The sequence below is a fragment of the Micromonospora sp. NPDC049049 genome, from assembly GCF_040649115.1.
Classification (GTDB): domain Bacteria; phylum Actinomycetota; class Actinomycetes; order Mycobacteriales; family Micromonosporaceae; genus Micromonospora.
The window spans coordinates 229,201-285,528 of the sequence record NZ_JBEZEX010000001.1 but is presented as its reverse complement, the minus strand read 5'-3'; the positions used below and the strand labels follow the sequence as shown (position 1 = coordinate 285,528).

Genomic DNA, 56,328 nt, shown 5'->3' with positions numbered 1-56,328 from the left:
CGATACAGCCCAACGCGTCGTAGCGTGGCCGTAACCGGACGGGGTCGACCACGACACCTCGCCCCGGTCGGCATCGCGCCACGCGGCGGATGGGCGCGGTCGGTGTCGGCGGCGCCGGGTACCGTCGCACGGTGACTCCGCCCCGCACCGCCACCGGTTCCGCCACCCCGTCGGCCCGTGCCAAGGGCCGGCGGCGGGGTGCCCGACCCAGTGGCACCGAGCTGCTGGCGGCGGCGGTCGGCGCGGTGCCAGGCGGCGCGGAGCGCCCCGGCCAACTGCAGATGACCACGGCGATCGAGGAGTGCGTGGCCGGCGGCGAGCATCTGCTCGTGCAGGCGGGCACCGGCACCGGCAAGTCGCTGGCGTACCTCGCGCCGGCGCTCACTGTGGACGGTCCGGTGGTGGTCTCCACTGCCACCCTGGCGTTGCAGTCCCAGCTGGTCGACCACGACCTGCCCCGGCTCGCCGACGCGGTCGAGCCGGTGCTCGGCCGTCGGCCCACCTTCGCCGTGCTCAAGGGCCGCCATCACTACCTCTGCCTCGCCCGACTGGACAACTCCACCGAGGAGGAGCCGGAGGACACCCTCTTCGACGCCCCCGCGGCGCGCCCCGGCGGCGCGGTGAAGTGGCTCGGTGAGGCGGGCCGGCTGGGCAAGCAGATCGAGCGGCTGCGCGACTGGGCCGAGAAGACCGCCACCGGCGACCGGGACGAGCTGGACCCGGGCGTCGAAGACCAGGCCTGGCGGCTGGTGTCGATGCCGGCCCGCGAGTGCGTCGGCGCGGCCCGTTGCCCGTTCGGGCAGGAGTGCTTCGCCGAGGCGTCGCGGGCCCGCGCCCGGGAGGCCGACATCGTGGTGACCAACCACAGCCTGCTCGCTGTCGACATGCTCGCCGACCGGCACATCGTGCCGCCGCACAAGCTGCTCATCGTCGACGAGGCGCACGAGCTGGCTGACCGCGTCTCCTCCGCCGCCCAGGCGGAGCTGGTGCCCGAGCTGATCGACCGGACCACCCGGCGGGCCCGTACGCTGCTGCGCCCGGAGACCGCCGAGGCGCTCACCGCCGCCGGGGACGCCCTGGCGGTCGGGCTGGCCGAGGCGCCGGCCGGGCGGATCACCGCGGGGCTGCCGACGCCACTGCGGGAGGCGTGCACGCTGCTCGACGCGGCGACCCGCTCCGCCCTGGACGCGATCGGCGACATCAAGGCCGACGACCCCGACCCGGTCCGTAAGCAGCAGGCCAAGGCCGCCCTGGACGAGCTCTCCACCACCGCGCAGCGGCTGCTGGAGGAGGGCGACCACGACGTGGCCTGGGTGGAGAAGAACGACAGCGGCAACCGCCGGGCGCTGGTGGTCGCGCCGCTGTCGGTGGCCGGCACCCTCGCCACCCACCTGTACGACGAACGCACCGTCGTGGCCACCTCGGCGACCCTGGCGCTGGGCGGCCGGTTCGACACGGTAGCCCGTGCCCTCGGACTGGACGCGCCACCGCCCGCCCCGCCGACCCCCGCCGCGGCCGCACAGGCCGCCCGCACCGGCCCCGGCCGGCCGGCTGCCGAAGCGCCCGGCCGTCGCCTCGCCGGCGAGGTCACCCCGAACGCCGTCGTCCCGGCCACCGAGGGCCCCGGGTGGCGGTCACTCGACGTCGGTTCGCCGTTCGACTACGCCCGGCAGGGCATCCTGTACGTCGCCGCGCACCTCCCCCGCCCCAGCGTCTCCGGGTTGCCCGATGCTGCCGGGGAGGAACTGCTCGGGCTGGTCGAGGCGCTCGGTGGTCGTACTCTCGGGCTCTTCTCCTCCCGGCGGGCCGCGCAGCAGGCGGCGGAGCTGTTGCGTGCGCGGACCGACCTGCCGGTCCTGCTTCAGGGCGAGGAGGCGCTGCCGCTGCTGGTGCGTCGCTTCCGCGAGGAGCGCGCCAGCTGCCTGTTCGGGGTGATGTCGCTCTGGCAGGGGGTGGACGTGCCGGGCGACGCCTGTCAGCTCGTCGTCATCGACCGGCTGCCCTTCCCCCGCCCGGACGAACCGCTGGCGGCGGCCCGCGCGGCGGCGGTGGACGCGGGCGGCGGCTCCGGCTTCGCAGCGGTCAGCGTGCCGATCGCGGCGGTGAGGCTGGCCCAGGGCGTGGGCCGGCTGATCCGGGCGACCGGCGACAAGGGCGTGGTCGCGGTGCTCGACTCCCGACTGGAGACGGCGCGGGGCTACGGGCCGTTCCTGCGCCGCTCGCTGCCCCCGTTCTGGTACACGACCCGCCCCGAGGTGGCCCGAGGCGCACTGGAACGCCTCGCCAAGTCCTGACCCTCGCCGCGCCGCACCTGGGCCGCTCTGACCGGCCCACGATCGCGCTACAACAAGGAAAGAGTGGTCTCCCGCTGGCGGGAGGCCACTCTTTCCGTGATCCTGCGTGATCGCGGCCCTAGGGGGCCTGGGAGGCGACGACCACGGCGTCGGGCGGGGTGTCCGGCACCCTGCGGGCGGCAAGCCGGCGGACCGCGGTGTTCAGCACCGCGATGAGCGGCACGGAGACCAGCGCGCCGGTGATGCCCGCGAGGACGACGCCGGCGGCGATACCGATGATCACCGCGAGCGGGTGCAGGGCGACCGCCCGGCCCATGATCAGCGGCTGGAGCACGTGCCCCTCGATCTGTTGCACGCCGATCACCGCGCCCAGGATGATCAACGCGGTGACCGGGCCGCTGTCGACGAGGGCCACCAGCACCGCCACGCCGCCGGAGAGCGCCGCACCGACGATCGGGATGAACGCGCCGAGGAAGACCAGCGCGGCCAGCGGGAAGGCGAACGGGATGTCGAAGGCGACCAGGAAGATGCCGATGCCGACCGCGTCGATGAAGGCGACAAGCACTGTCGCGCGGACGTAGGCGACGAGCGTCTGCCAGGAGGCGCGGCCGGCGTCGTCGACCTTCCACCGGGCGGCCACCGGCAGCAGCCGGACCAGGAACCGCCAGATCCGGTTGCCGTCGCGCAGGAAGAAGAACGTCGCGAAGAGCACCAGCAGCGTGCCGGTCAGCACCTCGGCCAGCGTCGCGGCGGTGCTCAGCGCGCCGCTGGTGAACCTTGAGGTGTTGTTGTTGATCCAGGCCTGCGCCTCGTCGATGTAGCGGTCGAGCTGGGTGTCGGAGAGGTGCAGCGGGCCCGTCTTCAGCCAGTTCTGGATCTGCCGGACGCCCTCCGAGGACTTCTCGCTCAGCTCCGGTACGCCACGGATGAACTCGTTGACCACCAGCGTCAGCGTGCCGATCACCGCGGCCAGGCCGCCGACCAGCACCACCGCCGTCGCCAGCGACCGGGGGAACCGGACCCGCAGCAACCAGCCCACCGCAGGGGCGAGCAGTGCGGAGAGCAGCAGCGCGATGGCCAGCGGAATGATCACGATCTTGACCGTGCCGACGATCCGCAGCAGCGCCCAGGCCACCACGCCGATCACGATCAGTCGCCAACACCACGCGGCGGCGATCCGCAACCCGTGCGGAACGTCGGCGTCGTCCCGACTGGAGGTGGAGCTGTGCAGGTCCACCGGAGGTTCCGCGCCGTAGACAGCGGCGCTCGGCGGCGCGGTCGGCCCCGGCACGGCCGGCGACGCCACCCGGGCCGCCTCCGACGCGTCGTTCAACGCGTCACTCGCGGCGCCCTCGTCGGCAGGCGCCGACTCCTGTCGTGACTGGTAGGCGCGGCGAAGCCGCCCGCGTACCCGCTCGAAGCGGCTCAAGCGCACCTCCTGGCAGAAAACCCGGCCCGCCGACGGCGACAGGTCGGACAGCATACGTCCGTTCCCGACACCGTAGGGCGGTTCCACCACACAATGCCCCGACCACCTCCGGCGTAACCACCGGCCGGCCACCGTCGGCCACACGGTAGCGTCTGCGACGTGACCGCCGACAACGATCTCGACGCCGGCCTGCCGATCCGCCTGCTGCACGACCGCGTGCTGGTGCGGATGGAGGGCAGCGAGGGCGAACGCCGCTCCACCGCTGGCATCGTCATTCCGGCGACCGCAGCGGTCGGCAAGCGCCTCGCCTGGGCCACCGCGGTCGGGGTGGGGCCGAACGTGCGCGCCATCGTCTCCGGCGACCGGGTGCTCTTCGACCCGGACGAGCGCTCCGAGGTCGAGCTGCACGGCCGCGGTTACGTGCTGCTGCGGGAGCGGGACGTGCACGCCGTAGCCGCCGAGCGGATCGAGAACGACTCGACCGGCCTCTACCTCTGACGCACCTCCCCCGGCCACCAGGCCCCGTCGCGCACCGTTTGCCCAGCCGCACGACGGGAAGCCATCCGGCGACCGTGGCCCTGGGGAGGGACGATGCCGGTATTCGTGAAGAAGCTCTTGACCTGGGGCAGTGTCGCGTTCCTGATCTACTTCATGGCCTTTCGGCCGGACGGCGCCGCGCAGATGTTCCGGGCGATCGGCGCCGCGCTGATCGCAATGTTCCAGGGCCTCGGCGACTTCCTAACCTCGCTGATGACCTGACGCCCAGCGAGGCCACGCGCCACGCCACGCCACGCCACGCCACGCCGATCCGCGATCTTGCACTTACTGTCCCGGCGTAGAGGGCATTCCACGCTTTTCGACGACCGAAACTGCAAGATCGGCGCGGGCGGGGGCGGCGCGGGCGCGGGGCGTGGGCCTGCCGCGCCTTGCTGCGCTGCTTTGGTTGGGCGGTAGCCGGCGGTGTCAGGGGTGCGTTGGGGGCCAGGGGGAGGCCGGGCGCAGGCCGGGCCCACCGGGCGGGGCGTAACCCATCGGAGCCGGGGCGGGGGCCAGCACCACCGGGATCGGCACCACCGGCTCGTCCGGCGCGTCCACCGCGCGCTCGGTGCCGTCCGGGAAGCGCAGGTGGTAGCGGCTGCCGTCCCAGACCCCCGCCGGGGCCTGCGGGTCCCGACCCACGAAGAACGACCGGTATCCGGTGATCGCGTCCAGCAGTTCCCGCTCCTCGCGGGCGGTCCGCTCCTGGTCGGCGGGTTTGCGGTCCAGGCCGCGCAGCGCCCCGTCGCGCAGCAGGGCCAGCCGGGTGGCGGCGGACTGGTAGCCCCGCATCGCCCGCACCCCGGCGTCGCCGGCCACCCGTCGCGCCCAACTGCGGGCTGCGTGCCGCCGGCCGAGACTGCTCAGGGCGGCCACCTCGGGCGGGCTGAGCCAGCCGGCGCGTACGTAGTCGGGCAGGACCCGCTCGGTGAGTCGCCCCTCCCAGGCGCGCAGCCACAGCGCCAGCCCCACGGTGCCGAAGAAGACCGGCACCATGAGGCCCAGGAAGCCGTACAGCATGATCATGGCCTCGCCGGTGGCCTGGGTCAGCGTGGGCAGCAGGTTCCACGTGCCGTGCAGCATCATCGCCAGCAGCAGGCCGGCGATCGGGGCGAGCACCCGGATGCGCCGGTCCGCCGTCCGGGAGGCGATGCCCAACCCGACACCGGTCATCGAGGTGAAAAGGGGATGGGCGAACCCGAACAGCAGGATCCGCAGGATGAAGATCGCGATGACCTGCTGGATGCCGGTGGCCGGGCCGTACCGGTCGGCGCCGGACGCGTAGCCCAACCCGCCCAGGTAGAGGATGTTCTCCACCATCGCGAAGCCGACCGCGGAGAGCCCGCAGTAGACCAGGCCGTCGGTGATCCCCGACCACTCACGGCGGCGGAACACCAGCAGCAGGATCGGGCCCAGCGCCTTGGTCAGCTCTTCGATGAACGGCGCCACCAGTACCCCGGTGAGCGCCGACGGCAGGCCCCAGTCGGCGAAGCGGTTGGCCGCGAAATCGTTCACGGTGAGCGATGCGGCGGTGGAGACGAACGCTCCCCAGGCGAAGCAGAAGATCAGATACTTCAGCGGCTCCGGTTCGTACCGGTCCAGCCAGAGGAAGCAGCCGACCAGCACCGGCACCGGCAGAATGGCGGCGACCACCCCGATCAGCAGGGCCTGCGCACCGAGCGACTGGCCGAGCGTGAAGACCATGAAGACCGCGCACGCCGCGATCAACAGCACCACCCCGGCCAGCACCAGGAACCGCCGCCAGCCCAGTCGGCGCAGCGGCATTCGCGGCGTCTCACCCATGGGCGGGCCGGCGGGCGCGGGCGGGGCTGCGGGCGCAGGCGGCAGCGGTGAACCGGGCGGGGTGTCGGCCATGCGGTCAGCGTAGCCATCCGCCGCCGGCTGGTTCGGTCGCATCGGTAGCCGCTATGCTGCCGGCAGGTCACGAGCGCCAGCGTCAAGCCCCGGCTTGCTGGCCGGCAACCCTCGTCGAGTTCGCGGTGGGGTGCCCCGGGTGATGACCGGGCCCAGCCCGATCGGTGTGCTGGGCAAGCGCGGACCCCGTCCCGATGTCGCACCCGGGGTCCCTGACCCCGGAGGTTCCGGCGTGTCCGTCACTCTCGTACCCTCGCTGCCCAGCCTGCCCACCGTGCCGTCCGCGTCGCTCGACGTCCTCGGCGTGCCCGGCGAGATCAACCTGGACTACGCGGCCAGTGCGCCGTGCGCGCGGGCCGCCGCCGACGCGGTGGCCGAGCTGCTGCCCTGGTACGCCAGCGTGCATCGCGGAGCGGGAGCGCTGTCGCGGCGCTGCACCCTCGCGTACGAGCAGGCCCGGCAGACGATCGGGGACTTCTTCGGCGCTCGCGCCGACGATCATGTGATCTTCACCCGCAATACCACCGACGCGCTCAACCTGCTGGCACGGGCCGTGCCGGCCGGCACCACAGTGGTCACGAACGCCTCCGAACACCACGCCAACCTGCTGCCCTGGCCGCGCGGGTCGGTGCGGCTGCCGGTGCCCAGCGACCCCGACGGGGCGGTACGCGATCTCGCCGCCGCCCTCACCGAGCTGCGCCGGGGCAGCAGCCCGGCGTTGCCGGTGCTGGTAGCGGTGACCGGTGCGAGCAACGTGACGGGTGAGCGGTGGCCGGTCGCCGAACTGGCGCGGGTGGCGCACCGGCACGGTGCCCGGATCGTGCTCGACGCCGCGCAGCTCGCCCCGCACGCTCCGGTCGACCTGCTCGCGCTGGACGTCGACTACCTGGCCGTGTCCGGTCACAAGCTGTACGCGCCGTTCGGCGCGGGCGTGCTGATCGGTCGCGCCGACTGGCTGGACGCCGCCCCGCCCTACCTGGCCGGCGGTGGCGCCACCAGCCACGTCGGGCCGGCCACCCACGACGTGACCTGGGCGACCGGCCCGGCCCGACACGAGGGCGGCACCCCGAATCTGCTCGGAGCGGTCGCGCTGGCGGCGGTGTGCAGGGCGCTCGACGAGGCGGACCAGGGCGCGCTGGCCGCCCACGAGCAGGCCCTGCTGGCCCGGCTACGGAGCGGCCTCGCCGCCCTGCCGCACGTCGTCGAGCTGCGCACCTTCGGCCCGGACGCGCCCCGGGTCGGCATCGTCTCGTTCGTGGTCGCCGGCTGGGACTCCACCGAGGTGGCCACCCGGCTGGCCGCCGAGCACCACATCGGCGTACGGGACGGGTTGTTCTGTGCCCACCCCCTGGCCCGGCGTCTGCTCGGCGAGGCGGCGGGGCGTACCGGCCGGCGGGACCTGCCGCCCACCGCGCTGCGTGCCAGCATCGGGCTGGGCAGCACGGCCGCCGAGGTGGACCGGCTGCTCGCGGCCCTGGCCGAGCTGGCCTGAGGCCCGCCCGGCGGTCGTTTCCGCTCAGCCGACCGGCGGGGCGGTGGGTGGCTTCGGCGTCTCGCCGGGCTCGGCTGGCTCACCGACCGGGCGCTCCTGCTCCCCGAAGGCGGTGCGGATCCACCGGTTCGCCTCCTCCTGCTCGATGCCGGAGGCGACCAGCAGGTCGCTCGCTGTCGTCCGGATCTGGGCGATCACCACGCTGCCGGAGAACCCCACCCCGGCGCCGTACGCCCGGCCGGACTCGCTGACCGCCCGCAGCGACCGCTCCCGGGCCTCCTCCGGCTCCTCACCGGCGGCGAACTCGTGCTTGAGCAGCCGGACCGACTCGGCGAGGTGACCGATCGCGTCCGGCATCGGATCGGGTACCGGTTCGTCGTCCTCGACCAGCGTGACGGATCGGCGGATCAGGGTGCCGCTGTTGCGCATCGCCCGGTCGATCGGGTCGGCCGCCTCGGCGTAGTGGGTCAGTTCGTCGCGGCGGTGCCAGCGGGCCGGGGAGAGGGTGGCGGTCTCCTTCGCCCCCTCGATCGCCTCGCCCAGCGTGGCCAGCTCCTCCTTGTTGTTGCGCAGCCTCTCCAGTGCTGCCTGGATGGTGGCGCGGTCCCGGTTGCGCAGCCCGTCGGCGGTGGCGTCGAGCTGGGCGGCGAGCAGGTCCAGGGCGGGACGGGCCGCCCGGTTGATCACCCGGAGTGGGTTCAGTGGCAGCAGCAACGCCGTGACCAGCAGCGCGATCCCACCGCCGAGGAACGCGTCGACGAAGCGGGGGATCTCCAGGTTCTGGGTCGACGGGCTCAGCGTCACGATCAGCACCGCCGTGGCCGCCGCCTGGATGACGATGGCCACGCTCGCTCCGGCGAAGATGGTGAGCAGGATCGCCACGGTGACCACCAGGCCGAGCTGCCACGCCCCGGTGCCGAGCAGGTAGATCAGGAGGTCGCCGACGAAAACCCCAACCCCCACCCCGACGATCAGCTCCACCGTCCGGCGGAACCGCTGACCGACCGACGCGGCCAGGGTGCCGACCGCGGAGATCGGGGCGAAGACCGGTTGCGGGTTGCCGAGCACCTTGTGCGAGATCAGGTACGCGAGCCCGGCGGCGAGCCCGGCCTGCACCGCGAGTCCGCCGGCCATCCGTACCCGGTGCAGCCGATCGTGCAGGGTAGCCCGGCTGCGGTGGCGCAGTTGCTCGGTGGCCTCGGCGATCCGTGCGCCGTCGATGTCCACCAAACCGTCGCGCAGCGCGGTACGTCGCACCATCGGCTGTCGCTTGTCCCGGGCCACGGCCATGGGCGCGACTACCCGTGGTGGCCCCGCTGAACCCTCCCTACCCGCGCGTCGCGGGCGGATGCGGCAGACTCGGGCGGTGGTTGATCTGTTGGACCGGTGGCGCGCGGCGGCCCGGGGTGCCGGCGCGAGGCACGAGCCGGAGACCACCAGGGCCGGCGAGCAGTTGATCGCCCGCTGGCGGGAGCCGCACCGGCACTACCACACGGTGGCCCACCTGACGGCGGTGCTCGATGTGGTGGACCAGCACGCCGACCTGGCCGCCCAGGCCGATGCGGTCCGGCTGGCGGCCTGGTTCCACGACGCGGTGTACGACCCCCGGGCCGACGGCGACGCCAACGAACGGGACAGCGCCGCGCTGGCCGAGAGCGTGCTCACCGGGCTCGGGGTGCCGGCGCCCACGGTGGCCGAGGTGCGCCGGCTGGTGCTGCTCACCGCCGGGCACACGGTAGCGCCGGGCGACCGGGACGGGGCATTGCTGTGCGATGCGGACCTGGCCGTGCTGGCCGCGCCGCCGGCCAGCTACGAGCGTTACGCGGCGGCGATCCGCCGGGAGTACGCCCACGTGCCGGAGCCGGCCTTCCGGGCTGGGCGGGCCGCCGTGCTGACCGGCCTGCTGTCGCTGCCCGCGCTGTTCCGGTCGCCACCGCTGGCGAGCCGGTGGGAAGAGCCGGCCCGGGACAATGTGCGCCGCGAGCTGGCCACCCTCACCGGGGCACCGGAGAACGCGGGTTGACCAGGTGCTTCGGCCGACGCAGGTCGGCGGCGCGGAGCAACCGGACCAGCTCCCGGCTCGGCACCACCTGGGCACCGAGCCACACCGCCGCCGCGAACCGGTCCGCGGGGATGTCGTAGTGGTCCCGGTCGAAGCCGCGTCGGGGCGCGCCGAGCGCCTCGGCGAAGGCGTGCAGCTCGGCGTACGAGACGTCGCTGATCAGGTGCGACCAGAGCCGACCGCGCCACGGCCAGGCCGGCCGGTCCAGGTAGAGCATGGTGCCACGTTAACCCGACCAGTCGATCATGTTGATGATCGCCTGGGACCGCCCTAACCTCGGCTGCATGGCCCCCACCGCGCTCCTCGACGACCTGCGCGCCGCGCTCGGTGACGACGCCGTGCTCACGGACCCGGACCTGCTGCGCCTGCATCAGCGGGATGAGGCCGACCTGTGCGCCGCCGGCGTCCCGCTGGTGGTGACCCGCCCGCGCGACACCGAGCAGGTGGTCGCCGTGATCCAGGCGGCGGCGCGGCACGGCGTACCTGTGGTGCCGCAGGGCGCACGGACCGGGCTGGCCGGCGCGGCGAACGCGGTGGACGGCGCGGTGGTGCTCAGCACCGTCGCGATGACCGAGATCCGGGAGATCGACCCGGTGAGCCGGATCGCTGTGGTCCAACCGGGGGTGGTCAACGCGGCCCTGGCCGGGGCGGTGGCGAAACAGGGCCTCTGGTACCCGCCGGACCCCGGCTCCTGGGAGTCGTCCACGATCGGTGGCAACGTGGCCACCAACGCCGGCGGCATGTGCTGTGTGAAGTACGGAGTGACCACCGAGTACGTGCTCGGCCTGGAGGTGGTGCTCGCCTCCGGTGAGGTGCTGCGCACCGGCCGGCGTACGGCCAAGGGGGTGGCCGGCTACGACCTGACCCGACTGTTCGTCGGTTCGGAGGGCACCCTCGGCGTGATCACCGAGGTGACAGTGGCGCTGCGCCCCGCCCCGGCCGACTCACTGACCCTGGTGGCGGTCTTCGGATCCACCGCCACGGCCGGCGCGGCGGTGGCCGAGATCGCGGCTCGCGGGCTCACCCCCAGCCTGCTGGAGTTGCTGGACCAGACCCATTTGCGGGCGATCGAGGCGTACCAACCGATGGGGTTGCGGACCGACGCGCAGGCCCTGTTGCTGGCCGCCGCCGACACCGGCTCCCGGGCGGCGGACGACCTGGCCGTGCTGGCGGAGGTGTGCGAGGCCGTTGGCGCCGACGAGGTCTACGCGGCCACCGACGCGGTGGAGGCGGCGGCGCTGCTCCAGGCTCGCCGGCTGGCCCACCCGGCCATGGAGAAGTTCGCGGCGGACGCCTACCCGGGCGGCATCGGTGGTCTGGTGATCGACGACGTGGCGGTGCCGCGCGGCGCGCTCGCCGCGCTCCTGGACGGGGTCGCCCGGATCGCGGCCGAGTGTGAGGTGCCGATCGGCGTGGTGGGGCACGCCGGGGACGGCAACATGCACCCGAACATCGTTGTCGACCGGGCCGACCCGGCGAGCGTGGAGCGGGGTCGGCGGGCCTTCGACGAGATCATGCGGCTCGGCCTGGACCTGGGCGGCACGTGTACCGGTGAGCACGGGGTGGGGCTGCTCAAGCGGGACTGGCTGGCCCGGGAGATCGGGCCGGTCGGTGTCCGGGTGCATCAGGCGATCAAGTCGGCGCTCGACCCGGCCGGTTTGCTCAACCCGGGCAAGGTGCTCTGAGCGGCTGCGGTCAGCCCTTGACCTCGGCCGGGGTCGCCTGGGTGAGCAGCAGCAGGATCTCCCCGGCGACCGGCGTGAGCTCCTCGCCCGGGCAGTCCTGCGAGGTGATCAGCCCGGCCGAGGTGATGAGGCTGGACGTCAGCGCGTCGATGCAGGTTGTCCGGTACCGCCGGGCCTGATCGGTCTCGTCGGCCAGCTTCGGGTTGGCGAGCAGCACCTGAAGCCGTTCGGTCAGCTCCGGCGCGAGGGTGCCCCGGGAGGTCACGCCGTCGCCGGCGCAGTCGACGCACTGCCACCCGCCGTTCCGTTCGACGCTCAGGGTGCGCATCGGCCCGTCCTCGCCGAGCCGCTGGAGCAGGCTGACCTGACCGGCGGCGACGGTGGTGGGGATCTCCAGCTGCGAGCCGCCACCCGCCGTGCCGGGGGTCGGCTGCGCCACCGGGGTGCTCGGCTTGTCTCCGTCGAACAGGGAGCACCCGGTCAGGGCACCGGCGAGCGCGACGGCGAGCAACGGTAGGAGCAGACGAGGGCGCGCGCGGGCTAGCACGCGCGGAAACCTACCCCACCGTAGGTAGCGTCCGAAACCACCATCCGGGCCGGTATCGATGGTTACCCATCGGTAACGTCGCAATTCGTCATCGAGCGGACGAGCGCAGCTCCGCCTGGTTGTCGTCGCCCCGGTCGGCCGCGTAACCCCTGACGTCCGGAGCGCCGAGGCGGGCCGCGTCCGCCGCCGCGTCGTCCGGCATCAACTGGGACTGCCGCTCCGCCTCCACCCGAACCCGGTAGTGCTCGACCTCCCGCGCCCGGGTGGCCGCGTCCCAACCGAGCACCGCCCCCATCAACTCAGCGGTGTGCTCCGCCGACTCCAACCCCCGGTGGCTGGTCTCGAACGAGATGCGGGTCCGCCGGGTCAGCACGTCCTCCAGGTGCAGCGCGCCCTCGGCCCGCGCCGCGTACGCGACCTCGGCCGCCAGATACTCCGGAGCACCAGCCAGCGGGGACGCCAGCAGAGGATCGGCGTCGACCAGCGCCAGCAGGTCCAGGGTGAGGGTGCCGTACCGCTCCAGCAGGTGCTCCACCACGCCCACCGGCACGCCGTGCCGGCGGGCCAGGTCGGCCCGGTCCCGCCACATGGCCGGGTAGCCGTCGGCGCCGAGCAGCGGCAGGTCGGCGGTGCGCGACGAGCGAGCGCCACCGAGTCGACGAGCGGCCCGGTCGACCACGTCGGACGCCATCACCCGGTACGTCGTGTACTTGCCGCCGGCGACCAGCAGCAGCCCGAGCATCGGCTCGAAGACCGCGTGCTCCCGGGAGAGCTTCGAGGTCGAGTCGGCCTCGCCGGCCAGCAGCGGGCGCAGCCCGGCGTACACCCCCTCGATGTCGGCGGTGGTCAGTGGCCGTTCCAGCACGGTGTTGACCTGCTGGAGGAGATAGTCGATGTCGCGGGCCGAGGCGGCCGGGTGGGAACGGTCCAGCCGCCAGTCGGTGTCAGTGGTGCCGATGATCCAGTGCCCGCCCCACGGGATGACGAAGAGCACCGAACTCGCCGTACGCAGGATGAGCCCCGTCTCGCCGGTGATCGCCGAGCGGGGCACCACCAGGTGCACCCCCTTGGAGGCGCGCACCCGGATGCCGGGTCGCAGGCCGACGTCGTTCAGCATCCGGGACATGTCGTCGCTCCACACACCGGTGGCGGCGATGACGGTGCGGGCCTGCACCTCGAACTCCGCGTCCGGCGAGCCCGGTGGCGCCTCCAGGTCCCGGACGCGGACGCCGGTCACCTCGCGGGCCTGCCGGATCAGCCCGACGGCGCGGGCACTGCTCACCACTGTGGCGCCGAGGCTGGCCGCGGTGCGGGCCAGTGTGACAACCAGCCGGGCGTCGTCGACCTGCCCGTCGTAGTAGCGGATCGCCCCGGCCAGCGCGTCGGCCCGCAGACTCGGGAAGATGCGCCGGGCGCCTTCCCGAGTCAGGTGACGGTGCAGGGGCATCCCCCGACCACCGCCGAAAATCCCGGCGAAGGCGTCGTACGCGGCCACCCCGGCGCCGTAGTACGAGCGCCGGAAGACCCGGGCCGGCAGGTCCCGCAGGCCCCGGCCGGCCGGCAGCGGCACCATGATCGGCACCGGGCGTACCAGGTGCGGCGCGAGCCGCGTGGCCAGCAGGCCGCGCTCGGTGAGCGCCTCGTGGACCAGGTGGAACTCCAACTGCTCCAGATACCGCAGGCCACCGTGGATGAGTTTGCTGGACCGGCTGGAGGTCCCGGCGGCAAGGTCACGTGCCTCGACCAGCGCCACCTTCAGGCCACGGGACGCAGCGTCCAGGGCGGCACCGGCTCCGGTCACCCCGCCCCCGATGACCAGCACGTCGAAGCGCTCGGCACGCAGTCGACGCAGGTCGGACGCACGGCGGACCGGTGAGAGCTGACCGGCGACGGATCGGGAGACATTGGGGTCGCGCACCTGTCCACCGTAACCGTCGAGCCACCGTGTCGACATTCGCCGCCCGCCCCGCACCGCGCCTACCTGCTCCGGAGCGCACGACACGTCCCGCCACCCGATCCCGGCCGACCCATCGCAGATCTTGGACAGTTTCCGTCATCACGTGACGGAAACTGTCCAAGATCTGCACGCTTCCTCGACGCCTCGGAACCCGACGGTCGGGTCGAAACCCTTCCTCGTAGTCGTAAGGTTCTCGGATGCAAGGTCAACCTGCGTACCAGGGTCCCAGCAACCGCAGTTCCCCGTGGCCGGTGGTCGCGGCCGTGCTGGTCGGCTGCTGGACGGTTGCGGTCACCGTTGGCACCCAGACCGGGGGCTGGCTCACCGATCAGGTGCTGCTGGGCTTCGGACGGGACCGGCTCGGCTGGCTCTGGCCGGTGCTCGGCCTGGCCACCGTCGTGCTGGTCGGCACGCCCGCCCTCCTGCTGGCAGTCCTGCCCCGGTCGGGCGCGGTCCGGGCCACCGGGCGGGCCTGGTTGATCGGGGCGATCGCGCTCGGCGTGTTCACACTGCTGCGGGCCGTGCCACCGGTGCACCACGAGGCGTACCTCGCCGCGCTGGCCGCCGCCGCAATGCTCAGCGCGCTCGCCGTGCGCTGGTCGGCGCGCCGATGGGCGTACCCCGGGCTGGTTGGCTCGGTCGGCGGCCCGGCACCCACCGGAGGCGGCGACACCACGCGGCCCGAGGCCACCGCAGGCGGCGACACCACGCGGCCCGAGGCCACCGGAGGCGGCGACACCACGCGGCCCGAGGCCACCAGAGACGGCGACGCCACGCGGCCCGAGGCCACCGGAGGCGCGGAGTCGGTCGGACGGCGCGTGCGCCGTATCGGCCCGGTGCCGCTGCTCGCGGTGGCCGCCGGGTTGGCGCTGCTGCTGCCGTGGGCGTGGCTTGGTGCGCTCGGTGGCCTCCTGGAGACCGCTCTCGCGCTGGTGGCGGCCGCCGCGCTCGGGGTGCTCGCCGCGACACTGCTGGACGCCCCCTTCTGGGCCCGGTTCGCTGTTGGGCGACCACCCCGGCCGGCTCGGCTGGTGCTGGTCGGCGGTCTGGTCGCCGGGGTGGCGTTGCTGCTGCTCGCGGCCGGGACCGGGCAGTCCGGCGCGCAGTTACCCGCGCTGCTGACAGTGCCGCCGGTGGGTTTCGCGCTGGCCGCGCTCTGGGCCGCGACCTGGCGGCCCACCGCCGAGCCGGCCGAGGCCGAGCCTCGGGCCGCGACCCGGCAGCCCACCGCCGACCCGGCCGAGGCCGCGCTCTGGGCCGCGACGCGGCGGCCCACCGCCGAGCCGGCCGAGGCCGTGCGCGCCGGCCGAGCGGCGACCGGCTGGCTCGTGGGCCTGGCCGCGCTCGGCCCGCTGGCCTTCACCGACCCGGAAGAGATCAGCCTGCTGCTGGTCGGCACCCGGGACATCCCGTTCTGGGTGGCGGCCGCCGCCGGCGTCGGGCTCGCCGTCGCGGTCCTGGTCGCCATCGGGTACGCGGTGCTGCTCGCCCGGCCGACGGCACGCACCCCGAGCAGGCGGATGGCAGCGGTGGCGGCCGTGGTGCTGCTGGTGGCGTTCGGGACTGTCGACCTCGGCCCCGGCCAGCCGGGCCTGTACGGCGAGCGGCTGTTCGTGGTGCTGCGTACGCAGGCCGACCTGAGCGGTCTCCCGGCCGCCGCGCCGGGCCGGGCCGGACGGGACGCCCGCGCGGCGGAGGTCTACCGGCGGCTGGTGACGACCGCCGAGCAGAGCCAGGGCGACCTGCTCCGGGGGTTGAACCGGCTGCGGCTCGACCCGGTGTCGTACTACCTGGTCAACGCGGTCGAGGTGGACGGCGGCCCGGCGGTGCGGGCCTGGCTCGCCCGCCGACCGGAGGTGGCACGGGTGCTGGTCAGCCAGCGCCTGCGACCGTTGCCGGCCCCGGCCGGGCAGAGCCGGGGCACCCTGCCCAAGCCGACCGGCCCGGAGTGGAACATCCGTCAGATCGGCGCCGACCGGGTGTGGTCCCAACTCCGGGTCACCGGCGCGGGCATCGTGGTCGGCAGCTCCGACTCGGGGGTGGACGGCGGCCATCCGGCGCTACGTGCCGGGTTCCGTGGTGGGGACGACTCCTGGTTCGACCCGTGGGACGACACCCGGAGCCCGACCGACAAGGGCGGGCACGGCACCCACACGGTGGGCAGCGCGGTCGGGCGGGACGGCATCGGGGTGGCCCCGGACGCGCAGTGGGTGGGCTGCGTCAACCTGGACCGCAACCTCGGCAGCCCCGCGCACTACCTGGACTGTCTCCAGTTCATGTTGGCGCCCTTCCCGGCCGGCGGCGACCCGTTCACCGACGGCCGTCCGGAGCGCGCCCCGCAGGTGCTGACCAACTCGTGGGGCTGCCCGCCCATCGAGGGTTGCGACCAGCGCGTTCTGCGGCCGGCCACCGCCGCCCTCGACGCCGCCGGGATCTTCGTGGTCGCCGCAGCCGGGAACACCGGCCCGTGGTGCGCGTCGATCGACGATCCGCCCGCCCCCTACCCGGACGTGCTGACAGTGGGCGCGGTGGACGACCAGCGGCGCGTCGCCGAGTTCTCCTCGCGCGGACCGGTGCCGGGCGGCTCGGGTAAACCGGACGTGCTGGCACCGGGGGTGGGTGTGGTGTCGGCCATGCCGGGCGGCACCTACGCCAAGCTGGACGGCACGTCGATGGCGACCCCGCAGGTGGCCGGGGTGGTCGCCCTGATGTGGTCGGCGAACCCGGCGCTGGTCGGCGACGTGACCCGGACCCGGCAGATCCTGCGGGACACCGCCACTGAGGTGACGCCCACCTATCGCTCCGACAGTCCCTCCGACGCCTGCGGCGCTCCGGCGAACGTCACCGGCGCCGGCCAGGTCGACGCCTACGCCGCCGTTCGCGCCGCCCAGGGGTGATCGTCGCCCCACGGGTGGGGTGCGGCTCGACATCCGGTGATCTAGGGTCGGCGACCATGGACGCCGAGATCACCGTCACCGAGCTGACCGCCGACCTGGTCACCAGCGTCGTGCAGCTCTGCCAGCAGGCGCTCGACCTGCCCGAGGACTCCGCCGAGGCGGCTTCCATAGTGGACGTGCTCTGGACCCGGGCCGCCGCCGCCGACCGGCCCGTGGTCGGGCTGGGCGCGTACCGAGGTGCGGACCTGGTGGGGGTGCTGATCTGCTCGGTGTCGTCGGTCGAGCCGGGGATCGGGCACGTCGACCTGGTCGCGGTCCTTGCGGATCAGCGGCGTCGGGGCGTCGGCCGGGCGCTGCTCCAGCGGGCCGAGCGGGTGCTCGCCGACCGTGGGGCGACCGAGGTGCTGCTGGCCGGGAACCCGCCGTACTACGCGTGGCCGGGGATCGACGTCCGCTACACGCCGGCGGTCTGCGCCGCCCTCGCGCTCGGCTACCAGCAGGACCGGACCGCCTGGAACATGACCGCGGACCTGTCGTACGACGGGTCGCCGGCACTGCGGTCCACCGAGGCCACGGAGCGGCGGCTGGCCGACCAGGGCGTCACGGTACGCCGGGCGGAGCCGGCGGATCTTCCGGCGCTGACCGCGTTCGCCCGGTCCACCTTCGGCGGCACGTGGGACGGCGAGCTGGCCGGGTCGGTGGGGCGCGCCGACGCCGGTTGCCACCTGGCGGAGCGCGACGGCGAGGTGCTCGGCTTCGCCGCGTACGGGTCGTCCCGGCCGAGTTGGTTCGGGCCGATGGGCACCGCACCGGCAGCGGAGGGGTCGGGCATCGGTGGGGTGCTGTTGCGGCGCTGCCTGCGCGACCAGCGGTCGGCGGGGCTGGACCGGGCACAGATCGGCTGGGTAGGACCGGTGCCGTTCTACTCGGGCAGCGCGGGTGCGCGGATCGAGCGGGTCTTCTTCCTGTACCGGCGGACCCTGTCCGGGGGATAACCGGGGCAAACAGGACATGGATTCATTCGCCCGCATCGGCCAACGACGCCCCCTACCGTTTCGGTAGAGGAGGCAGCCATGACCACGGATGACAACCAGACCGAGGACGGCCCGCCGATCACCTGGAAGCCGGTGGGTGAACTCCCGGGCCAACTGCCGTTCGACAGGCTCGACTACGGCGACGCCGAGCAACTGGCCGAGATGACCACCGACGGCGAGCCGCCGGCGGCCGAGGAGTCGCAGGAGATGGTGGACGCGCCGATCCAGCTGCTCCCGCCGTACAACCGGGCACAGAAGCGGCGCAACCAGCGCCCACTGCCGACCTGACGACGAACGGGGCGGACCGCGTCAGCGGCCCGCCCCGTTCGGTGTCGGAACTGGACTCAGAAGTCCATGTCCCCGCCACCCGGGCCAGCCGGGGCAGCCGGGGTCTTCTCCGGCTTGTCCGCGACAACAGCCTCGGTGGTGAGGAAGAGCGCCGCGATGGAAGCGGCGTTCTGCAGCGCCGAACGCGTCACCTTGGCCGGGTCGATGATGCCCGCGGCCAGCAGGTCGACGTACTCGCCGTTGGCGGCGTTCAGACCGTGACCCGCTTCGAGGTTACGGACCTTCTCCACCACGACGCCGCCCTCAAGGCCGGCGTTGACGGCGATCTGCCGCAGCGGGGCGTCCAGCGCGACCTTGACGATGTTCGCACCGGTCGCCTCGTCGCCGACCAGGTCGAGCTTGTCGAAGGCGGTCTTGCCGGCCTGCACCAGCGCGACGCCACCACCCGGGACGATGCCCTCTTCGACGGCCGCCTTCGCGTTGCGAACGGCGTCCTCGATGCGGTGCTTGCGCTCCTTGAGCTCGACCTCGGTGGCCGCGCCGACCTTGATGACCGCGACGCCGCCGGCCAGCTTGGCCAGCCGCTCCTGCAGCTTCTCGCGGTCGTAGTCGGAGTCGCTCTTGTCGATCTCGGCCCGGATCTGGTTCACCCGGCCCTGGATCTGCTCGGCGTCACCGGCACCGTCGACGATGGTGGTCTCGTCCTTGGTCACCACGACCTTGCGGGCGCGGCCCAGCATGTCGACGCTGGCGGCGTCGAGCTTGAGGCCGACCTCCTCGCTGATGACCTGGCCACCGGCGAGGATGGCGATGTCGGTCAGCATGGCCTTGCGGCGGTCACCGAAGCCCGGCGCCTTGACGGCGACCGACTTGAAGGTGCCACGGACCTTGTTGACCACCAGGGTGGCGAGGGCCTCGCCCTCCAGGTCCTCGGCGATGATCAGCAGCGGCTTGCCCGACTGCATGACCTTCTCCAGGATCGGAAGCAGGTCCTTCACCGACGAGATCTTGCTGTTGGCGATCAGGATGTACGGGTCGTCGAAGACGGCCTCCATACGCTCCGGGTCGGTCATGAAGTAGGCCGAGATGTAGCCCTTGTCGAAGCGCATACCCTCGGTGAGCTCCAGCTCCAGCCCGAAGGTGTTGCTCTCCTCGACGGTGATGACGCCTTCCTTGCCGACCTTGTCCATCGCCTCGGCGATGATCTCGCCGACGGTGCTGTCGCCAGCGGAGATGGAGGCGGTGGAGGCGATCTGCTCCTTGGTCTCGACGTCCTTGGCGAGCTTGGACAGCTCCTCCGAGACGCTCGCGACAGCAGCCTCGATGCCCCGCTTCAGGGCCATCGGGTTGGCGCCGGCGGCCACGTTGCGCAGGCCCTCGCGAACCAGGGCCTGGGCCAGGACGGTCGCCGTCGTCGTGCCGTCGCCGGCAACGTCGTCGGTCTTCTTGGCGACCTCCTTGACCAGCTCAGCGCCGATCTTCTCGTACGGGTCCTCGAGCTCGATCTCCTTGGCGATGCTCACACCATCGTTGGTGATGGTGGGGGCACCCCACTTCTTCTCGAGCACGACGTTGCGGCCCTTGGGGCCGAGGGTCACCTTTACGGCGTCGGCGAGCTGGTTCATGCCCCGCTCGAGGCCGCGGCGAGCCTCTTCGTCGAAAGCGATCATCTTGGCCATACGGCGTTGTCCTCCTGGACACTCACGGGCCACCCGAGATGTGTGCCCCGGATGGGCCGCCTGGTGTGCGCACCTAGGGACGTCGCCACCTGGCGACGACGACGTCCTTCGGCCGGGCCGGATAGCCCGCGACGACCGGCCATGTGCTGCCCCGGTGTCTCCACACCGGCACAACCTGGCCCCACCGTCCCGACCGTTGGCACTCACGGTATGCGAGTGCCAATGACTTGTTTAGCACTCTCCCCTGCCGAGTGCAAGCACGATGCCGCCGCTCAGCCGAGTTCCGCAGCCAGTCCGGCGCTGTTCACCGGCGCCTCATGGGCACGCTGCTCGACGTACGTGACCAGCAGACCGACCATCTGCGCGAGATGGGCCGGCAGGGCCAGCACGGCGGTGATCCCGATCACCACCACCGCCCCGGCCGCGGTACCCGCCGAGGAGAACGGGTCCGTTCCGAGCGCGCCGGTGCCGATCCCTTCCAGGGCACCGGGGATCAGCGTGCCGACGATCACGGCAACGGCCACCAGGGCCACCCGTCCGAGCAGCAGGCCGAGTCGGTCGTGGAACATCCGGAACGATCGACCGATCGGGTTGTGCCGTTCGAAGAGATAGACCGGGCCGGCCATGCTCAGCGCGAAGGCCAGGTAGATGCCCGGCAGCACGCAGAAGCAGACACCGACGCCGATGAGCAGACTGACCAGCAGGGTCCACGCCCACAGCCCGAGTGCCCGGCGCAGGCCGTAGCGCAACGCGGACTCCAGGCTGGCCGGCTGACCGGCCGCCTGCTGGGTGATCACCCAGGTGCCGGCAGCCCACCCGACGGCCTGCACCAACCCGACGACCAGGCTGCCGCCGAGCAACAGGACCAGGAGGCTCAGCAGTTCGGCGACGAAATTGTCCGGCAGCGCGGGGGTCGACGTCGATCCGGCCTGGGCGGACCACTTCGCCGACGGGTCCAGCCCGAGGGAGACCACCGAGAGCACCGCCGCGGGCAGCACCTGGGTGAGCAGCATGATCGGCACCAACTGCCGCCAGCCCCGGCGCAGCGCTCCCCCGCACCGGTTGAACCAGCCGCCGATACCCGCGCCGGGTGGCGTGACCAGGGCGTCGTTCGGGTCAACCCCGTAACCGGGCGGATACCAGCCGACCGGCGGCCCCGGGTACCACGGCTGCCCGCCGTAGGGACCCGACCCGGGCGGGTAGCCCCCGGTGGGCGGGAACGCCCAGCCCTGCGATGGCGGGGCCGCACCCCAGGCACCCTGCGCGGGATCCCACCCGGGCGGCGGACCGGCGGGGCCGGAGGACGGGCGAACCGGGGGCGTGCCCGGCCCCCAGCCGGGCGGCGGACCGGCGTGACCGGGGCTGCCGGCGGGCGAGGACGGGTCCGGCTCCCCCGACCCGGAGGACGGAGTGTGCGGGGGTGGCTGGTCGGTCATGAACGCTCCTCAGCATCGGCTGGAACGGTTCACGATCTTCCCGGGTGCACGCCAGTGCCGCAGCCCCGACTCACGGGGCCGATCGGCCAGGAAGCTCAGTCGATGACGCGTACGTGCTCTGCCTGTGGGCCCTTCTGGCCCTGGGTGATCTCGAACTCGACCCGCTGACCGTCGTCCAGCGCCTTGTAACCGTCCATCTCGATCGCGGAGAAGTGGACAAAAACGTCCTGCCCGCCGTCGACGGCGATGAAGCCGTAGCCCTTTTCGGCGTTGAACCACTTCACGGAGCCCTGTGCCACTGTGCACTTCCCTCACTCTGCCCGGCGTTGCCTGACTCGGCGCACGGCACGGCCGGGCGCCCCGGACCACCGACTCAGCGATCGATGACCGCCATTGAAGAAGGTGACCGAAATCGCACGCTACACGAGGACTGACGGCCGCGCACTGCCACAAAACAGACACACTCCGAGGCGCACCGGCCGCGCTGATCGGCCGGGTTCCCGAGCCACCAAATTCGCCCGCGTCATTGCGAAATGGAGGGACGGTCGCCGGGCGACCCCGAGATGACGGCGATCGGGCCCAGCTCGCGAAACGCCACCCCTGCCCTGTGGTAGGCATGCGGACATGACCACCGACATGGGCCCGCCGGCAGTGCGGCTCGCGGAGATCCGCCGGGTCCGGCCGGAGGACGCCGCCCGGATGCGGGCGCTGCGCCTGGAGATGCTGGCCGACGCGCCGTTGGCCTTCCTGGAGACCCTGGCGGACGCGGCGGCCCGACCGCACAACGAGTTCGCCGCCCGGGTCGCGTACACCTCGGCCGGTGCCGGTAACGCGCAGTTCGTCGCCGACCCGGGCGGCCGGCTGGTCGGGCACGCCGGTGGTACGACCCACCCGAACGAACCGGGACTGACCGTGATCTACGCCGTGTACGTCACGCCGACCTGGCGCGGCAGTGGCCTGCTCGGCGAGCTGATCGACGGGGTGGCCGCCTGGTCGCGGGCCTGTGGCCGGCCGGAACTGCTGCTGGAGGTGGTGGTCGGCAACGACCGCGCCTACCGCGCCTACCAGCGCCTGGGCTTCAAGGACACCGGGGTACGGGTCCCCCACCCGAACATCCCAGCCCTAACCGAGCTACAGATGCGCCGAACAGCCTAAAACCAAAAACTCATCCCAAGGCAGAACCACCCTGATGCCCCCCAAAAAACCGGAAGCGTAAGCGACAACCGTGTCCACGTCAGGGTTTCCGGGGCAGCCCGACCCGCGCAGGGATCAAGCCTGACCGCCCGAAGCGGGTCGGGCTGCCCCGGAAACCCCCACCGCAACTAAAGATCAAACATGACGCCGCGACTGCACGATCCGGAACCGGTTCGCCACATAAGCCCCGTCGGTCAGCGCCGAGTTGGCCGCCGCGTTGGCTCCACTGCCGTGGAAGTCGGAGAACGCCGCCGACTGGTTCACGAAGACACCGCCGGTGAGGTTGCAGGACAGGTGCACCCCGACCTCGACCGCCACCGCCTCGGTTGCGTCCAGCACTGCCTCGTCGGTCGAGTAGACACCGGCGGTGAGCGCGCCCTTCTCGCCGACCGTCCGGCGCAGCAGCTCCAGGCTGTGCGTGGTCGAGTCGGTAGCGATGGCGAACGAGATCGGCCCGAACCATTCCCGGCCGTACGTCTCCGAGTCGTCCGCGGTCAGCTTCACGATCGTCGGGGTACGCACCACCGCGTCGGCGTACGACGGGTGGGCCACGGCCCGCGACTCCAGCACCGGCTCGCCGACCTTGGTCACCTCGGCCAGCCGCTCCAGCACCCCGTCGTTGACGATGGCACCGGTCAGCTCCACACCCCGGGCCGGGTCGGCGGTGAGCTTGCCGACGGCGGCGGCGATCCCGCCGGCCACCTCGTCGAAGCTCTTGTGCCCCTGGTCGGTCTCGATGCCCCCGGCCGGGATGAGGATGTTCTGTGAGGTGGTGCACATCTGCCCGCTGTAGAGGGTCAGCGTGAACCCGAGGTTGCGGCACATGCCGGCGAAGTCGTCGGTGGAGTCGACGACGACGGTGTTGAGGCCGGCCTTCTCGGTGTAGACCGATGCCTGCCGGGCGTGCGTCTCCAGCCAGTCGCCGTACTCGGTGGAGCCGGTGAAGTCGACGATCTTGACGGAGCGGTGCAGGGCCAGGTCACTGGCGAGCTTCTCACCGGGCGCTTCGGCCGCCAGCATGATCAGGTTCGGGTCGAACCCGGCCTCGGCGAGCACCTCCCGGGCGTACTTCACGGTGATGGCCAGCGGCAGCACCGCGCGCGGGTGCGGCTTGACGATCACCGGGTTGCCGGTGACCAGCGAGGCGAACAGCCCGGGGTACGAGTTCCAGGTCGGGAAGGTGTTGCAGCCGATCACCAGCGCCACCCCACGCGGCACCACGTGGAACGTCTTGGTCATCCGCAGCGGGTCACCCTTGCCGGCGGCCTTCTCCCAGCCCGCCGTGCCCGGGTGCCGGGTCATCTCGGCGTACGCGTACGCCAGCGCCTCCAGCGCCCGGTCCAGCGCGTGCGCGCCACCGGCCTGGAAGGCCATCACGAACGCCTGCCCGCTGGTGAACTGCACAGCGTTGGCCAGCTCGAAGATGTGCTTGTGCAGCCGGTCGAGGATCTCCAGGCAGACGCCCACCCGGGCCTGCGGGCCGGCGTCACGCCACGTGGGCAGCGCGGCGGAGGCGGCGTCGATCAGCTCACCGGGGCCGGCGTGTGGGTAACGCACCGCCAAATCCACCCCGAACGGGCTCGTCTCGGTGGCGACCCGAACGCCAGCGCCGGGTTGGTCGAGCGGGAAGTCACCACCGAGGTACGCCTCGAAGGCGGCCTTACCGTCCGCGGCGGCGGTCTCGCCGTACACCCGGGGGCTGGGGGATTCGGGATAGGCGGACCAGTAGCCCCGCTCCGTGATCGCGGTCAGCGCACGGTTGAGGGTGTCGGCGTGCCTGTCGTACAGGGGATGCGGGGTCTCCGTCATGCCCGCCATCATGCCTGAGTCCCCACCGCGAGCAGTAGCGCGAATGCCCGGCAGCGGTTCATGCCTGAGTCAGGTCCGCGAGCAGTAGCGCCGATACCCGTCAGAGGGTGAGCTGCCAGTCGGTCCACCGGTCCACCGGGCGGAAGCCGAGCTGTTCGTTGATCGCCACCATGTAGCTGTTGCTGGCCGCGTTGAAAGTGTCGATCACCTGTACCGCCGGCTCGTGGGTGAGCAGGTGGTGCAGGTTCTCGGCCTTGGCGATGAGGCCGAGCCGGTGCCCACGGTGGGCCGGGTCGACGATGGTGATCTGCTGGAACGCGTGCCAGTCGGCGGCGGCGCCCACGTCCAGCAGGGTCCAGGCGACCAGCCGGCCGGACGCCTCGTGTCGCATCCCGAGGTGGTAGCGCCGCCGGCCCCGGGCGTCCAGCGCCCGTTCGTTGCCGCGGATCCGCTCGGCGTCCACCTGCTCCGGTTCCCACTGCACGTCGCCCATGGGCGCGTCCATCAGTAACCGGCCGTCCAGGTAGGCGATGTCGGCGACGTACTTCGGTGGGGTGGAGCCCTGCCAGCAGACCGAGTGATAGCCCTTGGCTCGGGGTTGTGCCTCGGCGAGCGCCGCACGCAGAGCGACCCGGTCGATGTCGCCGACGTCGAGCCGTCGGCGTACCTCGGCGAGAGCGGGCTGGGCTCCGGACGCGGCCGCGAACGCGTCACCGGCCACGCTTCGGGCCGGCCCGCCGGGCAGCGCGGAGACGGTCATCGCCACCACCCGCTTACGGCCGTGCTCGCGGAGCAGGCGCAGCCCGTACTCGTGCAGGGCCCGGCCGACGCCCCGGCGCCGCAGCTGCGGATGCACCAGCAGCTCAGCGGTGGCGTTGTCGGTGTTGTCGAGCTGCGGCAGGTCCAGTTGGAGGTAGCCGGCCGGCACGCCGTCCAGACGGGCCAGCGCCCAGAGCGACCGGGTACCGGGCATCGGCGTGTGGAACAACGCGTCGAAGCGGCGCCGGCAGGAGGGCGGGAAGTCCGGCACATCGGCGTCGTTGGCCGCCGACCCGATCCGGTACGCCTCGTCGACCGACGTCCGGTCGGCGCCGTCGAACGACGCGATGGTGATGCTCATGCCGGTGAGCGTGCACCGTACAAAAGCGATCGGGCCAGCGAATTACTCGCTGGCCCGATCGAACGTTGGTCGGGAGGGACACTCGCACAACGCCTCCGGCGTTGGGTCGCAAGAACTTCAAAAGTCTTCGGCGAAATGCCCTCCCGCACGGAGCATCTTGCGCCGTCCGGTTCCTGCCGTCAAGTCCGTAGGGGCGGGTTTTCCACACTCACAGCGAAAACCCAGTTACCGACTGATCCACCCGGCCCCGGTGCCGGGCGGGCCGTTCAGCCGAGGAGGCCGGCGTCGCGGGCCGCCCGCAGCGAGGGCTTGATGTGGTGGGTCGGCCCGACCTGGCCGGCCACCGCGTCGATGGTCTTCAGACCCTCACCGGTGTTGAACACGACGGTCTCGGCCGTCGGGTCGAGCCGACCGGACTCGACCAGTTTGCGCAGCACCGCCACTGTGACCCCACCGGCGGTTTCCGCGAAGACCCCGGTGGTACGGGCCAGATCGCGGATGCCCGCGCGGATCTCGTCGTCGTCGACGTACTCCATCCAGCCGCCGGTGCGGCGGACCGCCTCCAAGGCGTAGAGCCCGGCCGCCGGGTCGCCGATGTTGAGTGACTTGGCGATGCCGGTGGGCTTGACCGGGACGATCGTGTCGGTCTCGGCGTGCAGTGCGACGGCGATCGGGTTGCAGCCGGCGGACTGCGCACCGAAGACCTTCCAGCCGTCGGCGGGTGCCTCGACCAGGCCGATCTCCACCAGCTCGGAGAACGCCTTGTCAATCTTGGTGAGCAGCTCGCCGCTGGCCATCGGGATGACCACCTGCGCCGGGATCCGCCAGCCGAGCTGCTCGGCCACCTCGTAGCCGAGGGTCTTGGAGCCCTCCGCGTAGTACGGCCGGACGTTCACGTTGACGAACGCGGTGTCCTCGAACTCGTCGGTCTCCACCAGCTCACCGCAGAGCCGGTTGACATCGTCGTACGAGCCGTCGATGGCGACCAGTTCGCCGCCGTAGACGGCGGTGGTGATGACCTTGCCCTGTTCCAGGTCGCTGGGGATGAAGACCACCGAGGGCACCCCGGCGCGGGCCGCGTGGGCGGCCACCGAGTTGGCCAGGTTGCCGGTCGACGCGCAGGCGAACCGGGTGAAGCCGAGGGCCTTGGCGGCGGTGAGCGCCACCGAGACGACCCGGTCCTTGAACGAGTGGGTGGGGTTGGCGCTGTCGTCCTTGACCCAGAGCGGCGCGGTGATGCCCAGCTCGGCGGCGAGGTGCGGGGCCGCCACCAGTGGGGTCAGGCCCGGGTCGAGGGTGACCCGGGTGGCCGGGTCCTGACCGGCGGGGAGCAGGGCGGCGTACCGCCAGATGTTGTTCGGGCCGGCCTCGATCTGCTCGCGGGTGACGGTGGCCAGCGCGGCGGTGTCGTAGTCGACTTCCAGCGGGCCGAAACACTCGTAACAGGCGTGCTGGGCGGCGAGCGGGTAGCGGGCCGAACAGGCACGGCAGACCAGGGCGCGGGCGGGGCTGGCAGCGGTGTCGATGCCGGAGGCGACGAGCGTCGACGTCATGTCGAGAGTCCTCTCATCTTTCCCCGCATCGCACGGTGCGGCGGGGACGGAATTGGCACCTGCCCCGCGGGTCGCTCAGCGGTGAGCGCGCGGGGTGGTTGCCGGGGCGTCGTCGGGCCGTATCCCTCAGCCCCTCTGGATGAGGTATTCAGTTGTGCCGTCGAGTCTAGGACAACGCTGTCGGCCCCTGCTACCACTGATCCCAGGTATTGGGTCAGCGGAAATTCACCGCGACGGGGTCGGTCACCGCGATCGGGTCCGTCACCGCGCTCGGTCGGGGCAGCGCCGTGGCCCGGGGGCGGGCGGCGAGGTTCGCGGCGATCAGGGCGGCGATCGTGATGGCGGCCCCGACCAGTTCGACGGGCTCCGGGCGGTAGCCGCGGGCGATCTGCACCGCGAAGGTGGTCACCGGGACCAGGTTCATGAACAGCGCGGCGTTGGCGGCACCGAGTCGCTGCACGCCGGTGTTCCAGGCCAGGACCGCGATCACGGCACCCACCAGCACGGCGTACGCCAGTTGCGGGGCGACCGCCGCGAGGTCGGCGGCGGCCGGCGCGTGCTGCCAGCCGACGGCGTCGGCGCCGATGCTCAGGACGAGCATGGCGGCCGTGCCGGCGAGCGCGGTCAGTGTGGTGAAGCGCAGCGGCGACCACTCGCCGAACCGGCTGGCGCCGTGGGTGTAGATGCCCCAACCCAGCACCGCGCCGATCATCATGAGCCCACCGAGACCGAACTGTCCGAGCCCGGCCAGGCTCCCGCGCGTGATCACCAGACCGACGCCGAGGAGCGCCGCCAGGGAGAGGGCCAGCAGGAGCGGCTTCGGGCGTACGCCGTCGCGAGCCCAGCGGACCAGCTGGGTGATCACCGGGGTGGTGGCCACGAAAAGGGAGATCTGCTGCGGGGCGGCGTGTTCCAGCGCCAGGTTGGTGAGCAGGTTGAAGCCCGCGAAGCCGACCACTCCGAGCACCACCACCTCCAGCGCCCGGCCACCGTGGCGGAGCGCGCCGGCGCCCTCGCGGAGCAGCAGGATGGCGACCAGGACGACGGCGGCCAGCAGGTAGCGCGCGGTGGTCAGGTTGAGCGGGTCGACCCGGTGAAGCGCGCTGGCCAGGATCGGGAACATCACGCCCCAGCCGAGCACGGCGACCAGTGGGTACGCGGTGGCGCGGGATCGCATCGGCAACTCCAATGTTCGAGTATCGTCGAACCAACGAGACTGACCATAGGGCGTCGTTCGATGGTTGTCGAACAAGGGTTACACTGGTCACATGGAGCCGCACGAACCCGACCTGACCGCCGTACCGGTCACCAACGTGCTGGCCGCACTCGCCGACGACGTGCGGCTGCAGATCGTCCGGGCGCTCGCCGAGGGCGGCGAGTCCGCCTGCGGCAGTTTCGACTTCGGCGTCTCCAAGGCGACCCGCAGCCACCACCTCAAGGTGCTGCGCGAGGCAGGGCTGACCCGGACCCGGGCGGCCGGCACCAGCCGACTGGTCCGGCTCCGCCGCGACGAGCTGGACAAGCTCTACCCCGGCCTGCTGGACGCGGTCCTCACCCAGCGCCCGCCGGCCTGACCCCGCCCCGCCTCCGCTCGCCGGCTGCGGCTGCGGTCCGCGGTCGCGGTCTGCGTGGCCGCACCAGCCGGTTGACGGCGGCACGCGACCTCGGCGGCTGAGGCATGCGGCACGTGACCTCGGCGGTCGGGACATGTCCCCGACGCTCGCTGTGGAGCTGAATCGTCTACGACATCAGCGCAGAGGTGGCGCCGCGACCGGGAGTGTCGGCCGGCCCCGGGCCGGGGCACATCGGCCGACAGTGACCGGGCGCGCCGCCGAAGCCGCTTCGTCGAGGCTTCGGCGACGCGCGGTTCGTTCGGGTCTGATCAGACGGACACCGTGCCGGGCTCGGCCGCCGAAGCCGAGACCGAGGGGCTGTCGGTACGACGCCGGGCGAGCAGCGTGTCGAGTGCCCAGGCACCCGGGCCGAGAGCCGCGACCAGCAGGAACGCCCAGCAGAAGAGCGCCGCCAGCTCACCTCCGTTGTGCAGCGGCAGCAGGGCATCCGGTTGGTGCACAACGAAGTAGGCGTACGCCATCGAGCCGGAGGCGAGCAGCGCGGCGGGTCGGGCGAAGAGCCCGACCAGCACCAGTACGCCGCAGACCAACTGGATCAGGGCGGCCCACCAGCCCGGCCAGGTGCCGAACGGTACCGCCTTGCCAGTCATCGGGTTGCCGCCGAACAACCCGAACACCGAGGACAGGCCGTGCAACGTGAACAGCAGACCGATCACGATGCGGAACAGGGACAGGGTCGGCCCGCCGAGCCGAGAGACGTTCATGGCACCTCCATCGAGGAGAGTGAATGGGTCTCAATGATCCTGAGGCAAGCGGGCATCGAAAATCATAAGTTCCTTGCTGGTGGGAAAATCCGCCCTGAAAATGGTAGGACGTTTCCTCACCCGCCCCGCCCTCTCTCCGCGATCTTGCACTTTCCGTCCCGACACAAGGGACGCATCCCTTCATACCGACAGCGGAAACTGCAAGATCGCCGCTGAAGCGCATTCTCGCGCGGAGGCGTTCCAGGTCAGCGCCTACGCATCGACCCAGCCCGGCGAACGCGGGGCGGCAACTCTGATGTGGCGAGGCGGCGGTGTCCGATAGTGTCCGGCCCAACACACGGAGATCGACACAGATCGCAGCCTCGAACCGATTGCGCTATTCAGCCACGAAGACACCGAGCCCCTGGTGGCCGTACAACTCGCCAGTCTCGATCAGGATCGTGATGGCCTGCCGGACAGTCGACTGGCTACGCACGTCGTAGAGATTGGCCAACTCCTTGGTCGAGGGCAGCTTGTGACCTGGCGGCCACTCGCCGTCGGCGATGCGCTTCCTGATGTCAGCGATGATCCGCCGGTAGTGCGGCTCGAATTTTCGTGGTGAGGGCATGCGAGGTACTCCCAGCTAGGCACGCCCATCTGACCACAACCACGCGAGGCACCTCAAGCGCATCGTTGACTTTACCGACATTATCGGTAAAGCTGCAGGCGGAGCTTCCAGCTAGGCACTGGGTGGTTCCCCGCCGGGGCGGCACCCCCCTGTGCTGCCCCGGCACCCCCTTGACCCGACGAGAGGAGTCCACCCATGACCGCGTCAGAGACAGCGACGGAGGTGCCGGCGGCGAGCGCGATCTGGTCCGTGGAGCAGGTGACGGCCGAGCTGCGCGAGACGTACCTCGCCGTCGCCGCCGCTGCTGTGCTGCTGGAACGGACCGGGGCGGGTTGCGCTCACCCGGCGATCCGGCTGGCGCGCCGCAGCGGTGAGGACGCGCTCGACCTGGCCGGCGACGCCGAGCGGCAGCTCAGCGACGGCGTTCACCTGCTCCGCGCCGACGCTGGCCACCAGGATCGGGCCACCATCGGCGCTCTGGTCGAGGTGCTGGACACCGTCCGGGAGCAGTTGGCTGGCGCACGCGCCCGGATCGGTGCGCTCCCGGCCCGGATCACCACCGCCGGGCAGCAGCTGATCGACCCCGAACAGCACGACCGGCCCAGCGACCCGGCGACCGAGACGGCAGCCGGGCAGTGGCACCGGGCCGCCGACCAACTCGGGCTGATGACCGAGAGCCTGTCCGCGGCGGTCGCCGCGCTCACGTCGTACACCGGCGGGTTGTCCAGCGCGGGAGCCGCGACCGCCTGAAGCCTGCCCACGGACCCCCGTGGGAAGGAGAGGGCCCGGGGTGGGTGCCGGGCTCCGGCCGGTACGTCACGCGCGGTCGTGCCGGCCGACCCCGCCCACCCCGGTGCCGCCCAGCCCCAGCATCGAACGAAGAAGGTCAACAGGGTTGCGTCAGCCCGAGCGGCTGTTCGTCACCCCACACCGCCTCGTCGATCATGGAGTTGTGGTGGGTGACAAAGCATCCTCAACATTACCAAACCAGGCACCACAACTCCTTGATCGACAAGGCCGGGTGCCACTTCTCCGCGATCTTGCACTTTCTGTCCCGACACAAGGGGCATATCGCCTCTATCGCCAGCCGAAAGCGCAAGATCGGCAGGGCCCTCCGGCTCGGTGCGGGGTTGCTGCTACGCCTCACGTCCTACGGCAACGGTGATGGAAAGGAGCTTCAGTAGTGATCTACCAGACCATGCGGCGCCTGCTCCCCCAGCACGTCCGCGCCGCGACCTTCAGCGTCCGCCGGTGGCGCGGCCTCGACCCCACACAGGTGTACGCCTACCTTGGCCTGCTCGCCGACGAACTGGAACGGCTCACCCGCGATCTCGCCACCGCGAACACCGAGGGTGAACGCATCCGGCAGGCTCTGCGGCAGTGGCAGTCGCGGCACACCGACTGTCGGCACACCTCGGCGGCCCCGAACAGCCGGTGGTCCCGGTGACCGAACCGCACTGGATCATCCACCTGCCGACCACCCTGCGGCGGGTCGACGACGCGGCGGCGCTGGCCATGGCGCTGCGCCACTCCCTCGGCCACGTGCTCGCCATCGACTTCGGCGAGACGACGCTCAGCGAGGAGGACCGGCAGATGGTGCGTACCCGGGTCTGGTGCGACACCAGGCTCGACGGGACCGGCCGATGCGGGCACCCGGCCAACCACGACGGACCCTGCCTGGCACCGTGACGCGGGCCTCGGCGGGTCGGTCCGACGCCCGACGCCAGCGAGACACCTCCATGGGCGAGGATCAACGGATGATCTCCCGTGACACGGCAGCACTGCGACGCATCGCCGCGACTGTCGCGACTGTCGCGACGACTCTCGTGCTCGGCGGCTGCACTCGTGACCATGAAGGCCAGGGTGGGGACCCGAGCGGGCCGCCGCCCGCCGCGTCCAGGTCGGAAGCAGGCCCGACAGCCAGCACCGAGCCGCCGGCCGGATGCCCGGCCAGCGGCGTCCGGATCCGGTCGACCGGCGGGGACGCCGCGATGGGCCTGCGCGCCCTCGGTCTGGAACTGGTCAACTGCGGCGAGAGCCCCTACCAGCTCAACGGGTACCCGGTGCTGCACGTCTTCGACGAAGCGCGCGAGCCGGTCCTGCTGCGGGTGGTCAACGGCGCCAAGGAGATCACCTTGGGCTTCGACCAACCACCCCGGCAGGTCACCCTCGCCGCCGGGGAGCGGGCCACCGCCGTGGTGCTCTGGCGCAACCTGGTCACCGACTCGACGGTGGTCGCCACCAACGGCGAGTTCCTGACTGTGGCACCCGCCGCCGGGCAGCCAGCCGAGGAGGTCGACCCGGACGGGCCGATCGACCTCGGCAACACCGGCCGGATCGGCGTCAGCGCCTGGAAGAAGGCTACGACGTGATGTCCTTGCGGGTGAAGCGCCAGAACGCCAGCCCCCAGAACAGCGTCGCGTAGCTGACCGCCGATATGCAGCCGCGCACCACGTCGTCGGTCTGCACCGGAGTCGACAGCAGGCCCAGCCAGGCGGTGCTGAAGTGGGTCGGCAGGAAGTCACGCAGCGCGCCCAGGGCGGTGATCTGGTCCAGGATGCTGGACAGGATCCAGAGCAGGACCGCACCACCCACCGCGCCCAGCGCGGCGTCCGTGATCACCGACAGCAGGAACGCCAGACCGGCCACCACCAGCAGGACGACCGCCAGGTAGCCCAGCACGGCCATCAGCCGGAGCAACCCCTCGGTGGGTTCCAGCTCGGCGGCGACAGTGCTGCGTAGCGGCGACCAGCCGTAGCGCAGGGTGCCGGCCAGCAACGCGGTGCCGGCCAACAGCAGCAGGGCCAGTCCCGAGTACGCGAGCGCGACCACCAGCTTCACCGTCAACAACCGCGCCCGGGGCACCGGGATCGCCAACAGATACCGCAGGCTGCCCCAGCTCGCCTCACTGGCCACCGTGTCGCCGCAGAACAGCGCGACGACCACCACCAGCAGGAACGACGCCGACACGAAGATCGAGAACAGGGTGAAGTTGAGCCCGCCCGAGGTGGCCAGGTCGACCAGGCTGGCGAACTCGTTGTTGCCGTTGTCGTCGTCGCCACCGGAGTTGAACTGGAACGCGATCAGGATGATCAGCGGCAGCAGCACCATGAACCCGAGCGCCAGCTGGGTCCGCCGCCGGGACGCCTGCCGGCGGAACTCCGCCCCGAACGGCATGGTGGCCGACGGCCGGTAGCCACGGGCCTCACCCGCGTCAGTAACAACCATCACCGGTCACCGCTTCCCCGAGAGTTCTCGCCCACCAGGGCGAGGAACGCGTCCTCCAGGCGCCGCCGGGGCACCACCCGGTCCACCCCGATGCCGGCGCGCACCAGCTCCGCCACCACCTCGCTGCGGGCCGTGCCGTTGGTGTCGACAACCAGTTGGCCGTCGCTCTCCGGCAACACGCGGACCCCGTGCAGCCGGTCCAGCACCGCCCGCGCCGCCACCGGGTCGGTGACGTCGAAGAGCACGCTCGGCGACTCGCCCACGATCTCCTCCACCGGCCCGGACGCCACGATCCGACCCTTGTTCACCACCACCGCGTGCGTGCACGTCTGCTCCACCTCGGCCAGCAGGTGACTGGAGACCAGCACCGCCCGGCCGTCCGTGGCGTACCGCTGGAGCACCCGGCGCATCTCGGCGATCTGCGGCGGGTCGAGCCCGTCGGTCGGCTCGTCCAACACCAGCAGCTCGGGGAGACCGAGCATGGCCTGGGCGATGGCGAGCCGCTGGCGCATCCCGTGGCTGTAGTTCTTGATCCTCCGGTGCACCGAGTCACCCAGCCCGGCGATCTCCAGCGCCGCGTCGAACTGCGCGTCCTCCCACGGCCGCCCGGTGGCCCGCCAGTACGCCTTCAGGTTGTCCAGGCCCGACAGGTGCGGCAGGAAGCCCGGCCCCTCCACCAGCGCCCCGATCCGGGACAGCACCGGCGAGCCGGGCACCAGCCGGCGACCGAAGACGTAGATCTCCCCGGCGGTCGGCTGGGTCAGCCCCATCAACACCCGCAGGGTGGTGGTCTTACCGGCACCGTTCGGCCCAAGCAGACCAACGACCTGACCCGGGTGCACCTCGAAGTCCACGTTCGACACGGCGACGAAGCCGTCCGCGTACTCCTTGCGCAGCGCGCGCACGGCCAGCGGGGTGTCCGCGTACTCCGGGTGCACCGAGCGGTCCTGGCGGCGGTGCCGGCGGCGGACCAGGGCGACGACCACGACGAGCCCGATCACGATGGCGGCGAGCAGGCCGGCGAGCACCCAGCGCCAGATCGTCGCCGCGGTGGGGATCGGCTCACCGCTGACCGTCGGCAGGCTGACCGCACCGTCCGCGGCAACCGTGTAGACGGTCGGCGCGGCCGGCGTGGTGTACGCCTGGTCGGAGGTGGCCACCACCAGCCGAAGCCGGTGCCCGGCCTCCAGCCGGCGGACGATCCCGGGCAGCGTCACGGTGACCGGGCGGGCGTCCTGCACCTGCTGCGGCAGGCCGGTGAGCCGGATCGGGGCGACCAGGCCGTTCGGCAGGGTGGCCGCCCCGTCCTTGTCGACGTCGTAGAGCTTGACGAAGAGCACCGCCTCGCCGGTCGGCGACGCGGCCCGCACTGTGACGGTGGGCGCACCGGCCACGTCCACGGCCTCGGTCAGCGGGGCGGACTCGAACCGGGCGTGCTGGCCGGGCACGTCGCCGGCCACGCCGTCCAGCAGCGAGGCGAGCCCGCCCGCGAACGGAATCGAGGAGATGGCGGCCGGGTTGCCGTTCGGCGGGTTCGCGATCGGCTGCGCCGGGCCGGCGACCGTCACCTCCCGGCGGGCGTTGCCGGCGAGGCCCGGGTAGTCGGCGCGGCGGAAACCGGTGGCGACGAGACCCCTGTCGAGCGCATCGAAGCCGGCGATCCGCGACCAGGTGAAGTCGTCGCCGGGCGCGTCCCCCTCGCCCTTGACGTAGTGGTCGAGCCACTGGACGGTCAGGAACTTCACCCGGTCGGAGTCCGACCGGGGCCCGCTGCCGCCGTCGTGCCCGCCGGTGAACCAGGCGACCCGTACCGGGGTGCCGGCGGCGGCGATGCCCCGCGCGTTCGCGTCCGCCTCACCGAGCGGGAAGAGGGTGTCCGCCTCGCCCTGCACCAGCAGGGTGGGGGCCTTGATCCGGTCCAGCACACCGGCCGGGCTGGAGCGGCGCAGCAGGTCCACGGCGGCCTGGTCGGCGCGGCCGGTGGTGGCGATCCGGAGGTACGCGGCGCAGACGTCGGCGGCGAACCGACCGCAGGACGGGTCGGCGGCACCCGCCGGGGCGCCACCGGGACCGGTGCCGGGGCCGGCACCCGGCCCGGGGCTGGGCGGCCCGGCCGACGCCGGTGCGCCCTGCGGCTGGGCGGCGGTCGCGCCGGAGAGCCCGGCCGGGCCGGAGCCCACGTTGCCGCCGCCGCCGAAGAAGAGGCCGGCCCAGCCCTTCTTGAACACGCCCTCGGTCGGCGCTCCGCCGGTGCTCTCCGGCAGGAACGCGCGGGACAGGTCGTTCCAGGTGATCATGGGCACGATCGCGTCGACCCGACGGTCCTGGGCGGCCAACAGCAACGCCAACCCACCGCCGTACGAGCCGCCGACCACACCGACCTTCGGGTCGCCGGCCGCGTCGGTGCGCACCTCCGGACGGGCGGCCAGCCAGTCCAGCAGTCGCTCGGCGTCGCGTACCTCGTAGTCCGGGTTGTCCAGGTGGATCTCACCGCCGCTGCGGCCGAAACCCCGCGCGGTCCAGGTGAGCACCGCGTAGCCGCGCCCGGCGAACTCCTCCGCGTCGGAGCGCACCGACTCCTTCGTGCCGCCGAACCCGTGCGCCAGCAGCACCGCCGGCACCTTCCGACCGGACGAGGCGTCGTCCGGCAGATAGAGGGTGGTGTCCAGGTTCACCGGTTCGTCACCGGACGGTCCGGAGCGGACGGTGAGCATCGCGCTCTCGGTGCGTACGCCCGGTCCCTGCGGCCACACCGCCCAGGTCACTGCGGCGGCCAACAGCACGACGACCACCGCGGCGGCGATCGCCCGTCGGCGGGTGGGCAGGGCACGCCGGAACCACGCGGCCGGCGACGGCGATGTCATGCGGCACACGGTACGGCCCACAGCCTGAGCGTTGGCTGAGATCCGCCGTACGTCCGTCCGGTTGCCCCGATCGGTGCCCGAGGGGGTGCGAGCGCGCACCGTCCGACGCGGCACAGTGAGTTGAGTTCGGATCCCGTGAATTCCGATCTTCCGCAGATATCCACCTCGATCCCTCCATGTCACACCCACAGCGGACACGGAGCGTGGCGGTAACACGGACAAATGGTGACATGACTCGAAGTGACGCGAACCTGACTCCCCGAGTGAGGTCTGACCCGGCGGCGGTTCGATTAGTTTTCCGGTCCGGTGCACGGGACTTGTCGGCCAGCCCGACGCCGCGCCGATCAGCGCCCCACGCCGGAGGAGACACACATGACAGTCCCCGCGCCGCGGGCCCGTCGACGGCCGTCCACGCTGGGCCGGCTGCTGCCCCTGCTGCTCATCGGAGCGCTGCTGGCACCGCTGGGCCTGCTCGTCACATCGAACTGGCGGCAGATCACCGACCACCGGGACCTCGCCGCCCGGGAACGGCTCGGCGTGCAGTACCTCACCGCGCTGGCGGCGGTCACCGACGCCCTCGTGGAGGCACAGTCCAACGCGGTGAACGGTCGCCCCGTCGCCGGGGAGGCGTTGAACGAGGCCGTCGAGAAGGTCGCCGCGGTGGACGCCCGTATCGGCAAGGAGCTGCTCAGCCAGGAACGCTGGGCCGGCGTACGGGCCAAGCTGGAGGCGCTGCGCGGCCGCAGCGCCACCGACCCCGAGGCCGCCTACACCGCGTACGGCGAGGTCTCCGACCTGCTGCTGGCCCTGCACCGGAAGGTCCGGGAGAGTTCCGGGCTGGTCCGTGATCCCGAGGCCGACTCGTTCTTCCTCCAGGACAGCGCCGGCCAAGAGCTTCCCGAGGCGGTGATCGGCGCCGGTCGGCTGGCCGACCTGTCCACGCTTGTCGCCCGCCGGCCCGCCGCCGAGCAACCGCGCGGCCTGCTGGAGCTGACCGGCCTGCGGGTGTCCGCCCTGACCCCCGCCGCGGACCTCGTCGACAACCTGCGCTCGGCAGTGGACGGTTCGGAGAGCACCGACCTCGGTGCCAACGTGCTGACCCCACTGGACACCTACCAGCGTTCGGTGGAGGCGCTCGCCGGGTACAGCCTGCCCACCAAGGACACCGGCGTGGTCGACCCGGGCCAGTTGAGTGCCGCCGCGCTCAGCTCGCACCGCTCCGCCCGCCAGCTTCAGCCGGTCATCCTCACCGAACTGGACTCCCTGCTGGCCGAGCGCATCGATCGGCTCGACCGGGACCGCTGGCTGACCGCCGGGGCGGGTGTCGTCGCCGTCCTGCTGCTGGGCTGGCTCGCCGCGTTGCTGGTCGCCGCCGGTCGCCGGGCACAACGGCGGGCCGCCCTGGCCGCGACCCACGCGGAGAGCCCCGACGCCCCGCCCCAGCGCGACCTGTGGCAACCGCCGGCCGACGAGGCGCGTGCGCTGCAACCGGTCGGCGCGACCCGTGACCCGGAGACCGCACAGTGGGGGGCGTTCGATGCTGCTCGGTAGGCTCCGGATCCGCGGCAAGCTCGCGCTTCTCGTGGTGATTCCGCTGCTCAGCATGGTCGGCCTGGCCGTGCCGGTGATGCTCGACCGGGTCGCCGCGGCACAGCGGGCCGGCGACACCGCCGAACGGGTCCGGCTCGCCAGCCGTGTCGGCAGCCTGGTCCAGGACCTCCAGCAGGAACGCATCCTCTCCGTCGGCTTCCTGCTCGGCCGGGTCGAGCGCGGTGAGCTGGTCCGTAAGTCCGCGGACGTGGACGACCGGGTGGCCGACCTGCGGGCGGCGCGGAGCGACGCGCTGACCGAGCAGGTCGACCGCGCCCTCGACGGCGTGTCCCGCCTCGTCGAGCTGCGCACCGCCGTCCTGGCCGGGGCCGCCAAGCCGATGCAGGTGATGGACGCGTTCGGCCCGGTCAACAAGGGGATCATCGAGTCGCTGCGGCTGGTGGTCGGGGTGGACACCGACACGTTGCCGGGCCGTCAGGTGCTCGCCCTCGACGGGCTGCTCCGCTCCGACGAGGGCCTGGGCACCTGCGCCACCCTGAGCCTGTTGGTCAAGGCGATCGGCACCCCGGACACCACTGCCGGGTACGTGGCGTGCATCGCCGCGCTGATGGTCGACAACTCGCGCTTCCGCAGCCTGATCACGCCCGAGCAGCTCAAGGTCGCCCAGCTCAACGACGCCGCCGTGGCCGCGCGTACCAGCCCCGACTTCCTGGTCAGGAGCGCCCGGGATCCGGCCGCCGCTGTCCGTCCCGTGCCGATGGAGGCGCTCTTCCCGGCCGTCCGCACGATGATCCGGCTCGGTCAGTTCGTCGAGAAGAAGCTGATCGCCGACGTGCTCGCCGAGGTCACGGCCGAGCAGCGGCGCGCGCTGACCGCCGCGTACCTGGTCGGTGCCGCGGCGGCGTTGATCCTGACGCTGGTGGTGCTGCTCAGCGTGGCGGTGGCGCGGACGGTGGCCCGACCACTGACCCGACTCACCCGCTCGGCCGACCGGGTCGCCCGGGTCGCCGAGGCGGAACTGGTCCGGGTCACCGACGACGAGGTGGAGAGACACCAGGCGGTCCGGCTGGAGCCGGTGGACATCCGCGCCAACGACGAGATCGGCGACCTGGCGCGGGCCTTCGACCGGGTGCAGAACACCGCGGCGCAGCTGGTCGAGCGGCAGGTCGCCGGCCGACGCAACGTGGCGCAGATGTTCGGCCACGTCGGACGGCGTACCCAGAACCTGGTGGGTCGGCAGATCGCGCTGATCGACCGGCTGGAGCAGCAGGAGGCCGACCCGGGCCGCCTGGAGCACCTGTACCGACTCGACCACATCTCCAGCCGGTTGCGGCGAAACGCCGGCAGCCTCGTGGTGCTCTCCGGCTCGGCCGGGGCCGACGCGCACACCGCGCCGGTGCCGCTGGCCGACGTGGTCCGGTTGGCGCTCGGTGAGATCGAGGACTACACCCGGGTGGATGTGCAGGTCCCGGCGGGCGTCTCGGCCGCGCCGGCGGTGGTCGGTGACCTCGTCCTGACGCTGGCCGAGCTGATGGAGAACGCGACCGTCTTCTCCCCGCCGCACACCCGGGTACTGGTGGCCGCCGAGACGTCCGGCCTCGGCGTACGTCTCACAGTGGTGGACCACGGCATCGGCATGAGCGAGCAACGCCTGGCTGAGGAGAACGCCCGGTTGACCCGCCGGGAACGTCTCGACCTGGCCCCGACCGAGGTGCTCGGCCTCTTCGTGGTGGGCCGGTTGGCCCGTCGGCACGGCTGGCAGGTCGCCCTGGCCGCTACCGGCGGCGGAGGCGTGACCGCACAGCTGGAGATCCCGTCGACGTCGCTGGTGCTGCGCCGCGCCGACCGCGCCGGAGCCACTGTGGCCCGCGCCGTGGTGCCGGGTCGGGACCGGCGTACGACGGCGACGCCCAACCCCCAGCACGAAGTACGGCCCAGCGCGGTGGCCGTTGCCGCGCCGGCCCGCTTCGACTCGGACCTGCTGAGCCGGGCCACCCTCAGCCTGGACGCCGGCCCGTCCTGGAACGCGTTCGGTCGGGGCCAGCCGGAGCAGGCCGCCCCGGAACCCCCGGACCCGGAGCCGGTGAGCAAGCCGGGCGGGCCACGGGTGCGGCAGCGGGTGCCCGGCGCCACGCTGCACGCCACCGCACCGGCGACCCGGCCGGTGGACGCCACCGGCGCGGACCCCGCCGCCGCCCGCGCGCTGGTCGAGGCCTTCCAAGCCGGTGTACGCCGCGCCGAACTGCACGTGGCACCGGGCCTCGACCGCGCGTCGGCGCGGACGGCCGGCGACCCGTCGGGCGGCACCGGGGCGGCCGTGGTGGACTTGGGCCCGACCGTCGACCTGCCCAGCACCCCGGGAGGCGCCGGCCCCACGGTGCCGCGTGGTGGTGGCTCGACCGATGCCGCACCGGAGCGGCCCCTGTTGAGCCGACGGGTGCCGGGAGCGAACCTCACGGCCATCCCGGTCTGCCAGCCGCCCAGCACCGACCTCGGTGACCCGGCCGAGGTCCGCGACCTCATCAGCGAGTTCGAGGCGGGCGTCGCCCGCGCTCTCCGCGAAGTCAGCCCCGACCACCGGAACGAAGAAGGATCATCACGGTGACCAGCCCCTTCCTGCACGACAACGTCGAACAGAGTCAGCCCAGCGCCACTGGGGACCTCAGCCCGGAGGCCCGTACGTTCAACTGGCTGCTGGACTCCTTCACCTCCAGCACTGCCGGGGTCCTGGAGGCGATCGCGGTCTCCTCGGACGGCCTGCTGATGGCCATGTCGGCGATCAAGGATCGGTCCAACGCGGAGCGGTTGGCCGCCGTCGTGTCCGGGATGACCAGCCTCGCCGGTGGGGCCGCCAGTTGGTACGCCCTCGGCGGCCTGAACCGGGTGATCGTCGACATGGCCGACGGCTACCTGCTGATCAGCGCGATCAGCAGCGGTTCCGTGCTCGGGGTGGTCGCCGACCGTTCGGCGAACCTGGGCACCGTCGCGTACGAAATGACGCTCTTCGCCGGGCGGGCCGGTGGCGCCCTGACCCCGCGACTGATCGTCGAGTTGAAGAACGCCGTTCAGCAGTGACCCCCGACGTCGCCGGTGAGGATCCGGATCCGGACCCGAGAGTTCGGATCCGGCCGTACCTGCGCACGTCACCCCCGACCGGGGTGGGCGCGGCGGCGACACCGGCGCTGCCGGAGCCGGAGCCGGACGCGGACCAGCCGAGCGGTCCCCGTCCGTTCGTGCTCACCTCCGGGCGGGTCGCGGGTGCCGACCCGGCGATCGGGTTGGAGACCCAGGTGACCGCCCGCATGGACAGCGGTTGGTGGGCCGGCCCACCGGGCGCGCTGCTGGCACCGGAACTTCAGACCATCATCGCGCTCTGCGCCGAGCCGATCTCGGTGGCCGAGATCTCGGCCCGCGCCCGACTGCACTTCGGCGTGACGCGGGTCCTGGTCGGCGATCTACGCGCCGCCGGGCACCTGGACGTGCACGTGACCGACACCGACGACGCCGTCGACCCCGATCTCATCCTGCGAGTGATTGATGGACTCCGTGCGATCTCCTGAATGGCCGGTCGCCCCGCTCGGCGGGGTCGCCGCGAACAGCGCCGCCGCCCGTTACGGCATGTCCCCGGGCACCGGGCCGATAGTCGGGCGGGCCGGCCCACCGCCGACCGCACCGCCCCCGTACCGGCCCCCGTCCGGTGCGGGGTCCGGCCCATCGACAGGTAAGCCGGCCGCACCGCCGATCCCGGTCAAGATCCTGGTCGCTGGCGGGTTCGGGGTGGGCAAGACCACCACGGTGGGTGCCATCTCCGAGATCGCGCCCCTGACCACCGAGGCCGAGATGACCACCGCCGGGATCGGGGTGGACGACCCGGGTGCCCGGTCCACGAAGACCACCACCACTGTGGCGATGGATTTCGGCTGCGTGACGATCGACCGCAGTCTGAAGCTCTACCTGTTCGGCACGCCGGGGCAGACCCGGTTCGGCTTCATGTGGGACGACCTGGCCCGGGGAGCGCTCGGCGCGCTGGTGGTGGTGGACAGCGCCCGGCTGGACGACTGCTTCCCGGCCATCGACTTCTTCGAGCGGGCCGGTCTGCCGTTCGTCGTCGGGGTCAACGCCTTCGACGGGCGACTGGCCCTGGAACTCGGCGAGATCCGTTGGGCGCTGGCCATCGGTGATCATGTGCCCCTGGTGCAGTTCGATGCCCGCGACCGGCTCTCGGTGCGGGACGCACTACTTGTCGTCCTGGACCGCGCGTTGGACCGCGCTACCCGGGACAGGAGGGCCTGAGCCGACCAGCTCCGGCCGTGGCGGGAAGAGGTGATCTGGTGAGGGGCGACCTGGACGAGACGCTGGCCCGGATGGCCCGACGTGTGGAGGCGTCGCGCCGTCGGGCCGCCGACCGTGACGACACCACCGCACCGTCGGGCCCGCCCGGCCTCGGCGGCGACACCCGCAACGACCGGCCGGGCCGGCACGCGGGGGTGGAGACGCCGAACGAGGTGGCCGGGTGGGGGCCGGTGGAGGAGGTGGCCGAGGCGGTCCGCCAGGTCGTCGGGGCCTACCCCGGGGTGGCGGTGACAGTGCAGGTGGAGCACGCCGGTCGGACGTACCCGATGCGGGTCTCCTGGGACGGCCCTGCCGTCACTGTCGGACCGGTTCCCCCGCCGACTCCGGTGGAACCCCCGCCGGTCTGGCCGCTCTCCGGCCGAACGGTGCCCGCCTGGGCGCCCGGCCCGGACGGGTTGACGCCGGACCCGGCGGCCCGGTTGGCCGAGCTGATCCGAAGCGACCCGACACTGCTGGACGAGCTGGATCCGCGGCGCTGACCGGCGGGGCTGGCTGCCGGCGGCTACGGTCGGGCAGTGGCGCAACCCGACCTGACCTTGACGGCGAGCCTGCGGCCGGCGGCGCTGGACGCCCGACGGGGCATCGTGCGCCTGCACCCGGAGGCACTGACAGCGCTGGGGCTGCGCCCCGGCGACCCGGTCCGCCTTGTCGGCCGCCGGGAGACGGCCGGGATCGCGGCGGAAGCCGGGCCGGGCGCGAGCAGCGCCCTGCTGTACGCCGACGACCTGACGTTGGGCAACCTGGGTCTGCGCGACGGGGGTCAGGTGCGGGTGAGCCCGGTGCCGTTGGTCCCGGCGAGCCGGGTCGTCCTGGCCGGGCCGGTGGGGGTCGTCGCGGCGGTCAGCCCGGAGATGCTCCGGCTCGCCCTGCTGGGCAAGGTGCTCACCGCCGGGGACGATGTGTCGCTGCTGCCGCAGGACGTGCTGCCGGACGCCTCGGTCCGCAGCCTGGTCGAGGCGGCGCGACGCAGCCTCGCCAACACCGTCGGTTTCGCCTGGACCAGCACGCTGCTCAGCGTGGTCGAGGTCGAGCCGGCGGCCGGCGCGCTGGTCACCATGGGCACAGCGGTCGCGTGGGAGCACGGTGCGACGACCCACGGCGGACCTCCCCCGGCCGGCGCCGCGTCGACCCGGCCGGTTGCGAGCGCCGACGCCGTTGCGGCGGACGACGCGCCCGACGTGGACGAGCTGCCCGGGCTGCGGGCTCAGGCCGAGGAGCTGACCGAGCTGCTGGACCTCGGCTTCCACCACCGGGAGGTGCTGGGTCGGCTCGGCACCACCATCTCGTTGGGGGTGTTGCTCGTGGGTCCGGCGGGCTCCGGAAAGTCGGCGCTGGTCCGGGCCGTGGCCGCCCGGGTCGGTGCCCGCGTCCACCCGCTCTGGGCGCCGGAGGTGGCCGCCTTGGCCAGTCAGGCCGCCGCGGAGCGGTTGCGCGTCGCGGCATCGGCGGCCCGGGCCGAAGGGCCCGCGGTACTGCTGGTCACCGACGTCGAGGCGCTCGCGCCGGCCGACGATCCGGGTCCGGTGGCGACGGTGTTCCGGCAGGTGCTCGCGGAGAGCATCCGCGCCGGCGTGGCGGTGGTCTGCACCACCGGCCGACCGGAGGCGGTTGACCCCGCACTGCGCGCGCCCGACCTGCTGTCGCTGCGGATCAGCGTCCCGCTCCCGGATCAGGCACTGCGCCGCGAACAGCTCACCGTGCTGACCCGGCAGGTGCCGCTGGCCGACGACGTCCGGCTGGACGAGCTGGCAGCGCGTACCCCCGGGTTCGTCGCGGCGGACCTGGCCGCGCTGGTCCGGGAGGCCGGGGTACGCGCGGCGCTGCGGCAGAAGTCCGCCGAGACGCCGACGGTGTCGATGGCCGATTTCACCGCCGCCCGGGAGGTGGTCCGGCCCACCACGATGGCGGCATCCACGCTGGATCTGGCCTCGGTGACCCTGGACGACGTGGGTGGCCTGGACGAGGTCAAGCAGACGCTGACCGAATCGGTGCTGTGGCCGCTGACCTACCCGGACACCTTCGCCCGGCTCGGCGTGCAGCCGCCGCGCGGTGTGCTGCTCTACGGGCCACCGGGCTGCGGCAAGACCTACCTGGTCACCGCGCTGGCCGGGTCGGGGCGGGCCAACGTGCTGTCGGTCAAGGGGGCCGAACTGCTCTCCAAGTGGGTCGGTGAGAGCGAACGCGCGGTCCGCGAACTGTTCCGTCGGGCCCGGGAGGCGGCCCCCACGCTGATCTTCCTTGACGAGGTGGACGCGCTGGCCCCGGTACGTGGCCAGGCCACCGACGGGGGCACCACGGACCGGGTGGTCGCCGCCCTGCTCACCGAGTTGGACGGGGTGGAGACGCTGCGCAACGTGGTGGTGGTCGGTGCGACGAACCGGCCGGACCTGGTCGACCCGGCGCTGCTGCGGCCGGGCCGGTTGGAGCGGCTGGTCTACGTGCCGCCCCCGGACGGGCCCGCCCGCGCGGAGATCCTTCGGGCCGCGTCCCGGCAGGTGCCGCTGGCACCGGACGTCGACCTGCCGGCTCTCGGCGACGAGCTGACCGGCTTCTCCGCCGCGGACTGCGCGGCGCTGATCCGCGAGGCGGCGCTTGCCGCGATGCGGGAGTCGCTCGCCGCCGCCACGGTCACCGCCGAGCACGTGTCGACCGCGCGGGCCCGCGTACGACCATCGCTGGACCCGGTCCAGGTCAAGTGGCTCGCCGACTACGCCGCCAACCGGGAGTGATCAGGCCGGCACAACCTTTTGCAGCGTAAGGGACGTTCCTAGTACGTCACATTCCTCAGTGGATTGGTCCACTGCGACGTCAGGTGGTGTTCCGTGCGCAAGCGGCTCTCTCTTCTCCTCGTACCCCTCCTGGCGGCGGCGACAGTGGTCTCGGTCGGCGCACCGGCGGCGGCCAGTCCGGCGAAGCCGTTCCCGGCCCGGATCGCGCTGCCGAACGGGTTCACCCCGGAAGGACTGACGATCGGTCGGGGCACCACCGTGTACGTGGGCTCCGTCCTGGACGGTGCGGTGTGGCGGGGTGACTTACGCACCGGACGTGGCTCCGTGCTGATCCCCGGCACACCGGGAACCGCCAAGGCGGGCATGAAACTCGACAGGCAGGGCCGGCTCTGGACGGCCGACTTCTCCGGCGGCGGGGCCAGCGTGTACGACCCGGGCACCGGTGCGCGGCTGGCCCACTACCAGTTCACCACCGACCCGAACACCCTGGTCAACGACCTGGTGATCACCAAGCGGGCGATCTGGTTCACCGACTCCGCCCGGCCGGTGCTGTACGTGGTGCCGCTGGGCCCGGGTGGTCGTCTGCCGGCCTCCGACGCGTTCCGGGTGCTGCCACTCACCGGACCGGGGGCGACGCCGGACGCGTTCAACAACGGGATCGTGGCGCTGCCGGACGGTGATCTGCTGGTCGCGCAGATGCTCACCGGTCAGCTCGTGCGCGTCGACCCGCGTACCGGCGGCAGTCGCCTGTTCGACCTGGGCGGCTACTCGGTGGACCGGGCCGACGGGCTGGTCCTGCGCGGACGCACCCTCCACGTGATCCGGAACCTGACGAACGTCGTCGCGGTGGTCCGGCTGAACGCCGGCTACACCGCCGGAGTGGTGCAGCGGGAGATCACCGGCCCGCAGCTGCGTTCGCCGGCCACCGGCGACCTGCTCGGCTCGGCGTTGTACGTGGTGAACGGCCGGTTCGACGTGGAGTCCACGCCCAGCACCGACTACGACATCGTTCGGCTGCCGGCCTGACCGAGGCGGTCGGCGGCGACCCGTTGTGGTCGTCGCCGGCCCGACGGCCAGCTCAGAGGGCTGGCGGCGTCGAATCGAGGCAGATCTCGGCGCGTACCTTGCCGTCGTCCTCGCGCAGTTTGGCGCCACACTTCCGCAGAACGGCGACCGCTCCGATGTTGTCCGGGGTCGTCTCGGCGACGACCGCTTGCATACCAGCCCGAGCGGCGGCGTTCAGCAGCTCCCGCAGGGCGGCCGCGCCGATCCCCTGCCCCCGCGCCGAGCGCCCGAGCCACATCCCGGTCTCCACGGTGCCGGGCTCGTCACAGCGCGTCATCCGCACCATGCCCATCACCTCGCCCCCGACGAGGATGGCGTACATCTGCGAACCGGTCGGGCCGTCCAGCCCGCCGAAGCTCGCCCGGTGGAATTCGCGGAACGCCTCGCGACGGGCGAGCGACCAGCCCGCGGGTGCCTCGACCGGGGGCATCACGTCACCCGGCTCCGCCTCCGCAGCCGCTACGGAGAGCAACGGCTCCAGGTTGCTCTCGTCCACCGGCTCCAGCCGGACCGCACCCGCCACGTGCCGCAGTCTGCCGCCCTCATCGGCCGAAGTCCACCCCATTGGCCATCCACTGGCGGTCCGGACAGCGGTACCGGCCGGTCGGGCGGCAGTGGTGTTCCACATCACGCTCTGTTGTCACCCGACCGGGTGTCACACGCCCAAAACGCCTACCCGAACTCGCAGAACACCGCCGAGGCGTCGTCGCTGGACTTGTGTCGGCGCAGTCGGTCGGGGTGGTCGCGCTCGGCGTTGCGCACCCGGTCGATCAACGCCCCCGGACCGTCGGCGCTCAGCAGGTCGAGCAGACCTGCCCAGTCGGTCAGCGCGAACTGCTCCACCGCACTGGACGCGCCGTCACTGAGCAGCGCCGCCCGCCGTAGCGCCCCGGGACCGCGCCGGGGCGCGGTCCCGGTGACAGCGTGGAAGGCAGCGTCCGGGTCGGAGGCCGCCACCCAGTAGCCGTGGGTGCGGTTCATCCGCTCCCGCTGGACGCTCACGGCGTGCCGGAACCGGGTGACCGGGTCCGCCGCACCGCCCGGCACCACGGCCACTGTCTCCCGCAGCTCCGCCATCGCCGCGTCCAACCTGTTGTCGGTGACCACGCTGACCTGCCCGCCGACGTCGAGGACCAGCGGGCTGTCGCAGAGCACCAGGTAGTCCACCTGGTCGCCACAGTCCCGCAGGAGGCAGACAGTGCTGGACGGGGTGCCCGGGTGGTCGAGGTCGCACTGCCCGCCGTGGTCAGCGCGTACGGCGAGAATGGCCGCCGCCAGGTTGCTCGTCAGCCGGGCCGCCGGGCGCACCGCCTCGGCGACGCCGATTCGGGCCGCCAGGTGCCGGACGTACCACTCTGGCCCGTGCACGCAGCCGGTCTCGAAGCCGTCCGGCACCGTCGCGCCGTCCAGGACACCGACCAGCGGGCCGAACCGGAAGACCAGGTCCTCGTTGACCGGGCGGCCCGGGGCCGGCGCGGACGCGGAACGTACCCGCATCACCGGCGCCGGCCCCGGCAGACCGGTCGGGTCAACGCTGTCGAAAGTCGTCGACGGCCGCATGCGTCTCTCCCTGCACCTGACCGGCGGCCGAACGGCCCTGGTCGCGTACCGCGGACACGCCCTGCTGGGCGCTGGACCGGACCGACTGCGCCGCCTGCTGCGCGGGCTCCCGCAGGTTGTCCTGCATCTGGTGGCCAACCTGGCTCGCCTGCTCGCGCAGCTCACCGGAGTGCTCACTCACCATGTTCCGCGCGCGCCCGGCGAGTTGCCGCTCACGTCCGCTCGGCGGGATCAGGGAAGCCGCCAGCAGACCGACTCCGAAGGCGACCAGGCCGGCGGCCATCGGGTCACCCTGAGCCTGCTCGCGGGACTGCTGCCCGAGTGAACGGGTTTCGTCGCGTACCGAACCGGCCGCGTGCGACATCCGTTGGCCAGCCTCCTGGCCCAGGTGGTTCGAGCTGCCCATCATCTTCTCCTTCGCTCGGGTGAAAGCCCCGCGGGCCTGCCCGACGCGGTCACCGGCGATCCGACGCGGGTTGACCCTGTCGGTCAGCGCGTCGACGTCACTGCTCAACTCGTTGCGGGTGGTCTCGATCTCCCGCCGGATCCGATCCGGATCACTGGACATGACCTGTTCCCTCCCGACTCGTTCACCGACCCCGCAGGGCGTCCGGCAGCTCCCGGGCAGTCTGCTTCGTCCGGGGCAGAACCGTACGAGCCCGCTTCAGCTGGGTCCGGGCGTTGATGAAGAGGCCACCGGCCACGGCGGCCCAGAGGACCGCGACGATCAGCGCCGCCCACCCCTGGTCCATCGTGTTGGACAGCCCCCACCAGACGGCGTACGACACGAAGAGCACAGCCAGGAATCCGGCCAGCCCGGCGGCGCCGAACATTCCGCCCGACTTGCCCACCTGGCTGGCTTCCTCGCGGAGCTCGGCCTTGGCCAGTTCGACCTCCTTGCGCACCAGAGTGGACATGTCCCGGGTCACGTCGCCGATCAGCTCGCCGACCGAGGCCTGGGTCCGCTCCTTCTCCGGGGCGCTCACGGTGCCACCCCGCCGGGCAGGTCCCGCGCCTGCGCACCGGGGGGCGAGACGTTCTGCGCCCGCGCCGTACCCACGTACGGCTGCTGACCGGCGTCCGCCGGTGCACCCTGCGCGGATGACGGAGCACCGGACGCGCCTGCGGACTGACCGTTGCCCGAGGCTGGCGCGGTCAGGCCACGGGTGAGCCGCCCGACCAGCAGCCCGGCCACCGCCGCGCCCGCGAGGAACGTCGTCGGATGCTGCCGCGCGTACGTGCGCACCTCGTCGAGCACCTCGCCGGGTTCGCGCTCGTCGAGCCAACCGGCGGCCTGCTGGGCGGCGTCGGCGGCCTTGCGTACCACCTGACCGGCCAACCCGGAGTCGCCGTCCCGTTCGGCCATCGAACTGAGGTTCTGACCCAGGTCACGCAGGCCTGCGGCGGCTCGCCGCTGCTGCGTCTGTGCCTGATCACGAAGCTGCCCGGTGGCCTCACCTGTCAACTGCTGGGCCTGTCGCCGCGCCTCCGCGGCCACCTGCCCGCCCTGCTCAGCTGCGGTATGGGCGACCTGCCCCCCGGCCTGGGCGGCCTGCTGGCCGACGCGCGACGCTTCCTGGCGGGCCTGCTGTCCTGTGCCGCTCTGGTTCGTTGCCGTCATACCCCGCTCCCTTCCTGGGCCCGAGGTCGCGTGCGACCCCGGAACCCCTCCCGCGTACCCGCCGGGCCACCCGCCATGCGACCGCAACAGGCCTGCCCGGCCCGCCGACCACCGCCGCGATCTTGCACTTTCTGTCCCGACAAAAACCCCAAAGGCCGCTAATCAACGACAGCAAGTGCAAGATCGCCGGTGCAGGGGGTCGGGGCGGGGTGGGGTGGGGGTGGGAGGTTAGCGGCGGCGGTTGCGGGCTCGGGAGGAGCGCAGGCGGCGGAGGCGGCTGATCAGCACCGGGTCGGCAGCGAGGGCTGCCGGATTGTCCAGCAGGCCGTTGAGCAGCTGGTAGTACCGGGTCGACGAGATTCCGAAGGTGTCCCGGACGGCCTGCTCCTTGGCACCGGCGTGCCGCCACCACTGCTGCTCGAAGGCGAGGATGGCCCGCTCCCGCTCGGTCAGCCCCGCAGCCGGATCAGCGGGCTGCGCCGCGTCGGCGGCGGGGGGCGCGTCGGCGGTCTCGATGGACGGCGCCGGTCGGGGGTTCGGGACTGTCGGCCCGGCAGCACCCGCAGGCTCACCCGGACGAGCGTCGGTGGACGGCTCGGGGGCGGCCGGGGAGGTGTCGGCGGACATGTCGTTCAGCCTAGTCAGCGGCGACCAGAGACGCAGCAGGCGGCGCGGCAGGTCCGTACCGCCGGGAACCCCGACGGCCGGGCCGGCCGCGCCGCGTCACTTCGGTCCGGTCAGGTGATGTCGCGGCGGCGCATCGTCCAGAGCGCCGCCCCGAGGATCACCACCACCGAGACCGAGAGCAGAACCGAGGACTGCTGCCAGGTGATGTCCATGGTGGCCGGATTGCACTCCCCGTAGTAGGTCGCGTTGCAGGAGTTCCAGTCCTGCAACGTGACCGTCTTCGTCATCCAGGCCAGGATGTACGTGGGCAGCAGCCAGGCCTCGGCGAACCGCACGCCCGCCATTCCCAGCAGGATGCCCAGACCGAACTGGCCGACGACCATCACCGCCACCACGCCACCGAGGGCCATCGCGGTGTGCCGCCCCAACGAGGCGAGGGCGAACCCGATGGTGGTGAGCACCAGCACCAGCGCCACTCCGCGCAGACCGGTCAGCAGGAACGACTGCCAGACCCCGGAGGTCATCTTCTCGGTGCTGCCCCGGAACGTGGCGACCGCCCAGAACCCGGCGAACCACAGCACTGCGGCCGGGAGCGTCACCGCCAGGATGCCGGTGAGCAGCGCAGCCAGCTTGGTGAGCAGTACGGTGAGCCGCTTCGGCCGCCAGAGCAGCAGGTTCATCATGCCGCCGGTGCTCCACTCGGCCCCGACGAAGGACGCGCCGATGACGAACCCGACCAGGGCGAGGATCGCCGCGAACGGGATCAACGTCTCGTCGAACGTCTTCTTGAAGTCGAACGTCGAGGGCAGGAACCAGTCGGCCTGGATCTGGTCCCGGGACGGGGCGGTGATCACCGAGCAGTCGTCCGGGAAGGGGCGGTCGCTCGACGTACCGGCCGTCTTGGCCTTCTCGCACTCCGCGCGCTCCTGCTCGCTCCAGCGCACCTGCTCCTGGTACTGCTGGTCGGCCTGACGTTCGGCCCGAGCGAGCTGAGCGGCGTCGATCTTCTGGTTGGTGAAGAACACCCCGACCACCACCGCGACCAGCACCAGCAGGCCGAGCAGCGTCGAGTAGCGGGTGAAGCGCCGCTTGGTGAGCCGGCGCAGCTCCGTACGAAAGAGGCTCACGCGCCCCACCCTCCCCCGGCGGGACCGGGCTGACCCGTCCCGCCAACCTTCGTGGACTCGTCGACCTGCCGGTGCTGACCGGGTACCGGCGCGGTGGCGGTCAGTTCGAGGAAGACGCTCTCCAGATCGACGGCGATCGGCGCCAACTCGCTGACGTAGAGGTTCTTCTCGGCGAGCAGCCGCGTCACCGCAGCCGGCTTGTCGACGCCGGTCAGCATCAGGTGGTCCGGGTGACCGGTGACCCGGATTCCCGCCTGGGTCAGCGCCTCGGTGGCCACCGGCAGGTCGCTGACCGCCTCCAGCCGGATCCGGACCGCGCCGGACGAGTGCTGGGCGAGCACCTCGTCGACGGGACCGAACGCGACCCGCCGGCCCAGGGAAATGATGGTGACCGAGTCGCAGATCAGCTGGATCTCACCGAGGATGTGGCTGGACAGCACCACAGTCATTCCGGACTCGGCGAGGGTGCGCATCAGCGTGCGCATCTCCCGGATGCCGCCCGGGTCGAGGCCGTTGGCCGGCTCGTCGAGGATGAGCAGCTTCGGGTTCTTCAGCAGGGCCGAGGCCACGGCGAGTCGCTGCTTCATGCCCAACGAGTACGTCTTGACCCGCTCGCCGGCCCGGTCGCGCAGCCCGACGAGTTCCAGGACCTCGTCGACGCGAACGGCCGGCACCTCGCCCGCACCGGCGAGCAGGGACAGCGTGTCCCGGGCCGTGAAGTGCGGGAAGAACTGCGGGCTCTCCACTATCGCGCCGACCTGGCCGGCGACCGCGGGCAGCGCGTCGGGAACCTCGTGCCCGAGCAGCGCCATCCGGCCGCCGTCGGGTCGGATCAGGCCGAGCAGGGTACGCAGCGTGGTGGTCTTGCCGGACCCGTTGGGACCCAGGAAGCCGTGCACCTGCCCCGCGTCGACCCGCATGTCGAAGCCGTCGAGCGCGTTGCGGGTGCCGCGTCGACGACTCTTGTACGTCTTACGTAGACCTTCGATCTCCAGGACAGCTGGCAAGCTGCACCTCCCCCGATGGGTGGGCGTGACAGCCGACACCATACGCGGTATGCAGGAGCGCGCAATACGCGGTATGCATCGACTCGCCGATCAGGCTAATTCATCGACGGAGCGTGACCCCTCAGGCGCAGATGACCTGCACGCCGGCAGCGCGGAACGCGTCCACCACCTCTGGGGCGGCACCGGAGTCGGTCACCAGCGTCTCCACCCGCTCGACCGGGCAGATCCGGGCGAAGGCGTGACCGCCCAGCTTGGACGAGTCCGCGATGATCACCACGCGCTTGGCGCGGGCCACCATCAGGTTGTTCATCGCCGCCTCCCCCTCGTGGTGGGCGGCGGCGCCGAGCTGCGGGTCGATCGCGTCCACGCCGAGCAGGGCGACGTCCAGGGTGACCTCGCGCAGCAGCGCCCCGCCCAGCGGGCCGACCAGTTCGAACGACTTCGGCCGCACCACGCCGCCGGCCACCACGACCTTCATCCGGGACCGGACCAGCAGCTCGTTGGCGATGTTCAGCGCGTTCGTCACCACGGTGAGCTGGGCACCCTCGGCGCTGGTGTTCAGATCCGGTCGGACGGCGAGCGCCCTCGCCACCTCGGTGCTGGTGGTGCCGCCGTTCAGGCCGACCACGGTGCCCGGCGTGACGAGCGCGGCGGCGGCAGCCCCGATCCGCTGCTTCTCGGCCGAGTGCTTGGCGGTCTTGTAGCGCAGCGGCAGGTCGTACGACACGCCGTTGGCGACCGCGCCGCCCCGGGTCCTCGTGATCATTTGTTGCTGCGCGAGCTGGTCGAAGTCACGCCGGATGGTGGCCTGGGAGACGTCCAGCCGCTCGGCTGCCGCCTCGACGCTGACCCGGCCGTTGTCGGTCAGCATTTCGAGCAGGGCGTTCCATCTGGCGTACCGGTCCACCGCGGGGGCCCTCCCAGCAACTGCACGGACGGTGATTGATTGCGTGCACACTAGTGCGCGAAACTAGGCTGGCGCAAAAGACTGACCTGCGCGATCGGCCGGCCGGTTGCCATGGTCACCCGCGTTCGCGCAGAATAACGCGCGAAATGCGGGTCTAACGAGCCGTATTGCGCACCGATCGGCCCTGCGAGGAGTTTCCCATGGCGTACGTGGACGCGGAGATCGCGAGCCAACCCGACTGCTGGCGGGACGCGGCCCTGCTGGCCGAGGTCGTGCGTGGTGACCTGCCGCGCCCCGGGGAGCGGGTCGCCGTCGTCGGTTGCGGCACGTCGTGGTTCATGGCGATGGCGTACGCGGCCCGCCGCGAGCAGGCCGGCCAGGGTGAGACCGACGCGTTCCAGGCGTCCGAGTTCCCCACCGGCCGCCGCTACGACCGGCTGATCGCGATCACCCGTTCCGGCACCACCACCGAGGTACTGGAGCTGCTCGCCGCGCTGCGCGGACAAACACCCACCACAGTGATCGTCGGCGACCCCGCGTCCCCAGCGGTCGAGCTGGCCACCGCCACCGTCGCCCTGCCCTTCGCCGACGAACGGTCGGTCGTGCAGACCCGCTTCGCGACCACCGCGCTGGCCCTGCTCCGGGCCCAGCTCGGCGACCCGGTGACAGCGCTCGCCGCCGACGCCGAGGTGGCGGTGCGATCACCGCTGCCGATCGACCCGGCCACCATCGAGCAGGTCACCTTCCTCGGTCGGGGATGGACGGTCGGGCTGGCCCAGGAGGCGGCGCTGAAGTGCCGCGAGGCGGCCACCTTCTGGGCCGAGGCGTACCCGGCGATGGACTACCGGCACGGTCCCATCTCGGTCGCCGCGCCGGGCCGGCTGGTCTGGGCGTTCGGTGAGCTGCCCGACGGGCTGCCCGAGGATGTGGCGGCCACCGGCGCGGCCTTCGTGCACAGCCGCACGCACGGCTGGCGCACAGTGCTGGGCAGTTGGTCTGCCGGCCGTACCCCGGTCGACCCGATGGCCGACCTGATCCTGGCCCAACGCTTCGCGGTCGCGCTGGCCACCAGCCGGGGCCTCGACCCGGACGCGCCCCGCCACCTGACCCGGTCCGTGGTGTTGGCGTGAGCGACGACCGCGTGGTCGTTGCGCTGGACGTCGGCGGCACCGGCATGAAATGCGCCCTGGTCCGGCCGGACGGCGTCGTGGTGAGCACCGAACGGCACCCCACCGACGCCGCACGCGGCCCGGCCGCCGTTGTCGGCACCATCCTGGACGTGGCCGGTGGGCTGGCCGACAAGGCCCGCGCCGACGGGCTCACCCCGATCGCGGTGGGCATCGCCGTGCCCGGGGTGGTGGACGAGGCACGCGGCGTCGCGGTCTGGTCGGCGAACGTGGGCTTCCGGGACGTACCCCTGCGGGACCTGAGCGTGCAGCGGCTCGGTCTGCCGACGGCGCTCGGCCACGACGTGCGTGCCGGTGGTCTCGCCGAGGCCCGACTCGGCGCCGGACGCGGCACCGGGCACGTGCTGTTCGTGGCCATCGGCACCGGCATCGCCGCCGCGCACGTCGTCGACGGCGCGGCCGCGGTGGGGGCCCACGGCGCCGCCGGGGAGATCGGCCACATTTTGGTCCGGCCCGACGGTCCGCGCTGCGGCTGCGGCCGCCCCGGCTGCCTGGAGGCGATCGCGTCGGCCGCCGCGATCGGCCGCCGCTACGCCGAACTCGCCGGCGACACCGCCGACGCCCCGGTGACCGCGGCCGAGGTGGCCGACCGGGCGGCAGCCGGCGAACCGCTCGCCGGCCAGGTCTGGCAGGAGGCGGTCGAAGCGCTCGCCGATGGCCTCGCCAGCGGGCAGGCGCTGTTCGACGTGGCGACGATAGTGCTCGGCGGCGGCCTGGCCCAGGCCGGGGACCGGCTGCTGACCCCGCTGCGGGTGGCGCTGCACGAACGGATGACCTTCCACCGGGAGCCGCAACTGGTCGCGGCAGCCCTCGGCGACGAGGCCGGTTGCCTCGGTGCCGCCCTGCTCGCCCTGGACGCCGTGGGTGTCCGTGACCAACAGGAGAAGCGATGACCGTACGGGTGAACGGCCGAGTGGTGACCCCGACCGGAGTCGTCCGACAGGGCTGCGTCGAGTGGGACGGTGATCGGATCACAGCGGTGGCCGAGTATCCGTCGGTGCGCGACGGGCACTGGATCGTGCCCGGCTTCGTGGACATGCACACGCACGGCGGTGGCGGGCACACCTTCACCACCGGTGACGCCGACGAGGCCCGCGCGGCGGCCGACTTCCACCTCGCCCACGGCACCACCACGCTGCTGGCCAGCCTGGTCAGCTCGCCCTTTCCGCTGATGCGGACGGCCACCGAGGCGTTCGCCCCGTTGGTCGAGGAAGGCGTGTTGGCGGGAGTCCACTTCGAGGGGCCGTACCTGTCGGCCACCCGCTGCGGCGCACAGAACCCGGAGTACCTCCGCGACCCGTCGACCGACGAGCTGGCCGAGCTGATCGAACTGGGCCGGGGTGCGATCCGGATGGTCACCCTCGCCCCGGAGCGCGACGGCGCGCTGGAGGCGATCAAGCTGCTCACCGCCCAGCGGGTGGTGGCGGCGGTGGGTCACACCGACGCCACGTACGAGCAGACCCGCGCCGCGGTCGCCGCCGGCGCGAGCGTCGGCACCCACCTGTTCAACGGCATGCGGCCGGTGCACCACCGTGAGCCGGGGCCGGTGGTGGCCCTGCTCGACGCGCCCACCGTGATCTGCGAGCTGGTCGCCGACGGGATCCACCTGCACGACGGCATGCTGACCTTCGTCACCACGACCGCCGGCCCGGACCGCGTCGCGCTGGTCACCGACGCGATGGCCGCCTCCGGCATGCCCGACGGCGAGTACGAGCTGGGCGGCCAGGCCGTCACCGTCGCTGACGGGGTGGCCCGACTCGCCCGCGACGGCGCGATCGCCGGCAGCACGCTGACCATGGACGCCGCGCTGCGGCACGCCGTGAACGCCGGAATCCCGATCGCCGACGCCGCACGGATGGTGGCCACCACCCCGGCGCGGGCCATCGGCCTGGGTGACCGGGTCGGGTCCCTCCAGGTGGGCCTCCGCGCCGACCTGGTGGTGCTCGACGACGACCTCAACGTGGTGCGGGTGCTGCGCGCAGGCTCCTGGGTGGAGTGACATGGCCGCGCCGGCGCCAACGGGCCGCGGACAACCGGGCTGGTGCCCTAGCTGAGGCTGGGGACGTCGACGCCGAGGACGGCCTGCTCGTCGGGGCGGTGCACCAGCACATCGGACAGGTACGACTGGACCGCGTGGCGCATCCCGACGTCCCGGCCGGCCTGCTCGGAGAGCAGCCACTTGTGCTCGATGATCTGGGCGAACAGTTCCTGCGGCTCCAGCTTCCGACGCAGGTGCGCGGGAACGGCCCGGACCACCGGCTCGAAGACCTCGGTGAGCCAGCGGTGGGCCGCCTGCTGCTCGTCGATCAGGTCGCTCTCGGCACGGTAGGCGTCCAGGTCGTTGAGCAGCTTGCGGGCCTGGTTCTCCTCGGCGTCCAGCCCGGTCAGCCGAAGCAGCCGCCGGGTGTGGTAGCCGGCATCGACGACCTTCGGCCGAACCAGGAAACGCCCACCGTCGATGGTCGACATGGCCACCTCGGCGACGTCGAAGCCCAGCTCGTTGAGGCGGCGGATCCGGCCCTCGATGTCGCGCCGGGCCTCCCGCTCGATCGCCTGCTCATAGGTGATCTCGTGCCAGAGCCGCTCGTAGCGCTGCACGACCTCCTCGCACACCACCTCCGGGTCGATGGACTCGTGCAGCAGGCCAGCGGCCTGCAGGTCCAGCGCCT

At 72.4% G+C, this 56,328-nt stretch carries 52 protein-coding genes, 1 pseudogene and 2 riboswitches (1 of these 55 only partly in view); of the genes and pseudogenes, 26 read left to right on the top strand and 27 right to left on the bottom strand.

The genetic code is table 11. From position 1 onward, the window contains the following. Positions 1-89 precede the first annotated feature (89 nt). Positions 90-2,294, top strand: a complete 2,205-nt coding sequence (locus AB0B68_RS01305; RefSeq protein WP_357194048.1) for an ATP-dependent DNA helicase — start codon at positions 90-92, stop codon at positions 2,292-2,294. A gap of 118 nt (positions 2,295-2,412) precedes the next feature. On the opposite strand, the gene AB0B68_RS01300 is transcribed toward AB0B68_RS01305, so the two are convergent. Next, positions 2,413-3,777: an AI-2E family transporter gene (locus tag AB0B68_RS01300; protein ID WP_357257335.1), complete on the bottom strand. Its 1,365-nt coding sequence runs from the start codon at positions 3,775-3,777 to the stop codon at positions 2,413-2,415. A 105-nt stretch (positions 3,778-3,882) separates the two neighbouring features. Here AB0B68_RS01300 and AB0B68_RS01295 point away from each other — a divergent pair, with 105 nt between their 5' ends. Both AB0B68_RS01295 and AB0B68_RS01290 read left to right on the top strand, forming a co-directional pair. Continuing rightward, entirely contained in the window at positions 3,883-4,221 is a 339-nt protein-coding gene (locus AB0B68_RS01295; protein WP_091402887.1) for a co-chaperone GroES, read from the top strand. Between the two features lie 93 nt (positions 4,222-4,314). Then, the gene (locus AB0B68_RS01290; protein ID WP_167337262.1) at positions 4,315-4,482 is read left to right on the top strand and encodes a hypothetical protein; all 168 of its coding nucleotides are present in this window, start codon (positions 4,315-4,317) and stop codon (positions 4,480-4,482) included. A 204-nt stretch (positions 4,483-4,686) separates the two neighbouring features. On the opposite strand, the gene AB0B68_RS01285 is transcribed toward AB0B68_RS01290, so the two are convergent. Beyond that, positions 4,687-6,177 (bottom strand): PrsW family intramembrane metalloprotease, encoded by a 1,491-nt coding sequence (locus AB0B68_RS01285; RefSeq protein WP_357257333.1) that lies wholly within the window; start codon positions 6,175-6,177, stop codon positions 4,687-4,689. Positions 6,178-6,200: 23 nt separating this feature from the next. Next, a riboswitch (SAM riboswitch) is annotated at positions 6,201-6,321 on the top strand. Positions 6,322-6,367: 46 nt separating this feature from the next. Here AB0B68_RS01285 and AB0B68_RS01280 point away from each other — a divergent pair. Beyond that, positions 6,368-7,627 (top strand): aminotransferase class V-fold PLP-dependent enzyme, encoded by a 1,260-nt coding sequence (locus AB0B68_RS01280; RefSeq protein ID WP_357257331.1) that lies wholly within the window; start codon positions 6,368-6,370, stop codon positions 7,625-7,627. A 24-nt stretch (positions 7,628-7,651) separates the two neighbouring features. Here AB0B68_RS01280 and AB0B68_RS01275 read toward each other — a convergent pair whose 3' ends face one another. Further along, positions 7,652-8,887, bottom strand: coding sequence for an FUSC family protein (locus AB0B68_RS01275; RefSeq protein ID WP_357194036.1), 1,236 nt, complete (start codon positions 8,885-8,887; stop codon positions 7,652-7,654). Positions 8,888-8,993: 106 nt separating this feature from the next. Between AB0B68_RS01275 and AB0B68_RS01270 the strand changes: the two genes are divergently transcribed. Continuing rightward, entirely contained in the window at positions 8,994-9,650 is a 657-nt protein-coding gene (locus tag AB0B68_RS01270; RefSeq protein ID WP_357194033.1) for a metal-dependent phosphohydrolase, read from the top strand. Here AB0B68_RS01270 and AB0B68_RS01265 read toward each other — a convergent pair. After that, positions 9,622-9,906 carry a DUF4031 domain-containing protein gene (locus tag AB0B68_RS01265; RefSeq protein WP_357194030.1) on the bottom strand — a complete coding sequence of 95 codons (285 nt, stop codon included), beginning with the start codon at positions 9,904-9,906 and terminating at the stop codon, positions 9,622-9,624. The two genes, AB0B68_RS01270 and AB0B68_RS01265, sit on opposite strands and share 29 nt — an antisense overlap. Positions 9,907-9,973: 67 nt before the next feature. On the opposite strand from AB0B68_RS01265, the gene AB0B68_RS01260 reads away from it, so the two are divergent. Then, positions 9,974-11,374 (top strand): FAD-linked oxidase C-terminal domain-containing protein, encoded by a 1,401-nt coding sequence (locus AB0B68_RS01260; RefSeq protein WP_357194027.1) that lies wholly within the window; start codon positions 9,974-9,976, stop codon positions 11,372-11,374. A gap of 10 nt (positions 11,375-11,384) precedes the next feature. On the opposite strand, the gene AB0B68_RS01255 is transcribed toward AB0B68_RS01260, so the two are convergent. Both AB0B68_RS01255 and AB0B68_RS01250 read right to left on the bottom strand, forming a co-directional pair. Next, entirely contained in the window at positions 11,385-11,921 is a 537-nt protein-coding gene (locus AB0B68_RS01255; RefSeq protein WP_357194024.1) for a hypothetical protein, read from the bottom strand. An 88-nt stretch (positions 11,922-12,009) separates the two neighbouring features. Continuing rightward, positions 12,010-13,875 (bottom strand): glycerol-3-phosphate dehydrogenase/oxidase, encoded by a 1,866-nt coding sequence (locus AB0B68_RS01250; protein WP_357257329.1) that lies wholly within the window; start codon positions 13,873-13,875, stop codon positions 12,010-12,012. A gap of 200 nt (positions 13,876-14,075) precedes the next feature. On the opposite strand from AB0B68_RS01250, the gene AB0B68_RS01245 reads away from it, so the two are divergent. The 3 genes from AB0B68_RS01245 to AB0B68_RS01235 all read left to right on the top strand — a co-directional run bounded on the left by AB0B68_RS01245 (position 14,076) and on the right by AB0B68_RS01235 (position 18,097). Continuing rightward, entirely contained in the window at positions 14,076-16,775 is a 2,700-nt protein-coding gene (locus AB0B68_RS01245; protein WP_357257327.1) for a S8 family serine peptidase, read from the top strand. A gap of 56 nt (positions 16,776-16,831) precedes the next feature. Next, entirely contained in the window at positions 16,832-17,770 is a 939-nt protein-coding gene (locus AB0B68_RS01240; protein ID WP_357194015.1) for a GNAT family N-acetyltransferase, read from the top strand. 78 nt (positions 17,771-17,848) lie between these two features. Then, a complete protein-coding gene (locus AB0B68_RS01235) occupies positions 17,849-18,097 on the top strand; it encodes a hypothetical protein (protein WP_357257325.1) in 249 nt (82 codons plus the stop codon). 56 nt (positions 18,098-18,153) lie between these two features. On the opposite strand, the gene groL is transcribed toward AB0B68_RS01235, so the two are convergent. The 3 genes from groL to AB0B68_RS01220 all read right to left on the bottom strand — a co-directional run bounded on the left by groL (position 18,154) and on the right by AB0B68_RS01220 (position 21,511). Beyond that, positions 18,154-19,776: a chaperonin GroEL gene (groL, locus tag AB0B68_RS01230; RefSeq protein ID WP_074314936.1), complete on the bottom strand. Its 1,623-nt coding sequence runs from the start codon at positions 19,774-19,776 to the stop codon at positions 18,154-18,156. A gap of 272 nt (positions 19,777-20,048) precedes the next feature. Continuing rightward, positions 20,049-21,212, bottom strand: a complete 1,164-nt coding sequence (locus AB0B68_RS01225) for a hypothetical protein (RefSeq protein ID WP_357257323.1) — start codon at positions 21,210-21,212, stop codon at positions 20,049-20,051. 95 nt (positions 21,213-21,307) lie between these two features. Next, positions 21,308-21,511 carry a cold-shock protein gene (locus AB0B68_RS01220; protein ID WP_355005844.1) on the bottom strand — a complete coding sequence of 68 codons (204 nt, stop codon included), beginning with the start codon at positions 21,509-21,511 and terminating at the stop codon, positions 21,308-21,310. 325 nt (positions 21,512-21,836) lie between these two features. Between AB0B68_RS01220 and AB0B68_RS01215 the strand changes: the two genes are divergently transcribed. Further along, positions 21,837-22,367: a GNAT family N-acetyltransferase gene (locus AB0B68_RS01215; RefSeq protein ID WP_357194005.1), complete on the top strand. Its 531-nt coding sequence runs from the start codon at positions 21,837-21,839 to the stop codon at positions 22,365-22,367. Between the two features lie 174 nt (positions 22,368-22,541). Here the strand turns inward: AB0B68_RS01215 and paaN are convergent, their stop codons facing one another. The 4 genes from paaN to AB0B68_RS01195 form a co-directional block, all read right to left on the bottom strand. Continuing rightward, the gene (gene paaN / locus AB0B68_RS01210; RefSeq protein ID WP_357257321.1) at positions 22,542-24,215 is read right to left on the bottom strand and encodes a phenylacetic acid degradation protein PaaN; all 1,674 of its coding nucleotides are present in this window, start codon (positions 24,213-24,215) and stop codon (positions 22,542-22,544) included. 100 nt (positions 24,216-24,315) lie between these two features. After that, positions 24,316-25,335 carry a GNAT family N-acetyltransferase gene (locus AB0B68_RS01205; RefSeq protein WP_357257318.1) on the bottom strand — a complete coding sequence of 340 codons (1,020 nt, stop codon included), beginning with the start codon at positions 25,333-25,335 and terminating at the stop codon, positions 24,316-24,318. A gap of 266 nt (positions 25,336-25,601) precedes the next feature. Next, complete coding sequence (gene thrC / locus AB0B68_RS01200) at positions 25,602-26,888, bottom strand: threonine synthase (RefSeq protein ID WP_357193999.1); 1,287 nt, start codon at positions 26,886-26,888, stop codon at positions 25,602-25,604. Between the two features lie 10 nt (positions 26,889-26,898). Further along, positions 26,899-27,034, bottom strand: a riboswitch (SAM riboswitch). A 68-nt stretch (positions 27,035-27,102) separates the two neighbouring features. Next, complete coding sequence (locus AB0B68_RS01195; protein ID WP_357257315.1) at positions 27,103-28,065, bottom strand: DMT family transporter; 963 nt, start codon at positions 28,063-28,065, stop codon at positions 27,103-27,105. Between the two features lie 91 nt (positions 28,066-28,156). Between AB0B68_RS01195 and AB0B68_RS01190 the strand changes: the two genes are divergently transcribed. Further along, a complete protein-coding gene (locus AB0B68_RS01190; protein WP_355005850.1) occupies positions 28,157-28,462 on the top strand; it encodes a metalloregulator ArsR/SmtB family transcription factor in 306 nt (101 codons plus the stop codon). 308 nt (positions 28,463-28,770) lie between these two features. On the opposite strand, the gene AB0B68_RS01185 is transcribed toward AB0B68_RS01190, so the two are convergent. Beyond that, positions 28,771-29,226 carry a DoxX family protein gene (locus AB0B68_RS01185; protein WP_357193992.1) on the bottom strand — a complete coding sequence of 152 codons (456 nt, stop codon included), beginning with the start codon at positions 29,224-29,226 and terminating at the stop codon, positions 28,771-28,773. Between the two features lie 376 nt (positions 29,227-29,602). After that, positions 29,603-29,833 carry a winged helix-turn-helix domain-containing protein gene (locus AB0B68_RS01180; protein WP_357257312.1) on the bottom strand — a complete coding sequence of 77 codons (231 nt, stop codon included), beginning with the start codon at positions 29,831-29,833 and terminating at the stop codon, positions 29,603-29,605. Between the two features lie 195 nt (positions 29,834-30,028). Here AB0B68_RS01180 and AB0B68_RS01175 point away from each other — a divergent pair, with 195 nt between their 5' ends. From AB0B68_RS01175 to AB0B68_RS01160, 4 genes and pseudogenes are all read left to right on the top strand, one after another. Next, the gene (locus tag AB0B68_RS01175) at positions 30,029-30,583 is read left to right on the top strand and encodes a hypothetical protein (protein ID WP_357257309.1); all 555 of its coding nucleotides are present in this window, start codon (positions 30,029-30,031) and stop codon (positions 30,581-30,583) included. 427 nt (positions 30,584-31,010) lie between these two features. Continuing rightward, a pseudogene (locus tag AB0B68_RS01170) lies at positions 31,011-31,280 on the top strand (DivIVA domain-containing protein); the annotation flags it as partial. Next, entirely contained in the window at positions 31,268-31,522 is a 255-nt protein-coding gene (locus tag AB0B68_RS01165; RefSeq protein WP_357194073.1) for a hypothetical protein, read from the top strand. The pseudogene AB0B68_RS01170 and the gene AB0B68_RS01165, both read left to right, overlap by 13 nt. A gap of 68 nt (positions 31,523-31,590) precedes the next feature. Next, entirely contained in the window at positions 31,591-32,205 is a 615-nt protein-coding gene (locus AB0B68_RS01160) for a DUF4232 domain-containing protein (protein ID WP_357193986.1), read from the top strand. Here AB0B68_RS01160 and AB0B68_RS01155 read toward each other — a convergent pair. Next, positions 32,195-33,061: an ABC transporter permease subunit gene (locus AB0B68_RS01155; RefSeq protein ID WP_357193983.1), complete on the bottom strand. Its 867-nt coding sequence runs from the start codon at positions 33,059-33,061 to the stop codon at positions 32,195-32,197. The two genes, AB0B68_RS01160 and AB0B68_RS01155, sit on opposite strands and share 11 nt — an antisense overlap. Continuing rightward, positions 33,061-35,925, bottom strand: coding sequence for an alpha/beta fold hydrolase (locus AB0B68_RS01150; RefSeq protein WP_357257306.1), 2,865 nt, complete (start codon positions 35,923-35,925; stop codon positions 33,061-33,063). The genes AB0B68_RS01155 and AB0B68_RS01150 overlap by 1 nt, the downstream gene beginning before the upstream one ends. Before the next feature lie 372 nt (positions 35,926-36,297). Here AB0B68_RS01150 and AB0B68_RS01145 point away from each other — a divergent pair, with 372 nt between their 5' ends. The 8 genes from AB0B68_RS01145 (at position 36,298) to AB0B68_RS01110 (ending at position 45,584) form a co-directional block, all read left to right on the top strand. Continuing rightward, positions 36,298-37,476 (top strand): hypothetical protein, encoded by a 1,179-nt coding sequence (locus AB0B68_RS01145; protein ID WP_357193977.1) that lies wholly within the window; start codon positions 36,298-36,300, stop codon positions 37,474-37,476. Next, the gene (locus tag AB0B68_RS01140; protein ID WP_357257303.1) at positions 37,463-40,081 is read left to right on the top strand and encodes a nitrate- and nitrite sensing domain-containing protein; all 2,619 of its coding nucleotides are present in this window, start codon (positions 37,463-37,465) and stop codon (positions 40,079-40,081) included. Before AB0B68_RS01145 ends, AB0B68_RS01140 begins: the two co-directional genes overlap by 14 nt. Beyond that, on the top strand, positions 40,078-40,551 hold the full coding sequence (locus AB0B68_RS01135; RefSeq protein WP_357257300.1) for a roadblock/LC7 domain-containing protein: 474 nt from the start codon (positions 40,078-40,080) through the stop codon (positions 40,549-40,551). Before AB0B68_RS01140 ends, AB0B68_RS01135 begins: the two co-directional genes overlap by 4 nt. Further along, the gene (locus tag AB0B68_RS01130; RefSeq protein WP_355005865.1) at positions 40,548-41,036 is read left to right on the top strand and encodes a DUF742 domain-containing protein; all 489 of its coding nucleotides are present in this window, start codon (positions 40,548-40,550) and stop codon (positions 41,034-41,036) included. Before AB0B68_RS01135 ends, AB0B68_RS01130 begins: the two co-directional genes overlap by 4 nt. After that, complete coding sequence (locus AB0B68_RS01125) at positions 41,014-41,769, top strand: ATP/GTP-binding protein (protein WP_357257297.1); 756 nt, start codon at positions 41,014-41,016, stop codon at positions 41,767-41,769. Before AB0B68_RS01130 ends, AB0B68_RS01125 begins: the two co-directional genes overlap by 23 nt. A gap of 38 nt (positions 41,770-41,807) precedes the next feature. Next, positions 41,808-42,308, top strand: a complete 501-nt coding sequence (locus AB0B68_RS01120) for a hypothetical protein (RefSeq protein ID WP_357257294.1) — start codon at positions 41,808-41,810, stop codon at positions 42,306-42,308. A gap of 36 nt (positions 42,309-42,344) precedes the next feature. Then, positions 42,345-44,558 (top strand): AAA family ATPase, encoded by a 2,214-nt coding sequence (locus AB0B68_RS01115; RefSeq protein WP_357193965.1) that lies wholly within the window; start codon positions 42,345-42,347, stop codon positions 44,556-44,558. A 93-nt stretch (positions 44,559-44,651) separates the two neighbouring features. Beyond that, the gene (locus AB0B68_RS01110) at positions 44,652-45,584 is read left to right on the top strand and encodes a superoxide dismutase (protein ID WP_357257291.1); all 933 of its coding nucleotides are present in this window, start codon (positions 44,652-44,654) and stop codon (positions 45,582-45,584) included. Between the two features lie 52 nt (positions 45,585-45,636). On the opposite strand, the gene AB0B68_RS01105 is transcribed toward AB0B68_RS01110, so the two are convergent. From AB0B68_RS01105 to AB0B68_RS01065, 9 genes are all read right to left on the bottom strand, one after another. Further along, a complete protein-coding gene (locus AB0B68_RS01105; protein ID WP_357257288.1) occupies positions 45,637-46,146 on the bottom strand; it encodes a GNAT family N-acetyltransferase in 510 nt (169 codons plus the stop codon). A 149-nt stretch (positions 46,147-46,295) separates the two neighbouring features. Beyond that, positions 46,296-47,183: a hypothetical protein gene (locus AB0B68_RS01100; RefSeq protein WP_357257285.1), complete on the bottom strand. Its 888-nt coding sequence runs from the start codon at positions 47,181-47,183 to the stop codon at positions 46,296-46,298. Next, complete coding sequence (locus AB0B68_RS01095; RefSeq protein WP_357257282.1) at positions 47,152-47,751, bottom strand: DUF3618 domain-containing protein; 600 nt, start codon at positions 47,749-47,751, stop codon at positions 47,152-47,154. Before AB0B68_RS01095 ends, AB0B68_RS01100 begins: the two co-directional genes overlap by 32 nt. 22 nt (positions 47,752-47,773) lie before the next feature. Beyond that, positions 47,774-48,169: a phage holin family protein gene (locus AB0B68_RS01090; RefSeq protein ID WP_357193949.1), complete on the bottom strand. Its 396-nt coding sequence runs from the start codon at positions 48,167-48,169 to the stop codon at positions 47,774-47,776. Beyond that, positions 48,166-48,804, bottom strand: coding sequence for a hypothetical protein (locus AB0B68_RS01085; RefSeq protein WP_357257278.1), 639 nt, complete (start codon positions 48,802-48,804; stop codon positions 48,166-48,168). The genes AB0B68_RS01090 and AB0B68_RS01085 overlap by 4 nt, the downstream gene beginning before the upstream one ends. Positions 48,805-49,032: 228 nt before the next feature. Further along, complete coding sequence (locus AB0B68_RS01080) at positions 49,033-49,431, bottom strand: DUF3263 domain-containing protein (protein WP_357193943.1); 399 nt, start codon at positions 49,429-49,431, stop codon at positions 49,033-49,035. Positions 49,432-49,541: 110 nt separating this feature from the next. Continuing rightward, entirely contained in the window at positions 49,542-50,558 is a 1,017-nt protein-coding gene (locus tag AB0B68_RS01075; protein WP_357193940.1) for an ABC transporter permease subunit, read from the bottom strand. After that, the gene (locus AB0B68_RS01070; protein WP_355005877.1) at positions 50,555-51,565 is read right to left on the bottom strand and encodes an ATP-binding cassette domain-containing protein; all 1,011 of its coding nucleotides are present in this window, start codon (positions 51,563-51,565) and stop codon (positions 50,555-50,557) included. Before AB0B68_RS01070 ends, AB0B68_RS01075 begins: the two co-directional genes overlap by 4 nt. Positions 51,566-51,686: 121 nt before the next feature. Next, the gene (locus AB0B68_RS01065) at positions 51,687-52,472 is read right to left on the bottom strand and encodes a DeoR/GlpR family DNA-binding transcription regulator (protein ID WP_091403015.1); all 786 of its coding nucleotides are present in this window, start codon (positions 52,470-52,472) and stop codon (positions 51,687-51,689) included. A 200-nt stretch (positions 52,473-52,672) separates the two neighbouring features. Here AB0B68_RS01065 and AB0B68_RS01060 point away from each other — a divergent pair, with 200 nt between their 5' ends. Genes AB0B68_RS01060 through nagA form a run of 3 tightly spaced genes read left to right on the top strand, consistent with a single transcriptional unit; the run spans position 52,673 to position 55,658 of the window. Beyond that, positions 52,673-53,602: an SIS domain-containing protein gene (locus tag AB0B68_RS01060; RefSeq protein WP_357257275.1), complete on the top strand. Its 930-nt coding sequence runs from the start codon at positions 52,673-52,675 to the stop codon at positions 53,600-53,602. Next, the gene (locus AB0B68_RS01055; RefSeq protein WP_357257271.1) at positions 53,599-54,552 is read left to right on the top strand and encodes an ROK family protein; all 954 of its coding nucleotides are present in this window, start codon (positions 53,599-53,601) and stop codon (positions 54,550-54,552) included. Before AB0B68_RS01060 ends, AB0B68_RS01055 begins: the two co-directional genes overlap by 4 nt. Then, positions 54,549-55,658 carry an N-acetylglucosamine-6-phosphate deacetylase gene (gene nagA, locus AB0B68_RS01050; RefSeq protein ID WP_357193929.1) on the top strand — a complete coding sequence of 370 codons (1,110 nt, stop codon included), beginning with the start codon at positions 54,549-54,551 and terminating at the stop codon, positions 55,656-55,658. Before AB0B68_RS01055 ends, nagA begins: the two co-directional genes overlap by 4 nt. A 47-nt stretch (positions 55,659-55,705) precedes the next feature. Here nagA and AB0B68_RS01045 read toward each other — a convergent pair whose 3' ends face one another. Further along, positions 55,706-56,328, bottom strand: partial view of a DUF4032 domain-containing protein gene (locus tag AB0B68_RS01045; RefSeq protein ID WP_357193926.1) — the 3' portion only. Its footprint extends 601 nt past the window's final position; only the last 623 of its 1,224 coding nucleotides appear in the window; its start codon lies beyond the right edge, outside the window; it ends in the stop codon at positions 55,706-55,708.

Excerpts from the sequence above, each read along its gene's own strand:
- AB0B68_RS01305 (WP_357194048.1), top strand. The coding sequence starts at position 90 with ATGGGCGCGGTCGGTGTCGGCGGCGCCGGGTACCGTCGCACGGTGACT.
- AB0B68_RS01300 (WP_357257335.1), bottom strand. The coding sequence starts at position 3,777 with ATGCTGTCCGACCTGTCGCCGTCGGCGGGCCGGGTTTTCTGCCAGGAG.
- AB0B68_RS01290 (WP_167337262.1), top strand. The coding sequence starts at position 4,315 with ATGCCGGTATTCGTGAAGAAGCTCTTGACCTGGGGCAGTGTCGCGTTC.
- AB0B68_RS01285 (WP_357257333.1), bottom strand. The coding sequence starts at position 6,177 with ATGCGACCGAACCAGCCGGCGGCGGATGGCTACGCTGACCGCATGGCC.
- AB0B68_RS01275 (WP_357194036.1), bottom strand. The coding sequence starts at position 8,887 with ATGGTGCGACGTACCGCGCTGCGCGACGGTTTGGTGGACATCGACGGC.
- AB0B68_RS01265 (WP_357194030.1), bottom strand. The coding sequence starts at position 9,906 with ATGCTCTACCTGGACCGGCCGGCCTGGCCGTGGCGCGGTCGGCTCTGG.
- AB0B68_RS01260 (WP_357194027.1), top strand. The coding sequence starts at position 9,974 with ATGGCCCCCACCGCGCTCCTCGACGACCTGCGCGCCGCGCTCGGTGAC.
- AB0B68_RS01250 (WP_357257329.1), bottom strand. The coding sequence starts at position 13,875 with ATGTCGACACGGTGGCTCGACGGTTACGGTGGACAGGTGCGCGACCCC.
- AB0B68_RS01245 (WP_357257327.1), top strand. The coding sequence starts at position 14,076 with ATGCAAGGTCAACCTGCGTACCAGGGTCCCAGCAACCGCAGTTCCCCG.
- AB0B68_RS01240 (WP_357194015.1), top strand. The coding sequence starts at position 16,832 with ATGGACGCCGAGATCACCGTCACCGAGCTGACCGCCGACCTGGTCACC.
- AB0B68_RS01235 (WP_357257325.1), top strand. The coding sequence starts at position 17,849 with ATGACCACGGATGACAACCAGACCGAGGACGGCCCGCCGATCACCTGG.
- groL (WP_074314936.1), bottom strand. The coding sequence starts at position 19,776 with ATGGCCAAGATGATCGCTTTCGACGAAGAGGCTCGCCGCGGCCTCGAG.
- AB0B68_RS01225 (WP_357257323.1), bottom strand. The coding sequence starts at position 21,212 with ATGACCGACCAGCCACCCCCGCACACTCCGTCCTCCGGGTCGGGGGAG.
- AB0B68_RS01215 (WP_357194005.1), top strand. The coding sequence starts at position 21,837 with ATGACCACCGACATGGGCCCGCCGGCAGTGCGGCTCGCGGAGATCCGC.
- paaN (WP_357257321.1), bottom strand. The coding sequence starts at position 24,215 with ATGACGGAGACCCCGCATCCCCTGTACGACAGGCACGCCGACACCCTC.
- AB0B68_RS01205 (WP_357257318.1), bottom strand. The coding sequence starts at position 25,335 with ATGAGCATCACCATCGCGTCGTTCGACGGCGCCGACCGGACGTCGGTC.
- thrC (WP_357193999.1), bottom strand. The coding sequence starts at position 26,888 with ATGACGTCGACGCTCGTCGCCTCCGGCATCGACACCGCTGCCAGCCCC.
- AB0B68_RS01195 (WP_357257315.1), bottom strand. The coding sequence starts at position 28,065 with ATGCGATCCCGCGCCACCGCGTACCCACTGGTCGCCGTGCTCGGCTGG.
- AB0B68_RS01190 (WP_355005850.1), top strand. The coding sequence starts at position 28,157 with ATGGAGCCGCACGAACCCGACCTGACCGCCGTACCGGTCACCAACGTG.
- AB0B68_RS01185 (WP_357193992.1), bottom strand. The coding sequence starts at position 29,226 with ATGAACGTCTCTCGGCTCGGCGGGCCGACCCTGTCCCTGTTCCGCATC.
- AB0B68_RS01180 (WP_357257312.1), bottom strand. The coding sequence starts at position 29,833 with ATGCCCTCACCACGAAAATTCGAGCCGCACTACCGGCGGATCATCGCT.
- AB0B68_RS01175 (WP_357257309.1), top strand. The coding sequence starts at position 30,029 with ATGACCGCGTCAGAGACAGCGACGGAGGTGCCGGCGGCGAGCGCGATC.
- AB0B68_RS01160 (WP_357193986.1), top strand. The coding sequence starts at position 31,591 with ATGATCTCCCGTGACACGGCAGCACTGCGACGCATCGCCGCGACTGTC.
- AB0B68_RS01155 (WP_357193983.1), bottom strand. The coding sequence starts at position 33,061 with ATGGTTGTTACTGACGCGGGTGAGGCCCGTGGCTACCGGCCGTCGGCC.
- AB0B68_RS01150 (WP_357257306.1), bottom strand. The coding sequence starts at position 35,925 with ATGACATCGCCGTCGCCGGCCGCGTGGTTCCGGCGTGCCCTGCCCACC.
- AB0B68_RS01145 (WP_357193977.1), top strand. The coding sequence starts at position 36,298 with ATGACAGTCCCCGCGCCGCGGGCCCGTCGACGGCCGTCCACGCTGGGC.
- AB0B68_RS01140 (WP_357257303.1), top strand. The coding sequence starts at position 37,463 with ATGCTGCTCGGTAGGCTCCGGATCCGCGGCAAGCTCGCGCTTCTCGTG.
- AB0B68_RS01125 (WP_357257297.1), top strand. The coding sequence starts at position 41,014 with ATGGACTCCGTGCGATCTCCTGAATGGCCGGTCGCCCCGCTCGGCGGG.
- AB0B68_RS01100 (WP_357257285.1), bottom strand. The coding sequence starts at position 47,183 with ATGCGGCCGTCGACGACTTTCGACAGCGTTGACCCGACCGGTCTGCCG.
- AB0B68_RS01095 (WP_357257282.1), bottom strand. The coding sequence starts at position 47,751 with ATGTCCAGTGATCCGGATCGGATCCGGCGGGAGATCGAGACCACCCGC.
- AB0B68_RS01085 (WP_357257278.1), bottom strand. The coding sequence starts at position 48,804 with ATGACGGCAACGAACCAGAGCGGCACAGGACAGCAGGCCCGCCAGGAA.
- AB0B68_RS01080 (WP_357193943.1), bottom strand. The coding sequence starts at position 49,431 with ATGTCCGCCGACACCTCCCCGGCCGCCCCCGAGCCGTCCACCGACGCT.
- AB0B68_RS01060 (WP_357257275.1), top strand. The coding sequence starts at position 52,673 with ATGGCGTACGTGGACGCGGAGATCGCGAGCCAACCCGACTGCTGGCGG.
- nagA (WP_357193929.1), top strand. The coding sequence starts at position 54,549 with ATGACCGTACGGGTGAACGGCCGAGTGGTGACCCCGACCGGAGTCGTC.